Origin of the sequence: Streptomyces zhaozhouensis (assembly GCF_900230195.1) — a bacterium.
In the GTDB taxonomy this organism is placed as follows: domain Bacteria; phylum Actinomycetota; class Actinomycetes; order Streptomycetales; family Streptomycetaceae; genus Streptomyces; species Streptomyces zhaozhouensis.
The window spans coordinates 1-56929 of sequence record NZ_OCNE01000011.1 but is presented as its reverse complement, the minus strand read 5'-3'; the positions used below and the strand labels follow the sequence as shown (position 1 = coordinate 56929).

Genomic DNA, 56929 nt, shown 5'->3' with positions numbered 1-56929 from the left:
GGGTGCCCAGGTGCGGCGTTCGCTGGAGGGAAGCCTGGAGCGGCTGGGGGTGGACCGGGTGCCGCTGCTCTATCTGCACGATCCCGAGCACATCTCGTTCGAGCAGGGGACGGCGCCCGGCGGCCCGGTCGAGGAGTTGCTGCGGCTGCGCGACGAGGGGCTGGCCCGGTACGTCGGGGTGGCCGGCGGGCCGGTCGGGCTGATGGGGCGCTACGTGGCCACCGGCGTTTTCGACGTGCTGCTGACCCACAACCGCTGGACGCTGGTCGACCGTTCGGCCGGCCGGCTGATCGACGACGCGCACGCGGCGGGCGTCGGCGTGGTCAACGCGGCGCCGTTCGGCGGCGGCGTGCTGGCCAAGGGGCCCGACGCGCACGCGCGTTACGCCTACGCCGAGGCCGACCCCGTGGTGCTGGACCGGGTGCGGGAGATCGCGGCGGCCTGCGCCGGGCACGGGGTGCCGCTGCCCGCGGCGGCCATCCGGTTCTCCACCCGTGACCCGAGGATCGCGTCCACCGTCCTCGGTGTCACCCGCCCGGAGCGGGTGGCGGAGACCATCGCGCTGAGCCGCTGGTCCATACCAGAGGAGCTGTGGCCTACGCTCGCATCGTTGGCCGCGCCCGCCGAGCACTGGCAACACTGAGGCCGAGCGCGGTAGTCGAGAACGCCCTGTCACACCACCTCGCCACGCGGCTTCGCGGAGTCGCCTGGGCACGAATGGGAGCGCCTCCACGAAGTCGAAGCCCTACAGGACAAGCCGATGCGGGGCCTCGGTGCGCGCGCCGCCGAGCCGTGTCAGCGGTTCCTTCAGAAGCGACCGTCAGGCCCGTGCACCACCCGACGCGCCCCCGCACGGCGACGAAGCGCCACCGCACGGCCGCAAACCCTGCACGAGCAGGAACGACCACGAACAACCGCGAACATCACGAACAACCGCGAACGACCACGAACAACACGAACGACCCAGAGCAATCTGGGACGACCGGGGAAGCCAGCTCATGACCTCTGCCCATCAGCCCGCCGCCTCCGCCACCCGCCAGGACCTCTCCCAGGTGCGCTTCCCCGACGGTTTCGTCTGGGGCACCGCGACCGCCAGCTACCAGGTGGAGGGGGCGGTGCACGAGGACGGCCGGGGCCCCTCCATCTGGGACACCTTCGCCCACACGCCGGGCAAGGTGGTCGGCGGGGACACCGGCGACATCGCCGACGACCACTACCACCGCTACCCCGAGGACATCTCGCTGATGGCCGACCTCGGGATCAGCCACTACCGCTTCTCCCTCGCCTGGCCGCGCATCCAGCCCGAGGGCAGGGGCCAACTCAACGCGGCCGGTGTCGACTTCTACAGCCGGCTGGTCGACGGCCTGCTGGAGCGCGGCATCCAGCCCTGGGTCACCCTCTACCACTGGGACCTGCCGCAGCCCCTGGAGGACGCGGGCGGCTGGCCGGCCCGGGAGACCGCGGAACGGTTCGCCGAGTACGCGGTGCTGATCCACGAGCGGCTCGGCGACCGGGTGGCCGACTGGACCACGCTCAACGAGCCCTGGTGCTCCGCGTTCCTCGGCTACGCCAGCGGCGTCCACGCCCCCGGCCGCACCGAGGGCCCGGCCGCCGTGCGCGCCGCCCACCACCTGCTGCTCGGGCACGGCCTCGCGGTGCGCGCGCTGCGGGAGCAGGGCGCGCGCGAGCTGGGCATCACGGTCAACCTCTACCCGGTCGACCCCGTCACCGACGCCGCCGCCGACCGGGACGCCGCCCGTCGCGTCGACGCCCTGATGAACCGCGTCTTCCTCGATCCGCTGCTGCGCGGCTCCTACCCGGAGGACCTGCGCGCCGACCTCGCGCCGGTCATGGACTTCGGCCATGTGCGGGACGGCGACCTGGCCACCATCTCCACGCCGTTGGACTTCCTCGGCGTCAACTACTACAGCCGCCACGTGGTGCGCGCCGGCACCGCCAAGGAGGGGCCGTCGAACTGGGTCGGTTCCGAGGACGTCGAGTTCGTCAAGCGCGGCTTTCCCGAGACCGCCATGGGCTGGGAGATCGACCCCGACGGGCTCTACGAGACGCTCACCCGCGTCTGGCGGGAGTACGCCGCGCCGCCCCTGTACGTCACGGAGAACGGTGCCGCGTTCGACGACCGGCTGGACGGTGACGGGCGGGTGCGCGACGAGGACCGCCGCTCCTATCTGGAGGGACACTTCGCGGCGGCCCACCGGGCGCTGACCGAGGGGGTCGACCTGCGCGGCTACTTCGTCTGGAGCCTGCTCGACAACTTCGAGTGGGCGCTCGGCTACAGCAAGCGGTTCGGGCTGGTCCACGTCGACTACGAGACGCAGGCCCGCACGTTGAAGGACTCGGGGCGCTGGTTCTCCGAGGTCACCCGGGCCAACGGGCTCTGAGAGCCGGTCGGTTCACGGCCCCGGGCGCCTCGCGTCCGGGGCCGGCCCGGTGCGGTCGAGCCTGACCAGCCCGGCCTCGGTGGGGCGGAAGCCCAGGGAGGCGTCGTAGAAGGCGCCGAGCCCCGGCTCGTGGTCGACATGCAGCCAACCGCAGCCGGCCGCCCGCGCCCCCTCCGCCGCTCGGCGCACCAGCTCGCGCCCGACGCCGCGCCCCCGCGCCGCCCGCGCCACCACGGTGTCCAGCAGAAACGCGTGCTCCCCGCCGTCCCAGGCGACGTTGACCAGCCCGATCAACGTCCCCTCCCGGTCCCTCGCGCAGACCCAGCCGAGGCTGTGCGCGGTGAACCGCGCCCACCAGTCGTGCTCGCCCACCGGATGCCCGAACCCCTCCGCGTGCAGCGCCTCGGCCTCCGCGCTCAGGAACGGGGCGCGCCAGCCGTAGACCGGGGAAACGTCGGGACCGGTACCGGGGGAGGGGGGAGAGGTCATGGCTGACGAGCGTGGGGACGCCGAGCGGTTCTGTCGTGGCATTTCGTACCATGCGCAGCATGGACCTGGTCGTGACCCGTTTTGATCATCCCGACGCCCGTAAGCTCAACGACGAGGTGCAGGCCGAGTACGCGAGGCGCTACGAGAGCGAGGGCGACGCCACTCCGCTGGCGCCGGAGATGTTCGACCCGCCGCGCGGGATCTACCTGATCGCCTACGACCCCCTGGGCCGCCCGGTCGCCACCGGCGGCTGGCGTGCGCAGGAGGCGGCGGGCGAGGAGGGGTACCGCGACGGGGACGCGGAGATCAAGCGGATGTACGTGGTGCCGGAGGCCAGGGGCCTCGGGCTGGCCCGGCAGCTCCTGGCCCGGCTGGAGGAGGACGCGCGGGGAGCCGGCAGGACCCGGATGGTGCTGGAGACCGGCATCGCGCAGCCCGAGGCCATGAACCTCTACGCCTCCAGCGGGTATCTGGAGCTGCCGCGTGCGGAGCACTTCGGGGTCTACCGCCACGAGCCGACCAGCCGCTGCTACAGCAAGAGCCTGCTGCCGTAGCGGACGGTCCGGCGGGTGACCGCGTTGCCCCGGGGCGACTCCGGCTCGTCACCGGCGTCCCGGGACAACACACCTAGGGCCGCTGACCCCCGGGAGTGGGGTCGGGCGGTGCCAGGGTGCGCAGGACGTCGAACTCGTTGCCCTCGGGGTCGGCCATGACCGCCCAGCTCCGGTCGGGGCCCTGGCCCACGTCCACCCTGACGGCGCCGAGTCCGAGCAGCCTGGCCACCTCCTCGTCGGTGCCGCCGTCGATCGGGCTGACGTCCAGGTGGAGCCGGTTCTTCACGGTCTTGCCCTCGGGTACTCGGATGAACACCAGGGTGGGCGGCATCTGACGGGCCAGGACCTCCTCGACGGTCGGCTCCCAGGAGCCGATCTCGACCTTGTCCTCGCTCCGGTCGATCACCGTGAAGCCCAGTACCGCGCACCAGAAGGCGGCGAGGCGCTCCGGATCGTGGCAGTCGACGACCAACTCGGTGAACCTACTGGTCATTGCTCCCCCTGGCTGGGATCCGACCCGGCCGGTGCGGACGGGCGCCCAGCAGCCTAGGGCCGCGCCGTTCGTGCGGCCTCCTGGGAGGGCGCCGCGACCACTTCCGGCAGCCGACCGTCCGCGGGCGCCGCCGGTTCCCGTCGCCGGCGGGCGCCCCAGAGCATCGCGGAGACCCCGAGCAGCAGCCAGCCGAGGAGCACGGCCAGGGGGAGTCCCGCCGCGTTGCCGTCGAAGAACGCGACGGAACGCAGCAGGCTCGCCCCGGCGCCGGTCGGCATCCACTGGCCGAGCGTCCCGACCGGCTCCGGCAGCATCTCCGGCGCCGAGGCGGCGCCCGACCACGGGTTGCCCAGCATCATCAGCAGCAGCGCCCCGACGCCGATGCCCGCCCTGCCCAGCAGTGCGGCGAGGCCGGCGACCGTCGCGCCGCCGGTGAGAACCATGAGCGCCAACGTGCCCGCCACCCGCCACCAGTCGCCGGCCAGCACCTCCAGCCAGCCGTGCGTGAGCGCGGTCGCCACCAGCCCGCCCCCGACCGCGGCGCCGGTCAGCGCGAGCAGCGCCCGGCCGCCGCGCAGACCGGTCAGCACGATCAGCACGCCCGTGGCGATTCCCGCCAGCACCAGCGGCAGCAGGCTGCTGCCGAAGATCGCACCCCTCGGATCGCCGGGCGGCGCCGGCACCACGTCGGTGACCTCGACCGAGGCGCCGGCCTGCGCCTCGGCGACGCCGACCAGCAGTTGCGCGATGCTGGCGCCACCCGCGCCGGCCGTCAGCACCTCCGTCGGCCCCGCGCCGTCCACCACGAAGGCGCCGTAGACCTCACGCTCCTCGATGGCCCGCCGGGCGGCGTCGGCGTCCGCGTACTCCCGCACCTCGAAGGCGTCACCCCGGTCCTCCAGCGCCTCGGCGACCTGCGCTGTCACCTGGGGGGCGCCGGCCACGCCGACGGGGAGCTCGTGCGGGCCGCTCCGCGCGTTCGGCCAGAGAAACGCCCAGAGCACGAAGCCGATCAGCAGCGGCACCGCGACGATCACCCCGATCAACGTCCTGGTCGCGGGGCGACCGGGGGTGGCAGGGGTGGCGCGGGTGGGGGAAGGGGATGGTGGCGTGGTCACGCCGGCCTCCGTCGGGCTCGTCAAAAAGAAGGATCGTTCGTTTTGCCGAATCTCACGGTGCGCCCGGCGGCTGCCGCTTGTCAAGAAGGAATGTTCGTTTTAGGTTCTCCCGTATGGCACGCGTTTCCCCCGAACACCTCGCGGCACGGCGGCAGCAGATCCTGGACGGGGCGGCGCGCTGCTTCGCGCGTGACGGTTTCCACGGCACCTCGATGCAGGACGTGCTGCGGGAGACCGGGCTGTCGGCCGGCGCGGTGTACCGCTACTTCCCGAGCAAGGACGCGATCATCGGCGCGCTCGCCGCGAACGTGCTGGCCACGGTGGGCCGCAGCTTCCAGCAGGCGGTCGAGTCGGGACATCCGCCGCCGCCCGACGAGCTGCTCACCCACGGCCTGCGGAAGGTCGCCGACCAGTTGGGCTTCCCGCCCTCGATGGTGATCCAGGTGTGGGCGGAGACGCTGCGCAACCCGGAGCTGCACGCGGTGTTCCAGGACGGGTTCGCACATCTGCTCGCGCTGTGGACGCGGATCGTCGTAACCTACCAGCGCGAGGGCCGGATGCGCGCCGACATCGAGCCCGAGTCGGTGGCGCGGGCGCTGGCCGCCAGTGTGCAGGGGTTTCTGCTCCAGCGCGGGCTCTTCGGCGCGGTCGACACCTCGGTGTTCACGGAGGGGATGCGGGGGCTGCTGTCCTTCGACGACGGGGCGGGCGAGCGCCCCGGCTGAACCGGCTGAACTGGCTGAACCGGCCGCACCGGCCGCACCGGCCGCACCGGCCGCACCGGCCGCACCGGCCGCACCGGCTGAACCGGCCGAACCGGCCGAACCGGCCGGCGCGGGCCGCACCGGTCGAAGGGCCGAGCCGGCGAGGCGGGCCAGGCGGGCGAGCCCCGTTCAGCCGTCGCGCCCGTCCGGCTCCGCGGCCCTGCCCGTGTCCGCGCCCTCGCCCGCCTTCGGCGGGTCGAACTCCGCGCGCAGCCGGCGGTCGAGGGCGAGGGAGACCTCGGCGTAGACCGCCTTCTTGGCCAGCGGCCGAAGCCGCGCCAGGGCCTCGGTCAGCCGCTCGACCTCCTCCTCGCTGGGCGGCGCGCCGCGCTCCGCGCGCCCCTCGCCGAGCACCTCGGGCAGCACCTGGCGCCGCAGCACCTCGGTGAAGATCTCGGCCAACGCCTCGGCGTGGGCGCGCAGTTCCCGGCCGGCCGTCAGCAGCGTGGCGAGTGGGATGCCCTCCTTGACCAGCGCGGACGACGCGTCCAGCAGGTCGCGGCTGACATGGACCACGCTCTCGCCCCGTGGGAGGAGATAGCCGATCGCCATCGCCTCGGTGACGTTTTCCGGCGCGGTCTCGCCCGCGTAGTAGTCGGCCAACTCCCGCGCGGTGAGCGGGACCTGCTCCTCCTCGGCCCAGGGCAGCGGCTCGTGGACGCCGAGCAGCCGCGCGGTGCGGCCGGTGTCCCGGCCGGAGGCGAACGCGGCCAGGATCTCGGCGATGCCGCCCAGGGTGTGGCCGCGTGCCAGCAGCTCGGAGATGGTGCGCAGCCGCTCCAGGTGCTGGTCGTTGAACCAGGCGACCCGCCCCTCGCGGCGCGGTGGCGGCAGCAGCCGGCGCTCCCGGTAGAACCGCAGGGTGCGCGGGGTGATCCCGGCCGCCTCGGCCAGCTCCTCCGCCCGGTACTCCCTGCCGCCCGCCACTTCCCGCCCTGCCGTCACACCCGGAAGTCTAGGCGCACGCCCCCTACCGGCCGGTACGTTTCTGCCCTACCCTCCGAACATGCCAGTGAATACTGGCAGCTTCCCGATGTCGAACGGAGGCTCAACGATGGAGTCCGTACGCGTCGCCGTGATCGGGGCGGGGTTCGGCGGGTTGGGCGCGGCGGTGCGGTTGCGGCGGATGGGCGTCACCGACTTCGTGGTGCTGGAGCGCGCCGAAGCGGTCGGCGGCACCTGGCGGGACAACACCTACCCCGGCTGCGCCTGCGACGTCCCCTCGCACCTGTACTCGTTCTCCTTCGCCCCCAACCCGCGCTGGCCGCGCAGCTTCTCGGGCCAGAAGGACATCCGCGCCTATCTGGAGTGGGTCACCGACACCTACGGCATCCGCCCCCATTTGCGGCTGGGCAACGAGCTGACCGGCGCCCGCTGGGACAGCGAGGAGCTGTGCTGGTGGATCGAGACGACCGCCGGGAGCTACCGCGCCCAGGTGCTGGTCTCGGCGACCGGCCCGCTCTCCGACCCCCGACTTCCCGACCTGCCGGGCCTGGAGACGTTCCCCGGCCGGGTCTTCCACTCCGCGCGCTGGGACCACGACTACCCGCTGCGCGGCAAGCGGGTCGCCGTCGTCGGCACGGGCGCCTCCGCGATCCAGTTCGTGCCCGCGATCGAACGGCAGGTCAACGAGCTGACCGTCTTCCAGCGCACCCCGCCCTGGCTGCTGCCCCGGATGGACCGCAGGACCAGCGGCGCCGAGCGCTGGCTCCACGAGCGGCTGCCGGTCACCGGCACGCTCCGCAGGCAACTGCTGTGGGGCATACGGGAGTTGCAGGTGGACGCCTTCGCCAGGCACCCCGCGGGGATGCGGGCCGTCGAGCAGCTGGCCCGCCTCCACCTGCGGCGTTCCGTGCGCGACCCCGCCTTCCGCCGCCGGCTGACGCCCGACTACCGGATCGGCTGCAAGCGCATCCTGCTCTCCAACGACTGGTACCCCGCGCTGACCAAGCCGCATGTCAGGGTCGTCGACTCCGGGCTCGCCGAGGTGCGCGGCTCTACCCTGGTCGCGCACGACGGCCGGCGGGTGGAGGCCGACGCGCTCGTCATGGGCACCGGCTTCCAGGTCAGCGACCTGCCGATCGCCCACCGCGTCAAGGGCGTCGACGGCACCACGCTGGCCGAGGAGTGGCGCGAGGGGATGGCCGCGCTGCGCGGCACCACGGCCGCCGGCTTCCCCAACTTCCTCACCGTCATCGGCCCCAACACCGGCCTCGGCAACTCCTCCATGATCCTGATGATCGAGGCCCAACTCTCCTATCTGGAGGACTATCTGGGCCGCCTCGACGCCCTCGCCGACCGGGATCTGGGCCCCGCCGCCCTGGTGCCGCGCCGGTCGGCCGTCGCCACCTGGAACGAGCGACTCCAGCGCCGGCTGGCCCGGTCCGTGTGGAACACCGGCGGCTGCGACAGCTGGTACCTGGACGCATCCGGGCGGAACACCACCATCTGGCCCGGTACCACGGGCGAGTTCCGCCGGGTCACCGACCACGTCGAACTCGCCGAATACGAGGTGCTGCGCCATGGCTGAGGACATCCGACGACTGCGCGTCACCTCCACCGGGGGCGCCCGCCTCCACACGGAGGTCAGCGGCCAGGACGACGCGCCGACCGTCGTCCTGGTGCACGGCTGGACCTGCGACACCACCTTCTGGCTCCCCGTCGCGCGCCAACTCCGCGCCGCCGGGCACCGCGTCGTCGCCTACGACCAGCGCGGGCACGGCCACTCCCGCCCCACGCCCGGCAGTTGCTCGGTCGAGGCGCTCGCCGACGACCTGTGCGCGGTGCTGGAGGCGACCCTCCCCGAGGGGCGGCGCGCCGTGCTCTGCGGCCACTCGATGGGCGCCATGACGGTCTTCGCCGCCGCCGACCGCCCCGAGCTGCGGGAACGCGCCGCCGCCGCGTTGCTGTGCAGCACCGGAACGGACCGGCTCGCCGGCGAGTCCACCGTGCTGCCGCTGCGTCCCGGCGGCTGGCGGGACCGCGCCCACCGCGCGTTTCTGCGGACCCGGCTGCCCTACGGGCCGCTCACCCCGCTCTCCCGGCGGATCATCCGCCACATCACCCTCGGGCCGGGCGCCACCCCGGGACAGTTGGAGGGGGTCGCGCGGATGGTCAACGCCTGCCCGCGCCGCGCCCGCGCCGAGTGGGGGGCGGTGCTCGCCTCGCTCGACCTCTCCGCGCACGTTCCCCGACTCGACCTGCCCGTCGCCGTGTTGCAGGGCACCGCCGACCGGCTCACCCCGCCGGTCCACGCCCACCGCATCCACGGCCGGCTCAGCCGCCCCGCCGGCCTCACCGAACTGCCGGGCATCGGGCACATGACCCCCGTCGAGGTGCCGGACACCGTGGCCGAGAAGCTCGGCGAACTGGCGAAGGAGTACCTGTGAGTGGATTTCCCCGCCGCCGACGCCCGCTCGCCGGGCAGGTGGTCGTCGTCACCGGCGCCGCGCGCGGCATCGGCGCCGAACTGGCCGACACGCTCGCCGGACGCGGCGCCCGCCTCGCCCTCGTCGGCCTCGAACCGGACCGGCTCGCCCGCGTCACCCGGAGTCTGCCGGGGGAGGCCGCGCACTGGACGGCGGACGTCACCGACGCCGACGCGATGCGCCGGGTCGCCGACGAAATACGGACGCACTACGGACGGGTGGACGCCGTGGTCGCCAACGCCGGCGTCGCCACCGGAGGCCCGTTCGCCGAGAGCCCGGAGGCCGTCTGGCGGCGGGTGATCGAGGTCAACCTGCTCGGCTCGGCCACGACCTGCCGCGCCTTCCTGCCCGCGCTGCGCGACAGCGGCGGCTACTACCTCCAGATCGCCTCGTTCGCCGCGATCACCCCGGCCCCGCTGATGACCGCCTACTGTGCCTCGAAGTCCGGTGTGGAGGCGTTCGCGCACAGTCTGCGGGCCGAGGTCGCCGCAGACGGCGTGCGGGTCGGCGTCGGCTATCTCAGCTGGACCGACACCGACATGGTGCGCGGCGCCGACGAGGACGAGCAACTGGCCTCCATGCGACGCAAGTTGCCCTTCCCCGCCAATCTCACCCACCCGCTGGCCCCCGCGGTCGCCCGGCTCGCCGCCGGCATCGAACGCCGCGCGGTCCACATCTACGCCCAGCGCTGGCTGCGCGCGGCCGTGCCGGTGCGCGGCGCGCTGCCGGCGGTGGTGGGCGGGCGCCTCGCGCAGCGGCGGCTGCGGGCGCTCGGCCCGGGGACCGGCCACCGCGGCCTGGTCGGCCCCGGCGGCCGCGCCGCCGGCTGAGCCGGACGGCACGGCACGGTGCCCCGTCCAGGCCCAGCCGGCCTGGACGGGGCACCGTGCGGAGGGCCGCCGACGAGCGGCGGCCCTCCGCGTGCACCGGGACGGAGCGGTGGGACTCAGCCGACCCGGCTCACCTGTCCTGCTGGCCGCGCTGCTTGGCGCGGTCGGCGGCCTTCTGGGCCTTGTCCTTGGCCTTGTCCATCGGGCTGTCGCCCTGGCCGCCCTTGTCGCCCTTGCGCTCCTTGGACTGCTCCTTGCCCTTGTCCATGGCGTCCTTGGCGCGGTCCTGGAGTTCGTGGGCCTTGTCCTTGAACTGGTCCGAGATGCCCATGTGCTGCCACTCCTCGCAGAGAAGACGGATTGGCCTGTCACGGGAACAAGCGGGTCAAAACCACCGTCCCGCATCCAGCGTCACACGGACCCGCCGTCCTCGCACTCCCGCGTCGGCGCCGCCGTCCTCGGCGGCAGCGGGGGGCGCCCCCGGTCGGGAACCCGCTGGTAGCCGGGCGGCCGGGCCGCCGGATGCCGCTCCAGCAGGTCGAGCGCGACCCGCACCGCCGTGTCCAGCACCACGGAACGCCCCTCCGCCCAGTCCAGCGGCGTGCGCAGCGCCTCGATGTCCGGCGAGACGCCGTGGTTCTCCACGTCCCAGCCGTAGGCGTCGAACCACGCGGCGTTCATCGGCACCGTGATCTCCGTGCCGTCCCCGAGCCGGTGCTCCCCGGTGATCCCGACGACCCCGCCCCAGGTCCGCGACCCCACCACGGGCCCGAGCCCCAGCAGCCGGAACGCCGCCGTGATCATGTCCCCGTCGGAGGAGGTCGCCTCGTCGGCGACCGCGACCACCGGGCCCCTCGGCGCGTTGGAGGTGTAGGAGACGGGCTGCGCGTTGCGCGTCAGGTCCCAGCCGAGAATGGTGCGGCTCAGCTTCTCCACCACCAGCTCGCTGATGTGGCCGCCCGCGTTGCCCCGGACGTCCACGATCAGCGCCTCGCGGTCGAACTCGCGCCGCAGGTCCCGGTTGAACTGCGCCCAGCCCGAGCCGCCCATGTCGGGGATGTGCACGTAACCGCAGCGGCCGGCGCTCAACTCCCGTACCAGCTCCCGCCGTCGGGCCACCCAGTCCTGGTACCGCAGCTGCCGGTCGTCGACCAGCGGCACCACGGCCACCCGCCGACGCCGGCCCGACTCGTCGGCGAAGGTCAGCTCCACGCTGGTGCCGCCGGTGCCGGCCAGCAGCGGCCACGGGCCGGCCGCCGCCTCCACCGGCCGCCCCCCGACATGGGTCAGCACCGCGCCCTCCCGCACCCCCGAACCGGCCAGCGGGGAACGCGCCTTGGAGTCGGACGAGTCGCCGGGCAGCACCCGCGCCAGCTGCCAGCCGGAACCGTCCTTCGTCCGGCAGAAGTTGGCCCCCAGCAGTCCCTGGGGCCGCTGGTACTGCCAGGGGCCCTCGTTGAGCCGACCCGCGCTGACATAGGCGTGCGAGGTGCCCAGCTCGCCCATCGTCTCGGTCAGCAGATCGGCGAACTCGTCCGGGCTCGCCACCCGTTCCACCAGCGGGCGGTACTGGTCGAGCACCGCCGACCAGTCGATGCCGCACATGCCCGGGTCCCAGAAGAAGTCCCGCACCAGCCGGCCCGCCTCGTCGAACGACTGCCGCCACTCGGCCGCCGGGTCCGCGACGTGCACGATCCGTCGCAGATCGATCCGGACCGCCGAGTCGCTGTCCGTGGAGTCGGTCGCGGAGACCACCGACAGGTCGTGGTCCTCGCTGACCACCAGCCGGGTGCCGTCCCCGCTGGGCGCGAACCAGTCGACGCCGTCGGCGAGTTCGCTCCGCTTCGCCTTGGCCAGGTCGAAGTGCTCCAGCGTCGGCTTGCCCGAGGTGTTGTCCGGATTGAGAAACGTCTCCCCGAGCGCGCCCGAGATCGGCCACCGCAGCCACACCAGCCCGCCGCCGCTGACCGGGTACAGCGAGGAGTACTTCGAGGCGGCCACGGGGAACGGCGTCACCCGGCTGCCCAGCCCCTCGACCTCCACGGTCACCCGCCCCTCGGCCCCCGCCTCCCCGACGTCGGCCGCGGTCTCGTCCGGGTCCAGACCTCCGGCGGCCGGCCGCCCCTCGGGAGTGATGGCGAACGGGGACCTGGTCGCCGAGGAGAGCGGCACCAGATAGGGACGGCAGCCCAGCGGGAACGACATCCCGCCGGTGTGCACGTCGTAGACGGGGTCGAAGCCGCGCCAGGAGAGAAAGGCGAGGAACCGCCCGTCGGAGGTGAAGACCGGCTCCTCGTCCTCGAACCGGCCGTCGGTGACCTCCACCACCGTCGGGGTCTCGGCGCCCAGCTCCGCGATCCGGATCTGGCTCAACGACCGCCCGATCCCCGGGTGCGCCCAGGCCAGCCAGCGGGAGTCGGGCGAGAACGCGAGGTCCCTGACGGGGCCGTTGACCGAGCGCGCGACCTCCGTCACGCGCGGCAGCAGCGCCTGCCCGGCCGCCTCGGCGGGGTCAGAACGCGTCTCCTCCCCACCGGCGCCACCGGCGGGGCCCGCGGCCGCGGGCGCGTCGGCGGCTTCGGTCACCGCTTCGGCGCCGGCCTCGGCGGAGGCGTTCCCTTCCCCCGCGTCGCCGTTCTCCTCCGCGGCGCCGTTCTCCTCCGCGGCCCCGCTCTCCTCCGCGGACCCGCCTTCCTTCTCGCGACCGGGAGCCGCGTCGCCGGGAGCCGCGTCGTCCGGTGCCGCGTCGCCGGGAGCCGCGTCGTCCGAGGCCGTCTCCCCGGAGGCGGCGCCCGCCTCCTCCGGCAGCCGCACCAGCAGCAGCCGCCCGTCGTGGGTCGCGACGGCGAGGCCCGTCCCGTCCGGGGTCGCCACCAACTCGCGTACGCGGCCCAGCGATCCGGTGGCCAGCCGCACCGGCTCGCGGCCGCCGCTGACCCGCGGGAGATGGACGACCTCGATGGCGTCCTCGCCGTCCGCGTCCGTGAGGTAGGCGATGCGGCCGGAGTCGCCCAGCATCTCCGGCAGCCGCACCCGTACGCCCGGCGCCTCGGCCAGCGCGCGGGCGGGCCCGTCCCGGTGCGTCAGCCAGTACAGCCCGCCCCGCACGCAGATCGCGCTGGCCCGGCCCGTGGTGTCGACGGTCAGCGACTCGACATGCGTGGGCGTGTGCACCTGGTAGGGCCGGCGCCCGGTGCGCGCCCCGCCCAGCCGCAGCGGCAGCCGGCGCGGCACGGAGCCGGGGCCCAGGTCCTCCAGCAGCCACAGCTCGCCCGCGCACTGGTAGACCACCCGGTGCCCGTCCGTCGAGGCGTGCCGTGCGTAGAACGCGTCATGGTCGGTGTGGCGCCACAGTCGACTGCCGTCGGGAAGGCAGGAGTAGAGGTTGCCGACGCCCTCATGGTCGGAGAGAAACGCGATTCGGTCGCCGACATACATCGGACTGTTCAACTGCCCGCCAAGATCGGCCAACAGCCGTTCGCCGTGGTGCCAGAGGCGTCCCGTTCCGCCGCCCCGGTACCGCTTCCAGTCCGCCGGGTCGTGGGAGGCGGCGCCGGTCAGCAGCAGGGTCTGCCGGTCCCCGCCGTTCCCCCGCACCGCGATGTCGGAGACCGGGCCCCAGGGCAGCTCCTCGCCGGGACCGCCGGCCGTCGGCACCGTGTAGGCGCGGGCGAAGTGGGAGAACGGCTGCTGGTGGGAGCCGATGGCCAGGATCCTGCTCCGCCCCGCGTCGTCGGGCGGCGTCCAGCCCCTGACGCGGGTGTCGTAGGAGGCCCAGTGCGTCAGCTGGCTGACCGGGCCGCCGTCGACCGGGGCGAGGTGGATCTCGGGGTCGAGCGTGCGCCAGCTGGTGAACGCGATGTGGCGTCCGTCCGGCGAGAACCTCGGCGGACCCAGCCGGGTACGATCGACGGTGAGTCGCCAGGCCCGGTCCCTCACCGTGCGGCCTGGGTCTGCGGAGGGCAACGGAGCCAGCCACAGATCGTCTTCGGCGACAAAGCACAACAGGTCACCGTGGAGATGCGGAAATCTCAGATACCCGTCGGGACTCGGAGCCGAGGTCTCCGGTCGCGGGTGCGGCGGTGCGTCAGATGAGTTCGGTTCGTCGCTCACCCTCCCATGCTTCGGGTCACGGAAAGCAGCGGCAAGTCACAAAGCGGCACGAAAAGTGATTCGCATCACAAGCTCGTGACGGACTCATCCTCAACGGACTGTGCTGCGTCTCGTGACATGAGCTGACTCATCTGGTAATCGATCCACGACACCCGGACAGGAGAACCTGCCCCGTGGCTACGTTCTTGTACAAACTCGGACGCCTGAGCTTCCGGCGCCGCTGGTGGGTGGCGCTGCTGTGGCTCGCGCTCCTCTTCGGCATCGGCGGAGCCGCGGCCTCGGCGGGGACACCGCCGGAAGACGACTTCGCGCTCCCCGGCACGGAGGCCCAGGAGGCCTTCGATGTCATGGAGGAGCAGTTCCCCCAGGCCAACGCGGAAAACCTCGAATCCCGCGTGGTCTTCCAGACCCCCGACGGCTCCTCGCTGCTGGAGTCCCCCGAGTACCAGGCCGCAGTCGCCGACGTGCGCGCCGAGCTGGAGCAGGGCGACCTGGTCGCCTCGGTGACCGACCCGTTCGCGCCCGAGTCCGGCTCGGTCAACGCGGAGGGCGACACCGCCTACCTGTCGGTCTCGTACGACGCGACCTGGACCGACATCACGCCCGAGATGCGTGACCAGCTGATCGACGCGATGGACACCGGGCGTGACGCCGGGCTGACCGTCGAGGCCGACGGCGAGGTCGCGATGGGCGAGATGGAGATGGGCGGCGGTGAGGTCATCGGCATCGTGGTGGCCGCCATCGTGCTGGTCATCACCTTCGGTTCGCTGGTCGCCGCCGGTCTGCCGCTGCTGACCGCCCTCATCGGCGTCGGCGTCGCGATGATGGGCATCGCCGCGCTGAGCAGCACGCTCGGCCTGTCGGAGACCACCGGCATCCTGGCGATGATGATCGGCCTCGCGGTCGGCATCGACTACGCGCTCTTCATCGCCTCCCGCTACCGGGCCGAGCTGGTCGAGGGCCACAGCCGCGAGGAGGCCGCCGGCCGCGCCGTCGGCACCGCGGGCTCCGCCGTCGTCTTCGCCGGCCTGACGGTGATCATCGCGCTGGCCGGCCTCGCCGTGGTCAACGTCCCGGTCCTCACCAAGATGGGCTTCGCCGCCGCCGGCGCCGTCGCCGTCGCCGTGGTGCTGGCCCTGACCCTGGTCCCCGCCGCGCTCGGCATCGTCGGAAAGCGGATCTTCGGCCGCAAGCTGCGCAAGCAGAACCCGGAGACCGGCGTTCCGCACTCGCTGAACAAGCCGGGCCGGGAGAACGGCGGCACCCGCTGGGCCCGCGCCGTGCTCCGCCGCCCCGCGCTGGTGCTGGCCGCCTCCGTGGTGGGCCTCGGCGTGCTGGCCATCCCGGTGGCCAGCATGGAGCAGGGCCTCCCGGACAACGGCAGCCAGCCCGAGGACACCACGCTGCGCAAGTCCTACGACCTGCTGAGCGAGGGCTTCGGAGCGGGCTTCAACGGCCCGCTGATGATGGTCATCGAGAACGAGAACGCCGAGCAGGTCGCCGGCGAGGTCTCCGAGCGGCTCGGCGGGATGGAGGAGATCCTCGCCACCGCGCCGCCCAACGTGAACCCCGAGGGCACCGTGGCCACGGTGCTCGCCTTCCCGACCACCGGCCCGTCCGACCACGACACCACCGTCCTGGTCAACCACCTGCGGGACGACATAGCGCCGGAGATCGAGGCGGACACCGGCGCCAACGTGCTGGTCTCCGGCACCACCGCCGCCAACATCGACTTCTCCAAGGTCATGTCGGACGCGCTGGTGCCCTACCTGATCCTGGTGGTCGGCCTGGCGTTCGTGCTGCTGGTGCTGGTCTTCCGCTCGCTGGTCGTGCCGCTGAAGGCCGCCCTCGGCTTCCTGCTCTCCGTGCTCGCCGCGCTGGGGATCGTGGTCGCGATCTTCCAGTGGGGCTGGGCCGCCGACCTGATCGGCGTGGAGTCGACCGGGCCGATCATGAGCATGATGCCGATCTTCATGGTGGGTGTGATCTTCGGTCTCGCCATGGACTACGAGGTGTTCCTGGTCACCCGCATGAGGGAGGCGTACGTCCACGGCGAGGACCCGCGCCAGGCCGTCGTCACCGGCTTCAACCTCAACGCCCGGGTGGTCACCGCCGCCGCGGCGATCATGATCAGCGTCTTCGCCGGCTTCGCCGTCACGGGCGGCGACGCCATGATCAAGATGATGGGCATCGGCCTCGCGGCGGCCGTCCTGCTGGACGCCTTCGTGGTCCGGATGACCATCGTCCCGGCCCTGCTCGGCCTGATCGGGGAGCGGGCCTGGACCCTGCCCCGCTGGCTCGACCGCATCGTGCCCAACGTGGACGTCGAGGGTGAGTCGCTGGAGCGCTATCTGGAAGCCAACGGCAAGGGGCGCGCCTCGCTGAGCAAGGAGCGCGAGCCCGCCGGGGTCAGCTGAGTGAAGCGGCCGGCGACGGCCGTCGTGTGACCCGGCTTTCGAGCCGCGACCGGGTGTCATGAGGGGCCCGGCGCGGGGACATCGTTCCCCGCGCCGGGCCCCTCGGTCATGCGCCCCCGCCGTGCCACGGGTGGCCGGGAGGCGTCGGCACCCCTTTGCCGGGGGCGGGGCGTGGGCTAGGGTCTTGGGTCCGCGCGGGGGCGACCGTGTCGACAAGTCGGGAGGCGACGGTGCGAGCGAACGCGTCCTGGCGGCCCGCCCGTTCCCGGCCGCGGCCGGCCGCCGTGCCGGCCGTGCTCGCCGCGCTGGTCCTCTGCCTCTGGGCGCCACCCGGCGCCGCCGCGGCCGGCGCGGAGGAGTGCGTGCCCGAGATCGCGCCCGACACCGGCGAGGGCGCGGACCGGTTGCTGACCCTGGTCCGGGAGGAACGCGCCGCCGGCGGCGACGCCGCGCGGGTCGACCGGCTGCTGGCCGAGGTCGCCTGCCTCACCCCGGCGGACGCCCCCCGGGAGCGCGGCACCGTTCCGCCCGCCGACGGGCTGACGGTCGCGCCGCCCGAGGTCTACTCACTCGGCGAGGTCGCGGGGCGGGAGCGCTGGCTGGCGTTGACCGAGTGGGAGTGGAGCACCCTCCCCGACCACCCCATGACGGGCGACCAGGCCGTCGCCACCTGGTTCGACGTCCCGGTGACCCCGGTTCTCCAGGTCGTGCACCACTCCGGCGCCACCGACGCGTTCCCCAACGTCAGCCGCGAGGACGCCGCCGACGTCAACGGCTACGGTGTCGGCTTCCTCATCGCCCCGGAGCGGAACGCCGAGGACATGAACGTCGCCCTCGGCAGCGTCGCTCTCGTCTTCGAGACCGAGAGCTGCACACCGCTCACCGCGCGCGGCGCCTTCGCCCACGCCTGGAACGACACCGGGGTCGACGCGCTGAGCGTCACGGCCACCGGGGTGAGCTACACATGGAACGCCCCGGTCGACCGCGCCCTCAACGAGAGCGGGCCGACCGGGGTCACGGTCTGCCCCTGACCACGCGGTCGGGGCGGTTTCCCGTTCCGGGTCAGGGAGCGGCGGCCAGCACCTCGGCCACCACCGGGCCCGCGAACTCGCCACCGTGGCCCGAGTTCGGCACCACGGCCGCCGCCGCCAGGTCGTTGCGGTAGCCGGTGAACCAGGCGTTGGGCTTCTCCTGGCCGTCCACCTCGGCCGAGCCGGTCTTGGCGCCGATGTCGCCACCGAGCCCGGCCATCGCCTCGGCCGCCGTGCCGTTGGTGGCCGTCCGGTTCATCAGGGAGCGCAGCTGGTCGGCGTGCGGCAACGGGCCGTCCGTGGCGGCCAGTTCCAGCCCGGCGAAGTCCACGGGCACCAGATGCGGCTGGGCGAACGCGCCGTTCTTCACCGTCGCCGAGACGGACGCCATGGTCAGCGGGTTCATCCGCACCGCGCCCTGGCCGATCAGCTGGGCCGCCATCTGCGCCTGCTGCTCCACCGGCACCCGGCCGTCCATCGTGGTCGCGCCGGTCTGCCACTCCAGGCCGAGGCCGAAGGCGTTCCGCGCGTGCGCCCCGAGGTCGTCGTCCGCCAGCTCGGGGGCCTGGCTGATGAACGCCGTGTTGCAGGAACGGGCGAAGCTGTCGGCGAAGGTGCCGTTCTCGATCTCGAACTCGTCGAGGTTCTGGAACTCCCAGCCGCCGTGCTCGAAGAACTTCGGACACGGGTGCTTGGCACCCGGGTCGGCCAGCCCCTGCTCCAGCAGCAGCGAGGCCGTCACGATCTTGAACGTGGAACCGGGGGCGTAGCTGCCCTCCAGGGCTATGTCCGTGCCGTCAGGCTCGGCGTTGGCGATCGCGCGGATCGCTCCCGTGCTCGGCTGGATCGCGACCACGGCGCCGTGTCCGGTGCCGGCCACGGCGGCCTCGGCGGCCTGCTGGAGCGCGGGGTCCAGGGTGGTCGGCACCTGCCCGGCGACCGGCTCGGCCAGTTCGAGCAGCGTCTCCACCGGCTCGCCCTCGGCGTCGGCGATCACCACGGCGCTGCCGGCGTCGCCGCCGGACTCCTCCGCGTAGCGCTCACGCATCTCGTTGAGCACCGGGACCAGGCCGGGGAACTCCTCGGCCGTCAGCTCGCTGCCGTCCTCCGCCAGCACCTCGACCGGCGGCAACTCGCCGCGCGGACCGACCTGGAGGGTCTGGTCCTCGGACAGTCGCGGGTGCACCACGGTCGGGGCCCAGTCGACCAGGACCTCCCCGCTCTCCTCGTCCCGCACCACGGCCAACTCGGAGGCGTAGGCCAGCTCCTGGGCCTGCTCGCCGTGGGTGACCTCGAAGGCGATGTCGTAGGGGACACCGGTGCCGTCCACCGCGCCCGGCTCCAGGGCCAGCGCGCCGACCGCGTCGTTCTCCGTCAGCACGGCCAACGCGGCACGCGCGGCCTCCGGGTCGTCGGTCAGCTCGGCCGCGGCCTCGGCGTCGCCCCCCGCCCAGGCGGTCAGAAAGGCGTCGGCGGTCTCGGTGGTCTCCTCCTCGGTCGGGGGACCCGAGGGGACCTCGTCGGCCGGCTTGTCGTCGTCGCGTCCGGCGACCGTGTCCGAACCGCCGTCGCCCTCGTCGCTGTCGAGAAGGCTGTAGGCCCCGAAACCGGCCAGAGTCGCGACGGTGACGCAGACACCGCCGAGCACCGCGAGCCGTTGTTTTCTGTCCATCCCGCACCTGCCCCCTCGCGCGCCTCGACGCCCGGGTCAAACGGCGTCGTACGCCGTGCCACCTGCGCGGACGCCACCCATGTCATCCGCTCCCCGCAGCCTACCGGCTACCCGCCGTTAGCCTGACCGGAGGAGGCCCGTGAGACCACGCCTATGCGGGGACGTGTCCTGCCCGTGTCCTGGGTGTCCTCACTGTTCGACGTGGTCGTCCCCGGGCCAGCCGACGATCAGGTCGTCGCCGCCGTCGCCGGTGATGTGGTCGTTCCCCGGGCCGCCGAAGAGCACGTCGTCGCCCTCGCCGCCCGAGATGTGGTCGTCGCCGGTGCCGCCGTAGACGACGTCGTCGCCGTCCCAGCCCTCGATCATGTCGTCGCCGGGGCCGCCGTGGAGGACCTCGTCGATGGGCTGCCCCATCAGATGGTCGTCGCCCGCGCCGCCGAAGAGCGCGCCATAGCCCATCAGCATGTCGTCGCCGTCGTCGCCGAAGACCAACTCCGCCGTGTGCGCGTGCAGTTCGTCGTCGCCGGCGCCGCCGCGCACCATCGTGACGCCGGGCTCGCTGGTCACGACGTCGTCGTCGCCGTCCCCGAGCAGCACCCGGACGTCGTCGGTGCGGGCGTCGCCCACCGGCAACTCGCAGGCCACGAACAGCTCGTTGTCCGGCTCCGGGTACGCGCAGTGCTCGCCCGCGGTGATCGGCACGGCGTCGACGAAGCCGACGCGGCGCACCTCGTCGCCGGTGTCCATCGAGAAGACATGCAGGTCGTTGGCTTCGGGGCCGCCCTCGTAGACGATCCTGAGGGTGTGTCCCTCCCAGTCGGCGCCGACGGTCGCGCCGCCGGCGGCCCCCTCGTCCGCGGTCGCGGGCGCCGCGCCGAGGCCGGCGGTCACCAGGGCCAGCAGGACCGTGGACGGGATGAGCCGTGACCGCTTCATGGACGCGTCCTCACTCTGGGGGGCGACGGTTGTCATGTGGTTGTCGTGCGCATACCAGAATTGCCGCCGCCACTCTCCCGCACGCCGCGCGTTCCGTCCACACCTCCGACACCAACGACCCGGTGTCGGCGGCCAGTTCGGGTTAACCCCACCCGAGGAGTGCGGGTGCCCCGATGGTGGCCTGGCCCCGGAACGGCGAGGCTGGCCGCCATGAACCCACGCAGCGCCTTCCGCCGCCGCCCCCGCCGCACCGCCGGCCTCGCCGTCGCCCTCGGCTGCGCCACGGCGGCCGCGCTCGCCGGCGTCTTGGGGCCGGCCGCCGCGGGCGAGGCGGACGCGGGCGCGACGCTGCGCCGCGACGCCGAGGCCGTCCACCGGGCCGGCGCCGTCGGCGTCACCGCCGTGCTCGACACCCCCGACGGCACCCGCGCCGCGCACAGCGGCACCGCCGACCTGGCCACCGGCGCGCCCGCGCGCCCCGACGCGCGCTTCCGCGCCGGCAGCACCGCCAAGCCGTTCGTGGCGACCGTCGCCCTGCGACTCGTCGCCGAGGGCGAACTCTCCCTCGACGACACGGTGGAGGAGTGGCTGCCGGGGCTGGTCGCCGGCAACGGCCACGACGGCACCCGCGTCACCGTCCGCGACCTGCTCCAGCAGACCAGCGGCCTGCCCGACTACCTCCCCCGCCCCGACGTGCTGCCCGCCTTCCACTCGGCCGAGGGCTTCCACGCCCACCACCTGCGGCGCTACACCGACGAGGAACTGGTCGAGGGGGCGCTGCGCTCACCCGAGGAGTTCGCGCCCGGCAGCGAGTGGGGCTACTCCAACACCAACTACGTCCTCGTCGGCATGATCATCGAACGCGTCACCGGCAACTCCTGGCAACGGGAGGTGCGCGACCGCGTCATCGAGCCGCTGGGCCTGGCCGACACCGAAACGCCCGAGGACGACCCGTACCTGGAGCCCCCGTTCCTCAGCGGCCACCACGTCTTCCCCGAGGGCGGGGAGTACGTCGACACCACCGTCTTCCACCCGTCGGCCGCCAGCGCCGGCGGCGCGCTGGTCACGACGCCGGGCGACATCGACCGCTTCCTGACCGCCCTGCTCGGCGGCGAACTGCTGCCGCCCGAGCAACTCGACGAGATGCTGCGCGCCCGGGACACCGGGCGGGAGGGCGTCGGCTACGGCCTCGGCCTCTTCCGACGCGAGCTGAGCTGCGGCGGCGTCTACTGGGGCCACAGCGGCACGCTTCTCGGCTACCACAACGAGAACGGCGTCACCCCGGACGGCGAGCGCGCGGTGACCGTCGCCACCAACAGCTTCGACTTCGCCGACGAGGCGGCCCAGGACCGCGTCGACGCCGCCATGACCGGCCTCGTCGACCGCGCCCTGTGCGCGGAGTGAACGCCGGCGGCCCGTCCGTCGGGCCCGCTATATCCAGGTCGGCAGCCACATCCGCGCCCGCCAGCCCTCGCGGGTGATCTCCTCGCCGGTGTAGATCGGATAGAAGTAGATGAAGTTCCACACGATCAGCAGCACCAGCACGCCCACCGTCACGATGCCGATCACCCGCCGCCGCTCCGAGCTGCCCGGGGGGCCGAGGAGGGCGCCGACGAGGAAGGCGACCGCCAGGCAGAGGAAGGGGCTCAGCACCACCGCGTAGAAGTAGAAGATGGTGCGCTCCTGGTAGAGCAGCCACGGCAGGTAGCCGGCGGCCACCGCGCACAGCAGGGCGCCCGCGCGCCAGTCGCGGCGCAGCAGCCAGCGCCACAGCGCGTACGCCAGCGCCACGCACGCCGTCCACCACAGCAGCGGCGTCCCCAGCGCCAGCACCTCGCGGACGCAGCCGCCGGTGTAGCCGCAGACCGGGGACTCCGGGTCGCTCTCCACCAGCGGCTGTCCGTGATCGGCCGAGACGTAGTAGTAGGTGACGGGCCTGGCGGCGACCAGCCAGGTGAACGGGTTCGACTCGTAGGGGTGGCTCGACGTCAGCGCCACATGGAAGTCGTAGACCTCGAAGGTGTAGTGCCACAGCGAGCGCAGCGGCCCCGGCACCCAGGACCAGGAGCTGTCGGCGCCGGCCTCGTGGTGCCAGTTCCGGTAGTAGCCGCCCGAGGTGGCGAACCAGCCGACCCAGGAGACCAGATAGGTCACCAGCGCCACCGGCACCAGCGAGGTGAACGCCGGGAACGCGTCCCGGCGCAGCACCGTGCGGAAGGGGGCGCGCGCGCCGGCCGAGCGGCGCGCGCCCATGTCCCACAACACCGCCATCAGGCCGAAGGCGGCGAGGACATAGAGCCCGTTCCACTTGGTCGCGCACGCCAGCCCCAGGCAGACCCCGGCGGCCAGCCGCCACGGACGCGGCCCGAGGCCGAGGCGCTCGGCGACCGAGGGGTCCGAACGCAGCAGCCCGTCGGGCCCGGTGGGCAACGCGGCGGCCAGCCGCGCCCTGGCCGCGTCGCGGTCGATCAGCAGGCAGCCGAACGCGGCCAGCAGCCAGAACATCAGCACCAGATCGAGCAGCGCGGTGCGGCTCATCACGAAGTGCAGCCCGTCGACGGCCAGCAGCAGCCCGGCCAGGCAGCCGAGCGCGGTGGAGCGGAAGAGCCGGCGGCCGATGCGGCAGACCATCAGCACCGAGAGCGTGCCGAGGAGCGCGACCATGAACCGCCAGCCGAACGGCGTCAGCCCGAAGAACCACTCGCCGACGGCGATGGCCCACTTTCCGGCCGGCGGGTGCACCACGTAGGCGGCGGTGTCGCCGAGCGGCGTCGCGCCCTCGATGATCTGCTCGTCGGCCTTGTCCGACCAGTCCGTCTCGTAGCCGTGGTGAAGCAGCGACCAGGCGTCCTTGGCGTAGTACGTCTCGTCGAATATCACGGCGTCCGGGGAGCCGAGGTTGACGAAGCGCAGCACCCCCGCGAGCAGCGCCACCAGCAGCGGACCGCCCCACGCCATCGCGCGGGCCAGCCGCGCGGCGCCCGAGGCCGAGAAGCCGAGGTAGCGCCACATCCAGCTGCCCGGCTCCGGGTGGCTGGGCACCAGACGTTCCCGCAGGTCGGCCGCGCGGGACGGCAGATAACCGAAGGCGCGCAGCCGACCGGCCCAGCCGGTGGGGTGCTCCGGTTGTTCCGGCGGTGCGTCGGTGACGGTCTGGCTGCTCATCACGGGCCATCTTGGCATCCGGTGATCGGCGTCCCCCGGCGGATGGGTGAGGATGGGGGGCGTGACGGGCACGGATGAGGGCGTTCTGGTACTGGCCGGCACCCCGATCGGCGAGGTGGGCGACGCCCCGCCGCGGCTGGCGGCCGAGTTGGCGGAGGCCGACGTGGTGGCGGCGGAGGACACCCGCCGGCTGCGACGGCTCGCGTCGACGCTGGGGGTGACGGTCGGCGGCCGGGTGGTCTCCTACTTCGAGGGCAACGAGGCCGCGCGCACCCCCGAGCTGGCCGACGAACTGGCGGGCGGCGCCCGGGTGCTGCTGGTCACCGACGCGGGGATGCCCTCGGTCTCCGACCCCGGCTACCGGCTGGTCGCCGCGGCCGTGGAACGCGGGGTGCGGGTGACGGCGGTGCCCGGCCCCTCGGCGGTGCTGACGGCGCTGGCGGTCTCGGGGTTGCCGGTGGACCGCTTCTGCTTCGAGGGGTTCCCGCCGCGCAAGCCGGGCGAACGGTCGGCGCGGCTGCGGGAGCTGGCGGACGAGCGCCGCACCCTGGTCTTCTTCGAGTCGCCGCACCGGCTGGCCGCCTCGCTGACCGCGATGGCCGAGACGCTGGGCGCGGAGCGGCGCGCGGCGGTCTGCCGCGAGCTGACCAAGACGTACGAGGAGGTGCGGCGCGGCCGGCTGGACGAGCTGGCGCGCTGGGCGGAGCCGGGGGTGCGCGGCGAGATCACGGTGGTGGTCGCCGGCGCCGAGCCGGCCCGGCGGTCGGCCGAGCCGGCCGCACTGGCGGAACGGGTCGCGGCGCGGGAGGCGGCCGGGCAGCGCCGCAAGGAGGCCATCGCCGAGGTGGCCAGGGAGGCCGGCGTCCCGAAACGGACCGTCTTCGACGCGGTGGTCGCGGCGAAGAGCTGACTGCCGGGGCGGGGCCGACCGCGGGTCTGCGGTGTCCCGGTGGGTTGTCGCCCGCGGGCCGTGGTGGCTTGGCCGTCGGCGCTCGCCACGGTGTGCCCGGGGGCGCGGGGAACTGCGCGGGCAGTCGGCCGCCGGAGCGAGGTCGACCACTCACCCGTCGTGACCCGGTGGGTTGTCGCCCGCGGACCGCCGGAGGCACCCGCGCCCGTAGGATCGAGCCATGCCCAAGTCCGCCAAGGCGAAGGCCGCCGAGCACGTGCCGCCGCCGCTTCCCGAGCCGCTGGCCGTGCCGGTCGCCGATGCGCACACCCATCTCGACATGCAGTCGGGCACGGTCGAGGAGGCGCTCGCGAAGGCCGCCGCCGTCGGGGTGCCGCGCGTGGTGCAGATCGGCTGCGACGTGGCCCGCGCCCACTGGGCGGTGAAGGTCGCCGCCGAGCACCCCGACGCGATCTGGGCCGCCGTCGCGCTGCACCCCAATGAGGCCCCGCGCATCGAGGCCGAGGAGGGGCCGGCCGCGTTGGACGCCGCGCTCGCCGAGATCGCCGAGCTGGCCGTCTCGCCGCACGTCAGGGCGATCGGCGAGACGGGCCTTGACTACTACCGCACCGGCGCGGACGGCGTCGCGGCGCAGCAGCGTTCGTTCCGTGCCCATCTGCGGCTGGCCAAGGAGCTGGACAAGGCGCTGGTGATCCACGACCGGGAGGCGCACGCCGACGTGTTGCGCCTGTTGAAGGAGGAGGGCGCCCCCCGGCGCACCGTCTTCCACTGCTACTCGGGCGACGCCGCGATGGCCGAGACCTGCGCCGCCGAGGGGTACTTCCTGTCGTTCGCCGGCAACGTGACCTTCCGCAGCGCCCAGCCCCTGCGCGACGCCCTCGCGGTGGCGCCGCCCGAGCTGCTGCTGGTCGAGACGGACGCCCCGTTCCTCACCCCGGTGCCGTTCCGCGGCCGGCCCAACGCGCCCTATCTGATCCCGGTCACGCTGCGCGCGATGGCCGAGGTGAAGGGGATGGACGAGGCGGAGCTGGGCCGGCACATCGCCGCCAACACCGAGCGGGTCTTCGGATGAGCGCCGAGCCGACGGCGCTGCTCGGCCCGGCCGAGGTGCGCGAGCTGGCCGGCGCGCTGGGCGTGCGCCCCAGCAAGCAGCGCGGACAGAACTTCGTGATCGACGCCAACACGGTGCGCCGGATCGTCCGCGCCGCCGCCGTGGACGCGGGCGACACGGTGCTGGAGATCGGGCCGGGGCTCGGCTCGTTGACGCTGGCGCTGCTGTCGGTCGCCGACCGGGTGGTGGCCGTCGAGATCGACGACACCCTGGCCGCCGCGCTGCCCGCCACGGTCGCCGCCCGGCTGCCCGAGCGCGTCGACCGCTTCCACCTGGTGCACGCCGACGCCCTGGGCGTCACCGAGCTGCCGGGCGCGCCGCCCGACGCGCTGGTGGCCAACCTGCCGTACAACGTGGCCGTTCCCGTGCTGCTGCACCTGCTGGCCGCCTTCCCCAGCCTGGAGCGCGGGCTGGTGATGGTGCAGTCCGAGGTCGCCGACCGGCTGTGCGCGCCGCCGGGGTCGAAGGTCTACGGCGTGCCGTCGGTGAAGACCGCCTGGTACGCGGAGGCCCGCAGGGCCGGCGCGATCGGCCGCACCGTGTTCTGGCCGGCGCCCCGGGTCGACTCGGGGCTCGTGGCGCTGGTCCGGCGTGAGCCGCCGCGGACCACGGCCGGCCGCGAGGAGGTCTTCGCGGTGGTCGACGCGGCCTTCGCGCAGCGCCGCAAGACGCTGCGCGCGGCCCTGGCCGGCTGGGCCGGCTCGCCGGCCGCCGCCGAGGCCGCCTGCCGCGCCGCGGGCGTGGACCCGACCGCGCGGGGCGAGTCGTTGACCGTCGCCGACTACGCCAGGCTCGCCGAGCACCGCCCCCCGCCCCCGGCCGGCTGACCTCGGCCGCCACCCCCAGAACCGCTTGTCGACGCCCAGGGAACCCTCATGACCGCCGCGCCCTCCGTGACCGTCCGCGTGCCAGCCAAGGTCAACGTCCAGCTGACCGTGGGGCCGCCGCGCGCGGACGGCTACCACGATCTGGCCAACGTCTTTCTCGCCGTCGCCCTGCACGACCTGGTGACCGCCACCGAGGCCGAGGAGCTCTCCGTCGGCTGCGTCGGCCCCGGCAGCGACCAGGTGCCGACGGACGACGGCAACCTGGCGGTACGCGCGGCCAGGCTGCTGGCCGCGCACCACGGTCGCACGCCGCGCGTCCGGCTCGACATCGTCAAGGACATCCCCGTCGCCGGTGGCATGGCCGGCGGCAGCGCCGACGCGGCCGGCGCCCTGCTGGCCTGCGACCGGCTCTGGGGCACCGCCACGCCGCGCGACGAACTGCTGGCGATCTGCGCCGAGTTGGGCTCGGACGTGCCGTTCAGCCTGGTCGGGGGCGCCGCGCTGGGCCGGGGCCGGGGCGAGAAGCTGACCGAGCTGCCGGTGGGCGGCGTCTTCCACTGGGTCTTCGCGCTGGCCGACGGCGGCCTCTCGACGCCCGCCGTCTACCGCGAGTGCGACCGGCTGCGCGGCGCGGCGCACGTGCCGCCGCCGGAGCCGGACCCGGCGCTGCTGGCCGCGTTGGCCGCCGGTGACGCCGCCGCGTTGGCGCCGGCGCTGGCCAACGACCTCCAGCCGGCCGCGCTCGCCCTGCGCCCCGCGCTCGCCGCGACCCTGGCCACCGGCCGGGCGGCGGGCGCGCTCGCCGGGCTGGTCTCGGGGTCGGGGCCCAGCTGCGCGTTTCTGACCGGGAGCGCGGAGGAGGCCGCGGCGGTCGCCGAGGCGCTGGCCGCCTCCGGCCACTGCCGCGCGGCCCGCGCGACGACGGGGCCCGCCGCCGGGGCGACTACCATCGACTCCCATGCCTGAACCGTCTAGGACCGCCCGCTCGGCGTCCTCAAGCAGCACCTCCCGGGGCACCAGGAACCTGGTCAACCTCGAAGCCATCAGCAAGGTCTACGGGACCCGCGCGCTGCTCGACGGCGTCTCCCTCGGGGTCAACGAGGGCGACCGCATCGGCGTCGTGGGGCGCAACGGCGACGGCAAGACCACCCTGATCCGGCTGCTGGCCAGACAGGAGCCGCCGGACGACGGCCGCGTCACGCACTCCGGCGGGCTGCGGCTCGGGGTGCTCACCCAGCACGACTCGCTCGACCCGAAGGCCACCGTGCGCCAGGAGGTGCTCGGCGAGCTGGCCGACCACGAGTGGGCGGGCGACGCCCGGGTCCGCGACGTGCTCACCGGGCTCTTCGGCGGGCTCGACCTGCCGGGCTTCCCGCAGGGGCTGGAGACGGTGATCGGCCCGCTCTCCGGCGGTGAACGGCGGCGGATCGCGCTGGCCAGGCTGCTGATCGCCGAGCAGGACCTGATCGTGCTTGACGAGCCGACCAACCACCTCGACGTGGAGGGCATCTCCTGGCTCGCCGACCATCTCTCGCGCCGGCGTTCGGCGCTGGTGACGGTCACCCACGACCGCTGGTTCCTGGACCGGGTCTGCACCCGGATGTGGGACGTGCAGGGCGGTACGGTCCACGGCTACGAGGGCGGCTACAGCGACTACGTCTTCGCCCGGGCCGAGCGCGAGCGGATCGCGGCGAGCGAGGAGGCCAAGCGGCAGAACCTGGTCCGCAAGGAACTGGCCTGGCTGCGGCGCGGCGCCCCGGCCCGCACCAGCAAGCCGAGGTTCCGCGTGGAGGCGGCCAACGACCTGATCGCGGACGTGCCGCCGCCCCGGGACAGCGCGGAGCTGATGGGCTTCGCCAGCGCGCGGCTCGGCAAGACCGTCTTCGACCTGGAGGACGTCACCGTCCGGGTGGGCGCGGAGGGCGACGGCGGGCGCACCCTGCTGTCCGGGCTGACCTGGCAGTTGGGCCCCGGCGACCGGGTGGGCCTGGTGGGCGTGAACGGCGCGGGCAAGACCTCGCTGCTGCGCGCGCTGGCCGAGACCGCCGTGGGCGCCGAGTCGCCGCTGCTGACCGGGGGCCGGGTCACGGTGGGCAAGACGGTGCGGCTGGCGTATCTCTCCCAGGAGGTCGCCGAGCTCGACCCGGCGCTGCGGGTGTTGCAGGCCGTGGAGAGCGTGCGCTCCCGCGTCGACCTGGGCAAGGGCCGGGAGATGACCGCCTCGCAGCTGTGCGAGCGGTTCGGCTTCGGCAAGGAGAAGCAGTGGACGCCCGTGGGCGACCTCTCCGGCGGCGAGCGGCGCCGGCTCCAGCTGCTGCGGCTGCTGATGGACGAGCCGAACGTGCTCTTCCTCGACGAGCCGACCAACGACCTGGACATCGAGACCCTGACCCAGCTGGAGGACCTGCTGGACGGCTGGCCCGGCACGCTGGTGGTGATCAGCCACGACCGCTTCTTCGTGGAGCGCACCACCGACCGGGTCTGGGCGCTGCTGGGCGACGCCAGTCTGCGGATGCTGCCACGCGGGATCGACGAGTATCTCGAACGCCGGGCGCGACAGCGGGAGTCCGCGCCGGAGCCGGCCCGCGCCTCCGCACCGGCCGCCCCGGCGAAGCCGGCCCAGCTCTCCCGGGCGGCCCAGAAGGAGATCCAGCGGATCGAGCGCCAGCTCGACAAGCTGTCCGGCCAGGAGTCGGCGCTGCACACCGAGATGGCCGAGCACGCGACCGACTTCTCCCGGGTGGCCGAGCTGGACGCGAAGCTGAGGGAAATCTCCCAGGAACGCGACCGTCTGGAAACCCGCTGGCTGGAGTTGGCCGAAGAAGGCTGAAGGGGTTCGTTCGCGTCGCGCAGACGCCTCCTTTTGATTGCGGGCCGGTCACGGGTGTCGCGGAACCGCAACCGCATCGGGGACTGTCGGTGTCCGGTGATAGAAAGAGGAACCGTGCGCGACCGCTCCGTTCGCGGTCTTCTCAGCGCAAGTCGGGCAGGATCGCCCGAAGTCGTACGTAACTGTCCGACCCGGGGGGATCGATGTCTCAACCGCCACCACCGCCGAACCAGCCGCCGGGCCCGCCGGGCGAGCGGCCCGAGCAGCCGCCGGCCGCGCCGGGGGGCTTCGGCCCGCCGGCGACGCCGCCGCCGGGCCCGCCCGGCGCCACCCCGTCCTACGGCACCCCGCCGGCCACCGGGGGCGACCCGGGCACGCCGCCCTCCTCGCCGGCCGTGCCGCCGCAGGGGCAGCCGGGCCAGCCCGGTTACGGCTACCCGCAGACGCCCCCCGCCGGTGGTTACGGCTTCCCGCAGGGCGCGGCGACGCCCCCTCCGCCCGCCGGGTACGGCTTCCCGCCGGGCGGTGCCACGCCGCCGCCCTCGGGGTACGGCTTCCCGCCGGGCGGCCCGGCGAGCCAGCAGCCCACGCTGGGCGGCGGCTTCGCCGCGACCCCGCCCGCGCCCTACGGCGCCCCGCCGACCGCCGGCGGCCAGGCCGGTTTCGGCGCCACCTACGGCGGGCCAGGCGGCGCCGTCCCGCCGCCGGGGTCCCCCGGGGCCGGTGGCGGCAAGCGCCCGCCGGCCTGGATGCTGGTGCTCGGCGTGGTGCTGGTGGTGCTGCTCGCCGGCGGCGGCACGTACTTCTTCGTCTTCGCCGACGACGACAAGGAGACGACGGCCAACCGGGACGCGGGCGGAGACGGCGGGGAAGCCGAGGGCGAGGGGGAGGGTGAGGGCGAGGGCGGCGGGGGATCGCTGCCGAGCGAGCCCATCCAGGCGTCCCTGGCCTGGGAGACCCCGCCGTTGGAGGTCGCCGAGGGCGACAACCTGATCCGCTCCGGCGGTGCGTGGTTCGTGGACGACGCCGTGGTGCGTGTCCTGGGTGACGAGCTGATCTCCTACGACCTCGCCACCGGCCAGGAGAACTGGAAGCTCCCCTTCGAGATGTCCGGCGGCAACTGCAACGCCTCGCCCAACGTCGACGAGAACCGCGTCGCGATCCTCCAGGGCCGCGACTGCGAGGTCGTCTCCGTGGTGGACATCTCCGCCGGCGAGGAGATCGCCAGCATCCCGTTGAACAGCTCGGTCACCCCCGACCGCTACCAGTACCCGGCGATCCTCGGCGACACCGTCGCGGTGAGCTGGGGCATCGGCGGCGGGCTGTACCAGATCTCCACCGGTGAGCAGCTGTTCGTCTCCTCCTCCGAGGGGGGCGGCGAGTGCGTCGAGGTGTCGTACATGGTCGTCGAGCAGGAGTTCGTCTCGCTGGTGGAGTGCGGCTGGCTCGGGGACGAGGGCGGCAGTGTCCGCGCCACCAACGAGGCGGGCGACCCGAGCTGGGAGTGGGAGTTCACCGACTTCGAGGGGCAGGAGATGGACGTGCGTTCCGTCCTCTCGGTCTCCCCGCTGACCCTGGTGGTCCACGTGGGCGACAGCCTGAGCGAGTCCTCGGAGAAGATCGTCGTGATCAACGAGGAGCGCACGGAGATCCAGCACGTCCTCGACTACGACACCGACCGCTACCTCCAGCCCTGCGAGAACCAGGTGTTCCCCTCCTGCGCGCTGGGCGTCGTCCACGAGGACTACCTCTACCTCGCCACCAACGACATGACCGGGGACAACGCGGTGGTCGCGTTCAACCTGTCCACCGGGCTGGCCGAGTACGAGGCCCCGGCGATCAACGGCGGCCAGATCCGCCCGTTCGCCGAGCAGGACGGCAAGATCCTCGCCTACCAGCCCGCCACCTCCGAGTTGGAGGGCATGGTGGTGGCCCTCGACCCGGCGGCGGAGGAGCTGTCGCCGGTGATGGCCCTGGACCGGGCGGCGCTCTCGAAGGAGTACGGGATGATGGGGAGTGGCCTCTTCGCCCACGACAGCCTCCCGATGTGGCACGAGAACACCCTGGTCCTCAACGACCGCGTGGTGTACGAGAGCGAGGAGTCGCCGCCTTCGGTGCTCGCCTATCGATGAGCCGCGCACTGGCGTGGAGGCGCCCGACCGCGCGGGCGCGCGAGGCGCCGGCGCGGTCAGCCCGGGGACCCGGTCGGCCAGGGGAGGGGCGAGGATGACGCTCAGGGTGGTGGTGGTCGACGACCGCAGGCTGGTCGCCGAGGTGCTGGCCTCGGCGCTGCGGGTGCGCGGCCACCGGGTGCTGGGGGCCGCTTCCCCGGCGGCGCGGGCGGTGGAGCTGGTGCCGGCCAAGCAGCCCGAGGTCTGCCTCTTCGGCTGCGCCGACCCCGAGGCGCCCGACGCGCTGGCGCCGGTGGGCCGGCTGGGCCGGGAGTTCCCGCGCTGCGCGGTGGTGGTGCTCGGCCCGGTGCCCAGCCCGCTGGGCGTGGCGGCCGCCTTCGCGGCCGGCGCCCGGGGCTATGTCCGCGAGGACGAGCGGATCGAGGGCGTGGAGCGGGCCCTCGCCCGCGCGAGGGCGGGGGAGGCGGCGGTCGCGCCGCGGTTGCTGCGGGAGGCGTTCGCCGAGCTGCTGGACCCCCGGGACGGCGCGCACGCCGAGGGGGCCCGGCTGGCCGGGCTCCTCACCGAGCGGGAGGCCGACGTGCTGGCCAGGATCGTCGAGGGCGAGGACACCCGCCGGATAGCCGCCGGCCTGGGCGTCGCCCCCAGCACCGCCCGCACCCATGTGCAGCGACTGCTCACCAAGCTCGGCACGGCCTCCCGACTGGAGGCCGCGGCGCTGGCCGTCCGCACCGGCCTGCTCGACCAACTCGCCTCCCGCGCCTCCGAGCGCCCCTGAGGCCGTCTCCTCCCGCGCCCGTACGCCACCCGGCATTGACGCGAAGCTGTGCTCACCTGCATTCTTATGTTGGATTCTGTTGGGGAGTGCGCTGGACTGCGTGGGATGGCGAGGCAAGAGCGGATGCTGCGATGGACCGGGGCGAACGCCGAGGTGCGGAAGACGTCGACTCTTCTGGCCGACGGCCGTGAGCTGATCTACTACGACGCCGTCGGGGGCGCCGACCGTTCGGCCGTCGACCGCCGGCCCCTGCCCAAGACGACGTCCCGCTCGGAGATCCGCCACAACGTGCTGCTCGGCGAGCGCGTCGGCTACGCCGCGCACCGCCAGTCCCGCACCTACCACCCCCCGGCCGACCAGTGCCCGCTCTGCCCCACGGTCGGCGAACGGCTCAGCGAGATACCGGCCGACTCCTACGAGGTGGCGGTCTTCGAGAACCGCTTCCCCTCCTTCGGCGGCGACCAGGGCCGTTGCGAGGTGGTCTGCTTCACCTCCGACCACGGCGCCTCCTTCGCGGACCTCACCGAGGAGCAGGCCGCGCTGGTGCTCAGCGCCTGGACCGACAGGACCGACGAGCTGTCCCGGCTGCCCGGGGTCCGGCAGATCTACTGCTTCGAGAACCGGGGCGCCGAGATCGGCGTCACCCTCGCCCACCCGCACGGCCAGATCTACGGCTACCCGTTCGTCACCCCGTTCACCGAGCGGATGATGAGCGCCGTCGCAGAGCACCGGCGGCGCACCGGCGGCAACCTCTTCGACGAGCAGGTCGCGGCCGAACGCGCCGACGGCAGCCGCGTGGTGCTCCAGACCCCGCACTGGATCGCGTTCGTCCCGCACGCCGCCCGCTGGCCCTACGAGGTCCACCTCTACCCGGCCCGCCGGGTGGCCGACCTGCGCGAGCTGGACGACGCCGAGCGCGCCGAGTTCCCCGGGATCTACCTGGAGCTGCTGCGCCGCTTCGACCGGCTCTTCGGGCCCGACGCCGGGCCGACCCCGTACATCTCCGGTTGGCACCAGGCGCCGTTCGAGGCGCCCGACCGGTCGGACTTCGCGCTTCACCTGGAGATCTTCACGATCAGGCGGAGCGCCGACAAGTTGAAGTTCCTGGCCGGCTCCGAGTCCGGCATGGGAGCGTTCGTCAGCGATGTTCTGCCGGAGGCGGCCGCCGCCCGGCTGCGAGAGGTGGCAAGCGAGTGAGGTATCTGGTCACGGGCGGAGCCGGCTACGTCGGCGGGGTGGTCGCCGCGCACCTGCTGGACGCCGGCCACCGGGTGACGGTGCTGGACGACCTGTCGACGGGCTTTCGCGCGGGCGTGCCCGACGGCGCCGAGTTCGTCGAGGGACGCGTGCAGGACGCCGCGCAGTGGCTGGACGGCTCCTTCGACGGGGTGCTGCACTTCGCCGCCTGCTCACAGGTCGGCGAGTCCGTCGTGGACCCGGAGAAGTACTGGCGCAACAACGTCGGCGGCACCATCGAGCTGCTGTCGGCGATGCGCGCCGCCGGGGTGCGCACCCTGGTCTTCTCCTCGACCGCGGCCGTCTACGGCGAGCCGAGGAACTCCCCCCTCACCGAGGACGCGCCCACCGCGCCCACCAATCCCTACGGCGCCAGCAAGCTCGCCGTCGACCAGATGCTCGCCGGCGAGTGCGTCGCCCACGGGCTGGCCGCCGTCTCGCTGCGCTACTTCAACGTGGCCGGCGCCCACGGCGCACAGGGCGAGCGGCACGACCCGGAGAGCCATCTGATCCCCATCGTGCTCCAGGTCGCCCAGGGCCGCCGCGCGGCGATCTCCGTCTACGGCACCGACTACCCGACGGCGGACGGCACCTGCGTCCGCGACTACATCCACGTCGACGACCTGGCCGAGGCCCACCTGCTGGCGCTCGGCGCCGCCGTCCCCGGCGAGCACCTGGTCTGCAACCTCGGCAACGGCAACGGCTTCTCCGTGCGCGAGGTCGTCGAGGCCGCCCGCGCCGTCACCGGCCACCCGATCCCCGAGGTCGAGGCCGGCCGCAGGGCCGGCGACCCCGCCGTGCTGGTCGCCTCGGCCGACCGCGCCAGGGAACGCCTCGGCTGGCGTCCCAGCCGCCCGGAGCTGGCCGGAATCATCGCCGACGCCTGGGCGTTCGCCCAGCGAGAGGAGACGGGCGCATGACGGATCACCAGCGGGAGTTCGGCGTCGCCCCGGACGGCGCCTGGAGCGCCCCAGGCCGGGTCAACCTGATCGGCGAGCACACCGACTACAACGAGGGCTTCGTGCTGCCGCTGGCCCTGCCGCACTCGGCGGTCGCCACGGTCACCGCACGCGACGACCGCACGCTGCGGCTGCGTTCCAGGGACGTGGGCGACCGCGTCGTGGAGCTGAGCCTGGACCGGCTGCTCCCCGGCGAGGTGCCCGGCTGGGCCGCCTATCCGGCGGGCGTCGCCTGGGCGTTGGAGCGCGCCGGCCACCGGCTGCGCGGCGCCGACGTGTTCATCGCCTCCGAGGTGCCGACCGGCGCCGGGCTCTCCTCGTCCGCCGCGCTTGAGGTGGTCACCGCCCTCGCCTTCAGCGACCTGAACGGGCTGGGGCTGACGGCCCCCGAGCTGGCGCGGATCGGACAGCTCGCGGAGAACGACTTCGTCGGGATGCCCTGCGGCATCCTCGACCAGATGGCGTCGGCGAGCTGCGCCGAGGGCCACGTGCTCCACCTGGACACCCGCGACCTCGGCGGCCGGCAGGTGCCGTTCGACATGGCGGCCGAGGGGCTGCGGCTGCTGGTCGTGGACACCCGGGTCAAGCACGCGCACGCCGACGGCGCCTACGGCAGGCGGCGCGCGGAGTGCGAGGCGGGCGCGGCGGCGCTGGGCGTCCCGTTCCTGCGCGACGTGCCGTTCGACGGCCTGGCCGCGGCGCTGGCGCGGATCGACGACGAGGCGGTGCGCCGCCGGGTGCGGCACGTGGTCACCGAGGACCGCAGGGTGGCCCGGGTCGTGGCGCTGCTGGACGCCGGACGCGCCCGGGAGATCGGGCCGCTGCTGACGGAGGGCCACGCCTCGCTCCGGGACGACTTCGAGGTCTCCTGCCCCGAGTTGGACCTGGCCGTGGACACCGCCAACGCGGCCGGCGCGCTCGGCTCCCGGATGACCGGCGGCGGCTTCGGCGGCTCCGCCATCGCGCTGGTGCCGGAGGAGTCCGTCGCGGCGGTCGGCAAGGCGGTCACCGACGCCTTCGCCGGCGCCGGCCTCGCCGCCCCCCGGATCTTCGAGGCCGTCCCCGCGCCGGGCGCCCGCCGACTGCCGGTGTGACGGCGCCGACAGCACCGGTTCGGCGAAACGCCTTCCGCCGGGAGGCACCGGCCGTAGGCTGAGTCCAGCACCGGTGGGGGCCGGTGTGTTCAGGGGGCGAGACGGTGGGCGCGGCGCCGAGTCCGACGAGGGGCCCCGCGGCGGCGGCCGTGGGGCGCCACACCTGGCGGACCGTGGTGTCGTGCCCGCCGAGCCGCCCCTTCGACTCGACCCCAGGGGCTTTCGGTGGACCGCATTCGCGTGCTGGTGGTGGACGAACACCGGATCTTCGCCGAGTCGCTGGCCACCGCACTCGCGGCCGAGGCGGACGTGGAGGCCGTGGCGCTCGGCGGGGTGCCGGCGGCCAGAGCGCTGTTGGAACGGACCCGGGCCGGCGGCGGGCGGCCGTTCGGCGTGCTGCTGTTGGACGCGGGGCTGGAGGGCGCCCTGGAGTCGACGGCCGAGGGGCCGGCGCTGCTGGCCTGGGTCGCGGAGGCGCTGCCGGCCCTTCGGACTGTCATGCTCGCGGCATCCGACGACCCCGTGGCCGCGGCGCGCGCGCTCTCGGCCGACGCCAGGGGGTGGGTGGCCAAGGACAGCTCGCTGGCCCGGTTGCTGCGGGTCGTCAGGGGCGTGCTGCACGGCGAGACCCATCTGCCGCCCGCGCTGCTCACCGGCGTGCTCCGCGAACTCCAGGCGGACCGCAGGCACCGGGGCGAACGGGAGCGGCTGGTCGAGTCGCTGACGCCGCGCGAGCTGGAGGTGCTGCGCTGCATGTTGGCCGGCCTCGGCCGCAAGGCGGTGGCCGAACGGCTCTACCTCTCGCCGCACACGGTCCGCACCCACATGCAGAACGTCCTCGGCAAGCTGGGCGTCCACTCGACGCTGGCCGCCGTCGCGTTGGCCCGCCGGGCCGGGATTCCCCCGGCGGAATGACCCGGCCTTGCCGGCCGGGGGCGTTGTCGTCCAGGGCGCGCCCCGGCGTCGGGTCGCTCGCGCAGTTTCCCGCGTCCCTTGGTGGGGTTGGCGTTCGCGGTCAGGTGCCGGCAGGTGCCCCGTGAGGGGCGCGGGGAACTGCGCGGTGCATCGGTGGCGGGCTGCGGGCGACTGCGGTTCTGGCCGGCTGGGTGGGTGGTCGTCCTCGCCCCGGCGTCGGGTCGCTCGCGCAGTTCCCCGCGCCCCTTGGTGGGGCTGGCGTTCGCGGTCAGGTACGGGTGGGGCCCCCTGGGTGGGGTTGGCGTTCGCGGTCAGGTGCCGGTGGCGACCACGGTGGTCACCACCGGCCAGGTGGGTGGGCGGGCGCACCCCGGCGTGGGGTGTCAGAAATTGTCGAACGGCGCCGTCAGGGCCCGCAGCAGGGCCGCCAGCTCGCGCCGTTGCCCGTCCGTGAGGTCGGCCAGGATCGCGCGTTCCTGCGCGAGCAGACCGGCCAGCGCGCTGTCGGCGCGGTCGCGTCCGGTCTCCGTCAGCCGGACGAGGACGCCACGCCGGTCCAGCGGGTCCGGCTGCCGTTCGACCAGCCCCTTCTTCGCGAGTCTGTCGATGCGGTTGGTCATGGTGCCCGAGGTGACCAGGGTCTGGGTGAGCAGCTGTCCGGGGGAGAGCTGGTAGGGCGCGCCGGCGCGGCGCAGCGCGGTCAGGACGTCGAACTCCCACGGCTCCAGCTGGTGCTCGGCGAACGCCTGCCGTCGGGCCCGGTCCAGGTGACGGGCCAGCCTGCTCACCCGGCTGAGCACCTCAAGCGGCTCGACGTCCAGGTCGGGCCGCTCCCGCCGCCAGGCAGCGACCAGCCGGTCTACCTCGTCCTCCATGGGCACATTCTAGGTGTTGTGTCGACATGAAGTCTCACGTCGTCGAGTTTCACGTCGTGAAGCTTCTTGACATCAAGATACTTCGGGTTCAGGATCGTCCCATGACCACCAAGGCCGACGCCCCTGGCCCGCGCTGGGACCCGGCGCAGTACCAGCGGCACAGCGCGGACCGCACCCGCGCCCTGACCGAACTCGTCGCCCGCGTCCCCCCGTTGCCGGCGGCGCCCCGGATCGCCGACCTGGGGTGCGGGCCGGGCGCACCCACCCTGACGCTCTTCGCACGCTGGCCGGACGCGCGGGTCACCGGCTATGACAACTCGCCCGAGATGCTCGCCGCCGCCCGGCGGGTCGCCGCCCCCGCCGGCGGCTCCCTCGACTTCGTCGAGGCCGACCTCGCCGGCTGGCTCCCCGCGGAGCCGCCGGACCTGATCGTCTCCAACGCCGCCCTCCAGTGGCTGCCCGGCCACTGGCGCCACCTGGCCGGGTGGGTCGAGGCGCTGGCGCCCGGCGGGGCCATCGCGCTCCAGGTCCCGGGGAACTTCGCGGCCCCCAGCCACGCGCTGCTCCACGAGATCGCCGGGCGCCCCCGCTGGCGCGAACGGCTGGCCGGGGTGCTGCGCACCGGCTCGCCGGTGCTCGACCCCGCGCGCTACCTGGAGGAGCTGGCCCCGCTCTGCGCCGAGGTGGACGTCTGGGAGACCACCTACCTGCACCGGCTGACCGGCGAGGACCCCGTGCTGGACTGGGTGCGCGGCAGCGCGCTCCGCCCGGTGATCACCGCGCTCGACGACGAGCCGGACGAGCTGGCCGCGTTCGTCGAGACCTACCGGGACGCGCTGCGCGCCGCCTACCCGCCGGGCCCGCACGGCACGGTGCTGCCGTTCCGCCGGATCTTCGCCGTCGGCAGGAGGAAGCCGTGATCGTCGGGCCACACCACGTGCAACTGGCCGTCCCCGCCGGCAGCGAGCCGGAGCTGCGGGCCTTCTACGGCGGGGTGCTGGGCATGACCGAGCTGCCGAAGCCGCCCGCGCTGGCGGCCAGGGGCGGCTGCTGGTTCCGGGCCGGCGCCTTCGAGCTGCACCTGGGTGTCGAGGAGGGCTTCCGGCCGGCGGCCAAGGCCCACCCCGGGGTGCTGGTGAGCGACCTGGACGCGCTGGCCGCGCGGCTGGGCGCCGCCGGCGTCGCGCTGCGCCGGGACGAGGCGCTGCCGGGGTACCGCAGGTTCCACACCCACGACCCGGTGGGGAACCGCCTGGAGTTCCTCCAGCCGCTCCCCGCCGAGGGCGCGAACGAGGGGGGCGGGTAGCCCTCCGCGCGCCCCTTCGAGTGCGCCAACGAGCCCCCACCAGGCATCAAATTGCGCGATTCGGGTGAACGGAGGCAACGGAATCCACCCTGCGGCGTTGTTCAGGGCGCTCCGGAAACAGGGCATCCCAGAACTCGGAAGGACAAGCTAGTGATCAAGAAGTCGCTTGCCACGGTCGCGGTGGCGGCCTCCGCCGTCGGTATGGCCGGCATCGCCGCCACCCCCGCCATGGCCGCCGAAGAGTCCGAGCTGACCACGATCAACGGCAACGGCGCCTCGGACAAGATCGGCAACACCACCACCGGTGGCTACATGAGCCCCAACATGTCGCTGGTGAACAGCTCGCTGAACGACGTGTGCCTCCCGGTCGCGGACCTGACCAAGACCAACGTGGGCTCCGTGGTCGGCCTCGTCCCGATCACTGTGCAGGACCTGCTCACCAGCACCAACTCGCAGACCTGCGCGGAGAACTCCACCCAGGTCGACGGCGACGACCCGCTGGCGAACCTGCTGTCGGACATCCCGATCCTCTCCCGGAACGGCATCAACGACTGAGGTCTCCCCTCACGCGGCGTCGGCCGGGGCAGGTTCTCCCGGCGCCACTCCCTCCACGGCCCTCCGTTCCGGACCCCAGACAGTCCGGGCGGGGGGCCGCGGCCCGTCTCCCTCGCCGGGCCGGCGGCGCGGCGCGGCGTGCGTACCGGGGAGCGTCGTTCAGTCCCGGCGCCGGCCCACCAGCTTCGGGTTCTGTTCGAGGCCCTGGAGGCCGTGCCAGGCCAGGTTCACCAGGTGCGCGGCGACCTCGGCCTTCTTGGGCTTGCGGACGTTCAGCCACCACTGGCCGGTCAGCGCCACCATGCCGACCAGCGCCTGCGCGTACATCGGCGCCAGCTTCGCGTCGTATCCGCGGCTCTTGAACTCGTGCCCCAGGATGTCCTCGACCTGTGTCGCGATGTCCCCGATCAACGAGGCGAAGGTGCCCGTCGACTGCGCCACCGGCGAGTCGCGCACCAGGATGTGGAAGCCGTCCGTGTAGCGCTCGATGTAGTCGAGCAGCGCGAACGCCGCCTGCTCCAGCAGCTCCCTCGGGTGCCCCGCCGTCAGCGCGCCCGTCACCATCGACAGCAGCCGGCTCATCTCCCGGTCCACCACGACGGCGTAGAGCCCTTCCTTCCCCCCGAAGTGCTCGTAGACCACCGGCTTGGAGACCCCCGCCTTGGCGGCGATCTCCTCCACCGACGTGCCCTCGAAGCCGCGCGCGGCGAAGAGGGTGCGACCGATGTCCAGCAGCTGCTCGCGGCGTTCGGTGCCGGTCATGCGTCTGCGGGCCCGCCGGGTCGCCCGGACGGGGCGCTCCTTGCTCTTGGCCTTGCCGACGCTGTCGCTGCTGCTGTCTTCGGTCGCCACGCCCCCATCATGCCGTCTCGGCCGCCGCGCCCTCCCGCCGGTCTTCCTCCCGGCCCGCGCCGGGGCCGGCGACCCGCCGGGCGTCCAGCCGGGACGCCTTCGGCCAGCGCACGTCGTACACCCAGCCCGCACGCTCCATCCAGCGGATCAGCCGCGCGCTGGAGTCCAGCTGCCAACGGTCCACGCCGTGCCGGGCGGAGGTCGGGTCGGCGTGGTGCAGGTTGTGCCACGACTCACCGCAGGAGAGCACCGCGAGCCACCACACGTTCCCCGAGCGGTCGCGGGAGCGGAACGGGCGCTTGCCGGTCGCGTGGCAGATCGAGTTGATCGACCAGGTCACGTGGTGCAGCAGCGCCACGCGCACCAGCGAACCCCAGAAGAACGCGGTCAGCGCGCCCTGCCACGACCAGGTCACCAGCCCGCCGACCAGCGGCGGCGCCGCCAGCGAGACGGTGGTCCACAGCACGAACTGGCGCGAGATCCGGCGCATCGCGGGGTCGTTGATCAGGTCGGGCGCGTAGCGGTGCTGGTTGGTCTGCTCGGTGTCGAACATCCAGCCGACGTGCGCCCACCACAGGCCCTTCAGCAGCGCCGGCACCGACTCGCCGTACCGCCAGGGCGAGTGCGGGTCGCCCTCCGCGTCGGAGTGCCGGTGGTGCTTGCGGTGGTCGGCGACCCAGCGCACCAGCGGCCCCTCGACGGCCATCGAGCCGGCGATCGCCAACGCGACCCGCACCGGCCGCCGCGCCTTGAACGCGCCGTGCGTGAAGTGCCGGTGGAAGCCGACGGTGATCCCGTGGCAGCCGAGGAAGTAGAAGAGGACCAGCAGCGTCAGGTCCAGCCAGCTCACCCCCCAGCCCCAGGCCAGCGGCACGGCCGCCAGCAGGGCGAGGAACGGCACCACGATGAAGAGGAGCAGCGCCAACTGTTCGACGGTGCGGCGCTCTTCACCGCCGAGAGTGGCCGAGGGCGGCGGGGGAGCGGCCTCCTCGGCCGGCGTGGCGCGCGCCAGATCGGGAGAAGTGGTCATGGATGGCTACCTCGTGGGGAGGAGGGGGATGGGGAGTGAGCGGAGGGCCCCTCGCCGTGGCGGAACGGGCCCCGGCCACCTACGGAGCCGTAACCTACGCCTACGTAACTATCGCAGTTCAACCCGTGCGACAAGGGCCGCGTTGGGGAAGTCACCCGGAGGTGAGAGGCCCGTCAGAGGGGCTCACTACCATGGGACGGTCGGACAGCGCGGTCCGTATGTGCCAAGACCTGCCAGACGAGTCAGCTGCGAGGAGCCGCACCCGTGAGCAGTCCCGACAGCCCGAGCCGCCAGCCGAAGTCACCGGCCGCTGGCCCCATCGACATCCAGGACCCCGACGTGGCCCCGGAAAGCAGTAGCGCCCTCCGCGCCGACATCCGCCGACTGGGCGACCTGCTGGGCGAGACCCTGGTGCGGCAGGACGGCCCGGAGCTCCTCGAACTCGTCGAGCGCGTCCGGGCGCTCACCAGGAGCGACGGCGAGGCGGCGGCCGAGCTGCTCGGCTCGACCGACCTGGCGACCGCGGCGAAGCTGGTGCGCGCGTTCTCCATCTACTTCCACCTGGCCAACGTCACCGAGCAGGTGCATCGCGGGCAGGAGCTGCGCGAGCGCCGCGCGGCCGAGGGCGGCCTGCTGACCCGCACCGCCGACATGCTGAAGGACGCCGACCCGGAGCACCTGCGGGCCACCGTCGCCGCGCTCGGTGTGCGGCCGGTCTTCACCGCCCACCCGACGGAGGCCGCGCGCCGCTCGGTGCTCACCAAGCTCCGCAAGATCGCCGAGCTGCTGGACCGCCCCGCCACCGAGGACGGCGGCGACCGGCGCCGCACCGACCTGCGGCTGGCCGAGTCCATCGACCTGATCTGGCAGACCGACGAGCTGCGCGTGACCCGCCCCGAGCCCACGGACGAGGCGCGCAACGCGGTCTACTACCTGGACGAGCTGCACGCCGGCGCCGTCGGCGACGTGCTGGAGGACCTCTCCGTCGAGCTGGACCGCGCCGGCGCCGAACTGCCCACGGACGCCCGTCCTTTGACCTTCGGCACCTGGATCGGCGGCGACCGCGACGGCAACCCGAACGTGACGCCGGACGTCACCTGGGACGTGCTGCTGCTCCAGCACGAGCACGGCATCGAGTCCGCGCTGACCCACATCGACGAGCTGCGCAGCGCGCTCTCCAACTCCATCCGCAACTCGGGCGCCAGCCGGGAGCTGCTGGACTCCCTCGCCCGCGACCTGGAGCTGCTGCCGGAGATCACCCCGCGCTACAAGCGGCTCAACGCCGAGGAGCCCTACCGGCTGAAGGTCACCTGCATCCGGCAGAAGCTCCTCAACACCCGCCAGCGGCTCGCCGCCGACGCCCCGCACTCCCCGGGCCGCGACTACCTGGGCACCGGCGGGCTCCTGGCCGACCTCGCCGTCGTGCGGGACTCGCTGCGCGCCCACCGGGGCGAGCTGATCGCCGGCGGCCGGGTCGAGCGGCTGATGCGGACCATCGCCGCGTTCGGGCTCCAGCTGGCCACCATGGACGTGCGCGAGCACGCCGACGCGCACCACTACGCGCTGGGGCAGCTCTTCGACCGGCTCGGCGAGGAGTCCTGGCGGTACGCGGACATGCCGCGCGAGTACCGGGCCAAGCTGCTGGCGCGCGAGCTGCGCTCGCGCCGCCCGCTGGCCCCGACGCCCGCGCCGCTGGACGCCGCGGGCGCCAGGACGCTGGGGGTCTTCGGCACGATCCGGCGGGCGCTGGACAGCTTCGGCCCCGAGGTGATCGAGTCGTACATCATCTCCATGTGCCAGGGCGCGGACGACGTGTTCGCCGCGACCGTGCTGGCCAGGGAGGCCGGCCTGATCGACCTGCACGCCGGCTGGGCCCGCATCGGCATCGTGCCGCTGCTGGAGACCACCGACGAACTGCGCATCGCCGACGAGCTGTTGGACACGATGCTGGCCGACCCCTCCTACCGGCGGCTGGTGTCGCTCCGGGACGACGTGCAGGAGGTCATGCTCGGCTACAGCGACTCCTCCAAGTTCGGCGGCATCACCACCTCCCAGTGGGAGATCCACCGCGCCCAGCGCCGGCTGCGCGACGTGGCGCACCGGCACGGGGTGCGGCTGCGGCTCTTCCACGGCCGCGGCGGCACCGTCGGCCGGGGCGGCGGTCCCACGCACGACGCGATCCTGGCCCAGCCCTGGGGCACGCTGGAGGGCGAGATCAAGGTCACCGAGCAGGGCGAGGTGATCTCGGACAAGTACCTGGTGCCGTCCCTGGCCAGGGAGAACCTGGAGCTGACGGTCTCCGCCACCCTCCAGGCGTCGGCGCTGCACACCTCCCCCCGGCAGTCGAGCCAGGCGCTGGCGCGCTGGGACGCGGCGATGGACACGGTCTCCGAGGCCGCGCACGCCGCCTACCGCGACCTCGTCGAGGACCCGGACCTGCCGGCGTACTTCTTCGCCGCCACCCCCGTCGACCAGCTGGCCGAACTGCACCTGGGCTCCCGCCCCTCCCGCCGCCCCGACACCGGCGCCGGCCTGGACGGACTGCGGGCCATCCCCTGGGTCTTCGGCTGGACGCAGTCCCGGCAGATCGTGCCCGGCTGGTTCGGCGTGGGCTCCGGGCTGCGGGCGGCGCGCGAGGCCGGCCTCGACGAGGTGCTGGCCGAGTCGTACGAGCACTGGCACTTCTTCCGCAACTTCCTCTCCAACGTCGAGATGACGCTGGCCAAGACGGACCTGCGGATCGCCAGGCACTACGTCGAGACGCTGGTCCCCGACGAGCTGCGGCACGTCTTCGACACGATCACGGAGGAGCACGAGCGGACCGTCGCCGAGGTGCTGCGGGTGACGGGGGAGAGCGAGCTGCTGGAGGCCAACCCGGCGCTCCAGCGGACGCTGCGGATCAGGGACGCCTATCTGGACCCGATCTCCTACCTTCAGGTGACCCTGCTGGACCGCCAGCGGGCGGCGGCCAAGCGGGGCGAGGAGCCGGACCAGCTGTTGTCGCGTGCGCTGCTGCTGACGGTCAACGGGGTGGCGGCCGGTCTTCGCAACACGGGCTGACGTCTCAACGGCGCGTGGGCCTTGCCGGCCGGGGTGGGGACTCGTCCTCGCCCCGGTGGTGGGTCGCTCGCGCGGTTCCCCGCGCCCCTTCTCCGTCGGTGGGCGGCTCGGGGGCGCGGGGAGGGGCGCGGCGCGTGGGTGGCGGGGGTCAGTCGACCACGGTGCCGCACCGGGTGGGTGGGCCGCGTTCGGCTCAGATCCAGAGGAGGAACGTCAGCAGCAGGTGGGCGAGGGCGACGCCGGCGACCGTCCAGGCGACGCGGTAGCGGCGCAGGCCGCCCGCGACGACGACGGAGGCGAGCAGCAGGCCGCCGGCCAGCGGCGCCAGGGAGTAGAGCCGGCCGGCGCCGTCCGAGCGCAGGACGACGTCACCGTCGGGCGGCCGGACGACCGTGAGGCGCTCGCCCTCCGCGCGCCCGATCCGCTGTTCGAGGACGACCATGTCGCCGCTGGCGGTGGAGACCCCGGCGCAGCCCTCGGGTTCGCAGCGGAGCAGCGTGATCTCGCTCTCCTCGGCGTCGCGGACGCCGAACGCGTAGCGCGCGTCCTCCCAGGACGCCCACGCCCCGCCGGCCACCAGGGCGACGGCGAGCAGCCAGGAGATCACCAGGCGGGCCAGCAGCAGCGCGCCGAAGGCGCTCTCGCCGGCGCGACGCGCCGCGCTGCGGCGGGGCCGGGACGCTGACATGGCGCAGATCTTTGGCCAAAGCCAGGGCGCTGGTCAAGTCCTGGCGGGCCCGGCCGCCCGCCGGTCAGCCGTTGTAGCGGCTCTGCGCCCGCTCCAGACCCTCGCTGACCAGCGCCTCGGCGGCGTCGGCCGCGCGGTCCACGTGGTAGTCGAGGTCCTTGCGCTCGGTCGTCGAGAAGTCCTTCAGCACGAAGGCCGCGACGTCCATCCGGCCGGGCGGGCGGCCCACGCCGAACCGGACGCGGTAGTAGTCCCTGCCGAGCGCAGAGGTGATCGACTTCAGCCCGTTGTGGCCGTTGTCGCCGCCGCCGCGCTTCAGCCGGAGCACCCCGTAGTCGATGTCCAACTCGTCGTGGACGACCACGAGTCGGGACGGGGGGACGCCGTAGAACGAGCAGAGCGCGCCGGTCGGCCCGCCGGAGACGTTCATGAAGGACATCGGCTTGGCCAGCACCACCCGGGGGCCGCCCGAGCCGGGGGGGCCGAGGCGGCCCTCCAGCACGGCGGCCCGGGAGCGGTGGGCCTTGAACCCGCCGCCCAGCCGCCGCGCCAGCAGGTCGACGACCATGAAGCCGACGTTGTGCCGGTTGGCGGCGTAGCCGGGGCCCGGATTGCCGAGGCCGACGATCAGCCACGGCCCGTCGGGCGCCGGCGCGTGCGCGGCGTCGTTCATGAGTCTCTCGTCTCCTCGGGCCGGGTGGGCCCGGTCGGGCCCACCCTCGCGGGGCTGCGCCTCAGCCGGCTTCCTCTTCGGTGGCGGAGTCGGCGGAGGGCTCCTCGGCCTGCGGCTGGAGCACCTGCACCACGACGTCCTCCGGCTCGACGGCCAGGCTGGAGCCGGCCGGCAGCTTGACGTCCTTGGCCAGGACGGAGTCGCCGATGGTCAGGCCGGCGATGGAGAGGGTGACCGACTCGGGGAGGTGGGTGGCCTCGGCCTCGATCGGCAGGGTGTTGAGCACGTGCTCCAGCAGGCCGCCGCCCGGGGCCAGCTCGCCCTCGACGACGATCGGGACCTCGACGGTGACCTTCTCGCCGCGCTTGACGACCAGCAGGTCGATGTGGACGAGGAAGCCGCGGATGGCCTCCCGCTGCACGGCCTTCGGGATCACCATCTCCTGGCGGCCCTCGATGTCCAGGGTGATCAGGACGTTCGGGGTCTTGAGCGCCATCATCAGCTCGTGGCCCGGCAGGGTCACGTGGACCGGGTCGGTGCCGTGGCCGTAGACGACGGCGGGAACGCGCTCCTCCCGGCGGATGCGGCGGGCGGCACCCTTGCCGAACTCGCTCCTGGGCGCCGCGCTGATCTTCACGTCCGACATGGCGGAACTCCTTGTGGTGTGACCGGAAAAGAATTCGGTCACCCGGCCCAGGGCGGGCCTGCACAAAGAGCGCGTCGATAACGGATAAGCCCCTCCGGGCCTCCCTCGCCGAGCAACGGGCCCGATTCTACCCGCCGCCGGCGCCTCTCCAGAACACGGTCGGGAGAGGCCCCGGCGGGGCCCGTTTCCCGGGCGGTTACGCGTCGCCCTCGAAGAGGCTGGTCACCGATCCGTCCTCGAAGACCTCGCGGACCGCCCTGGCGATGGTCGGCGCCATCGACAGCACGGTGATCTTGTCCAGGTGGACCTCGCTGGGAGTCGGCAGCGAATTGGTGAAGATGAACTCGCTCACCCGCGAGTTCTTCAGGCGGTCGGCGGCCGGCCCGGAGAGCACGCCGTGGGTGGCGGCCACGATCACGTCGGAGGCGCCGTTGCTGAAGAGCGCGTCGGCTGCGGCGCAGATGGTGCCGCCGGTGTCGATCATGTCGTCGACCAGGACACACACCCGGTCGCGCACGTTGCCGACCACCTCGTGGACGGTGACCTGGTTGGCCACGTCCGGGTCGCGGCGCTTGTGGACGATGGCCAGCGGGGCGCCCAGCCGGTCCGCCCAGCGGTCGGCGACCCGCACCCGGCCGGCGTCGGGGGAGACCACGGTCAGCTTCTCCCGGTCGACGCGGCTGCCGATGTAGTCGGTCAGCACCGGCAGCGCGAAGAGGTGGTCGACAGGACCGTCGAAGTACCCCTGGACCTGGTCGGCGTGGAGGTCCATCGCGATGATCCGGTGCGCGCCCGCCGTTCCGAGCAGGTCGGCCATCAGCCGCGCCGAGATGGGCTCGCGACCGCGGTGCTTCTTGTCCTGGCGGGCGTAACCGTAGAACGGAATGATGACGGAGATACTCCGCGCCGACGCCCGCTTCAACGCGTCGATCATGATCAGCTGTTCCATGATCCATTTGTTGATCGGTGCCGTGTGACTCTGCATCAGAAAACAGTCGGCGCCGCGAACGGACTCCTGGAAACGCACATAGATCTCGCCGTTGGCAAAGTCCTGAGCCTTGGTCGGGACCAGTCCCACGCCCAATTCGGCGGCGACCTCCTTCGCCAGCTCGGGGTGGGCGCGGCCGGAGAAGAGCATCAATTTCTTCTCACCGGTCGTCTTGATCCCGGTCACAGTCAGTCTCCTTGGCTCCGAGGATGCGCTCGTTCGGCCTACTCCGGAACAGAGGGGCCCTCCTTACGGTACGCCGTGGAGGGCCCCGAGCGAACCCGTCAGTCCTGATCGTGATCGGGCTCCGCCGCAGCTAGAGCCGCCTGGGCCGCCTCGTCGGCCGCCGAGCCCGCACGGCGGCGGGCCACCCAACCCTCCACGTTCCGCTGCCGACCACGGGCTACACCGAGTGATCCCGGGGGAACGTCGGCGGTGATGACCGAGCCGGCCGCCGTGTAACTTCCGTCCGCGACCGTGACAGGCGCCACAAAGGTATTGTCGGCGCCCGTCCGGCAGTGCGAACCGATCGTGGTGCGGTGCTTTGCCTCGCCGTCGTAGTTCACCACCACACTGGAGGCGCCGATGTTGGTGTGCTCACCGATGGTGGCGTCGCCGACATAGGAGAGATGCGGGACTTTGGTGCCGGTGCCGAGCGAGGAGTTCTTCACCTCGACAAAGCCGCCGACCTTCGTGGCCTCGCCGAGCAGCGTTCCCGGGCGGAGGTAGGAGTACGGCCCGACCTTGGCGCCGGAGCCGATCACCGCCGTGTCCGCCACCGTGTGCACCACGGAGGCGCCCTCGCCGACCGTGCAGTCCCGCAGCCGGCTGCCCGGGCCGACCTCGGCGTACGCCCCCACGTGGGTGGCGCCCAGCAGCTGGGTGCCGGGCTCGACCACGGAGTCCGGCTCGAACGTGACCGTCGCGTCGACCCAGGTGCTGGCCGGGTCCACCACCGTGACCCCGGCCAGCATCGCGGCCTCCAGCAGCCGGTCGTTCAACAGGCGCCTGGCGTGCGCCAGTTGCACCCGGTTGTTGATGCCGACCAGCTCGGTCGGGTCGGTCGCCAGCTCGGCGCCGACCCGGTGACCCGCGGTCCGCAGGATGCGCAGCACGTCGGGCAGGTACTCCTCGCCCTGGCTGTTGTCCGTGCCGACCTTCTCCAGCGCCTCGGCGAGCAGCGCCCCGTCGAAGGCGAAGACACCCGAGTTCACCTCGCGGATCGCCCGCGTCGCCGGCGAGGCGTCCTTGTGCTCGACGATCTCCGCGACCGAGCCGTCCGGCTCCCGCACCACCCGCCCGTAGCCGGTGGCGTCCGGCAGCTCCATCGTCAGCACCGTCACCGCGTTGCCCTCGCTCGCGTGCCGCTCGGCCAGGGCGCGCAGCGTGGCGGTGGTCTGGAGCGGGGTGTCGCCGCAGGTCACCAGGACCGTGCCGGTCGGCGTCGCGCCGTCCTCCTCCGCCAGCGCGGTCAACGCGGTGCGCACCGCGTGCGCCGTGCCGCGCCGCTCGGTCTGCACGGCGGTGCGCACCCCTGCGTCCAGCTCGGCCAGGTGCGCGACGACCCGCTCGCGGCCGTGCCCCACCACGACCACCAGCCGCTCCGGCTCCAGCTCCCCGGCCGCCAGCACCACGTGCCCGACCATGGAACGGCCGCACAGCTCGTGCAGGACCTTGGGCGTCGTCGACTTCATGCGGGTCCCCTCACCCGCTGCGAGAACGATGATGGCTGCCGGACGGTTGGGGCTCACGGAAATCGCGTCCTTCGGTCGGTGTGGTCGTGCGCTCGTGCACGCCCCGGGCCCGGCCGGGAAACCGGGGCGTGCACATGAGAACTCGGAGCGACGGGGAATGTTCCGCAGGATACCCACGCGCCCCGCACGTCCCGCCGCAACAGACTCCGTCAGCCGTGGTCAACGGTGGTCAGCCGTGGTCAGTGACGGTCGGTCGTGGTCGGCGCCGGTCAGCGCCGGTCAGCTCCGGTCGGGTCGGCTCGGGTCGGCTCGGGTCAGCTCGGGTCAGCCTCGGTCGGTCGTGCTCTCGTCGGCCCGACCGGAGCGAAGCGTCCCGAACCCTCCGGTGGTCCCCTCGTCGGCGGCCGCGCGTTCGTCCCGGTGTGGCGGTTCCCCGTCGTCCGGGCGGTGCGGGGTGCGTCCGGTCAACGTGGCCAAGGTGGTCCGCAGATGCGCCAGATAGGCGCGGACCTGCTCCGCCCGTTCCTCCTGGAGGCGGGCCAGCCGCTCGGCGTCCTGCTCGATCCGCCGCCGTCGCGTGTCCGCCTCGGCCAGCAGTTCCGCCCGCCGCGTCTCGGCCGCCTCGTTCCGCGCCCTGGCGGCGGCCTCCGCGTCGGCCAGGTCGCGCCTGGCGCGCTCCCAGAGGGCGTCCGCCCGCTGGGTCAGCTCGGCCACCCGGCTCTCCACCGACTCGGTGCGGGCCGCGATGCGCTCGTCGGCCAGCCGGCCGCTGGCCCGCTGCCGCGCGCGTTGCTCGGCGACCAGCGCCTCGGCGTGCCGCACCACGTCGGCGAAGGTGGCCTCCGCCTCGGAGCGGGTCCGCTCGGCCGCCTGCCGCTCCGTCGCCAGTCGCGCCTCGGCCGCCTCGGTGGCCTCGGCGACGGTCCGCTCCGCGGCCGCCTCGGCGGCCACCCGGATCCGGGCCGCCTCCTTCGCCGCCCGTTCGCGTAATCCCCGGCCCCACTCCTCCGCCTCGCCGACCAGCGCCTCCCCGTCGGCGCTCGCCAACTCCCTGACCTCGGCCGCCTCGTCCGCCACCTCGGCCAGCAGCAGCTCGGCGCGCTCGCCCAGCTCCGCGAAGTCCGGCTCGGGCAGCGCCGCCGCCTCCTCGCGCAGCCGCGTCGCCCGCTCGGTGAGCCGCTCGACGAGCTCGCCCAGCTCCACGAGCCGCCGTGACGCCAGGTCCCGCTCCCGGCCCAACTCGGCCAGCGCGCGGTCGACCTGCTCCGGCGAGTACCCCCGCCCGCGTACCGTCCGGAAACCTGTCATAGGCAGATGATCCCCCAAACACCTCGGGGGCATCCGGAACGCGGGGCACGGTCTCACCCGAGCGGCGTGCGAACGCGTTTTCTGGGGGGCGGGGGCGACGACGGCGTCGTCCGCGGCCCGGTGGTGGGCTGCCCGCGCGGCCCCCGCGCCCCTGGGCGGGGCGCGGGGGGAGGGGTCAGAGCAGGCCGTCCCACATCTGTTCGAGCAGGACGGACCACCAGCTCTCCGGGTCGGCCACCGTCATCGGGTCGAGGGAGGCCAGCTGGGCCTGGAAGTCCTTGGTCCAGCGGCCCGCCTGTTCCGACGTCAGGCCGTACCGCAACCGCCACATCCGCCCCAGCAGCGCCATGGAGCGCGCGAACTGCGGCAGCGAGGCGTTGACGAACTGCGGCGGCACCGGCTGTCCGCCGGGGCCGGCCTCCAGCGGGACGGCGACGATGTGCGCCGTCCCGTACTGGACGCACAACTGCTTGCCGAAGTCGCTGCCGACCACCAGGTACGAGCCGGCGTCCGGCGCCGGCTGCACGCCGCGCTCCATCGCCACCTCGGCCAGCGTGGGGATCGGCGCCCCCGGCTGGGCGCGGGCCCAGAAGAACGGCGGCAGCTCCACGGGGAGCCCGCTCCAGGTCAGCGTGTTGGCGACGATCTCCGGCACCCCCTGCCGGGAGGCGAAGTGCGGCTCGTAGCGGAAGACCAGCTGCGGGCCGAACGCCTCGGCGAGCTCCTGGCCGATCACGTCGAGCCCCACCGCGGGGGCCGGCGCCTGCTGCGGCAGCGGCGCGCGCACCGGCGCCGAGCGCTGCGGGCCGTCCGCGAACTGCTGCAGCTCGTCCTGGTGCTCCACCAGATGGCGCACCCCGGCCTGGCGTGAGGCGAAGTCGGTGCCGTAGGCGGCGGTGTGCGTGATCCGCACCTGCGGCCAGGTCTCCCGGATCATCCGCGCGCAGTAGCCGCCCGGCAGCTCGCAGGACTGCAACTCGGTGTGCAGCTCGATCACCTGCTGCGCGGGCACCTGCATCGCCATCAGCTCGTGCAGGATCTGCCACTCCGGGTGCGGCATCCCCGGCGCGGAGCGTCGGATCAGCTGCTGCTCCGAGCCGTCGGGCCCGCGGTAGCGCAGCACGGCCATGTAGCCGGAGCCGACGGCCGGCTGGGGCTCCTGCGGGTAGCCGTAGGACTGCGGCGGCGGTGTCCCCGCGCCGGGCGCGGGCGGCGGCGGGGTGCCGGGGCCGGCACCCGGCGGCGGGGTGCCCTGCGGCGGCGCTCCCGGGGGGGCCGGCATCGGGCCAGGGCCCGCGCCGGGCGGGGGCGGGGGGCCGGCGGGCGCGCCGGGCGGCGGGGGCGTGCCGCCGCCCGGCCCGCGCACCGAGGAGACGACGTCGGGGTCGACCATCCGCGTCGCGACGTAGGGGGCCTCCTCGCCCGAGGTCGGCTCGTCGGCCTGGCCCTGGCCGGGCCTGGGGGTGCCGGGGGCGGACGGCGGGGGCGGCACCGGCATCCCTGCGCCGGGACCGCCGACCCGCGCCTTGTGGGTCTCCTCGTCCGCGATTCCGGCGGCGGGCGGCGGGGGCGGCGTGCCGGGGCCGCCCGGCGGTGCGGGCGGGGGGCCCATCGGCGCGCCGGGCGGCGCGTCGGGGATGCCGGGCGGCGGCCCGGCGGGGGCGCCGGGAGGCGGCGGGGCGACGGCCGTCGGCGGGAGCGAACTGCCCTGCGGCATCACGGTGGTCTTGGCCTCGGCGGCGGCGCTCGGGCTCGGCTTGTCGTCGTCTCCCAGCACGGGCGGTGAGAAGACGGTGAGCGGCGGGGCCATCGACTCGGCCTCGTCGGCGCTGCCCGAGGTGTCGGTCCCGGCCCAGGGCGAGGCCCCGCCGGCGGACGCGCCGCCGGACGAGCCCTCGCCAGCGCGGGGCGTCACGTCGGCAGCCGCCCACGGGCTGTCGGCCGCGGGCTCGGGCCGTTCGGGTTGCTCGGGCTTCGGCGGGCCGGCCGCGAACGGGGCCGGCGGCGGGGGCACGGCCGGGGCGGGCACGGGCGGCGGAGCCGCCGGCTCCGGACGCGGGGGAGCGAACGGGCCGGGGGCCTCCGGCTTCGGCGGCGTCTGGTCCTTCGGCGCGTCGTTCCCGGGGGCGCCGCCCGGGACGCCGGCCTTGTCGCCCGCCTCCTGGAGCCACTTGGGCGGCGTCAACATGAACGACGTCGCCTCCTCCGCCATGACCTTCGGCGGCTCGGGCGCCGCCGGGGCCGCCGGCTCCGCCGGGCCGTACTCCTCCTCGTAGCGGCGGATCACCTCGCCGACGGGCAGCCTCGGCCAGTAGGTGGCCTCGCCGCTCTCCCGCGCGATGACCAGCCGGCCGCCGCCGACCTCGGAGCCCGAGGCGTCCTCGGCCCACGCCACGAAGCCGAGGTCGAACTCGCGCACCCGCACCTCGGGCTTTTGGCCCTCGGCGCCGGCGCCGTCGACCCAGCGCTCGGCGCGCTCCTGCGCCTGTGCGAACGTCACCACGGCACTCACCTCCCCACCGGAACGGCGTTCGCGAAACCGCCGTCCACCATCAGATTCGCCACCGACTCCAGCTCGGGCGGCGAGCCGGCGAGGCGCAGCAGGAAGCCGTCGAAGTCGTCGCCGCAGGGCAGCAGCAGCTCGCCGACCCGGTCGGCCACGGTCAGCCCGTCCCGGTCGCGGGCGTCGTCCACCGGGCAGAGCCAGACAGAACCGGCGCCCTCGCCACGCACTTTCACCGCCACGATGCCGCCCTGGACGAAGGCGACCGCCAGATAGTCCTTGGTGAGGTGGTCGCGCAAACACTTGTTGACGTACACGAGGTCGTCGACCGCCGCCTCCTCCCTGAGGGTGAAGAACGGCTGGTCGACCAGGAGTCCCAGCTCCGCGTCGAGCGCCACCCCGACCGGCGCGCAGCCGCCGGCGGCCTTCAAAAACGCGCGGTAGGCGGGCGGCAGCCGGTAGCCCAGCTTCTCTTCGGCGGTCCGCAGCCGCTCCTCCGGCACGGCCGCCGACGCCGGCAGCCCGAAGTGCGCGGGACGCGGGTCGGCGAGGGGCCTGGTGCCGCGCTTGTTCTGGTCGACGGCGGTGGTGGCCAGGCCGCCGTGGTGCCGGAGCAGGGCCTTCACCTCGACCGGGACCAGTTCGAGCCGGCGTGAGCGGGCCACGTGGTGCCAGGTCCAGCCGTGCGGGGTGGCGACGGCGGGCAGCTCGGCCCACAGCTCGTGACCCGAGGCGTGCAGCGCGGCGTTGGCGGAGACGTAGTCGGTCAGCCGCAGCTCGTCGACGCCGAAGCCGGCGGGCGGCTCGGCGATCTCGGCCGCCGCTCTGGCGTAGGGCGAGAAGTCGGGATAACCCTCCGCGTCCACCCGGACACCGTGCGGATACTTCGCCGCGCGGACCGGATCGGGGAACTGCACCACCTGACCGGCATAGGCCCGGTTCGGTGGCGCGGCCTGCTGGCCGAGCCGACCTGTCGTCATGGCGTGAACGCCCCCTGCTGTCGCCTCTCGCTGTCGCGCCACAGCCTATGGGGTTTGCGGACGGTGGCACGATCGTCCTCGTGATATCGGATATCCACGGCCAGTCGTCGGGCGCCTCGCAAGCGGAGGACGCCCGTCCTGACCCTCCCGCGCTGCTGCGTCGCAGGGACGGCATCCTGCCGACCACCGCCGCCGCGCTCTCCCTCCCGGAACGGGCGCAACCGCTGACCGGCACCGCCAGCCGCAGCACGCCACCGCCCGAACCGCATCCGGTGGTCGCCGAGATCCTCGCCGGTCTCGGCACCGCTCAACGGGAACGTCACCTGGGACGTTGCCCGGAGCCCGCCCTGCTCTCCCGCTGGCTGTTCGAGACCGGAGCCGGCAGCCTGGAGCAGGCCCGCCACGCGCTGAACGGCGCGGGAATCATCTGCCGCCACATCCGCGAGGACGGCGACCCACGGCACGGCGCGCACGCGGCGCACTGCCGTTCCTGCGCCGTGCTGCTGGCCAGACTCGGCGTGACCAGCCTCACCCCGGCGCCGGCCGCGGCGCGGGGAGGAACGTTCGGCGGCGACACCCTCGGCGGGCCGACGCAGGGCGCGCCCTGGTCGGTCGGGACCGTGGACCAGGCGCTGGAGGCCGCCGGCTGGCGCCCGGGGCGCGGGCACGCGGCCAAGGCGGAGGCGTGGGCCGACGTCCTCAGCGGTCACCGCTCGCCGCAGGGGCACCCGCACGAGCTGTTCCCGGCGGCGTTCGAGACCTGGGCCGAGCTGGGCGAGATCACGCTGCAACCGAACGGTCCCGGGGTGGCGTTCGCGCCGAGCGCCGTCGTGATCGATCCGCTGGCCGGGCTGCACTGGGCGCGGGTGCTCAGCGACCTGGGGTACGCGTTGGGTGGCCGACTCGCGCCGCTGGGCGAGGAGTTGGGCAGCGGCGCGCTGCTGGCGCTGGACACGGAGGGGCGGCTGTACGGGATCGACCACAGCGGGGACTGGTATCTCGGCCACGACGTCCTCACCGGCCTCGCCACCCTCCTCACCGGCGCGGCGCCGCACCGCCTGGAACCGTGACGTGCCGCGGGGGCTTTCTGACGGGGGCGACCACACCGACGCGTCGGGCTCTCCCGGTGGGTGGTCGCTCGCGCCGTTCCCCGCGCCCCTTCTCGGCTAACCGCCGGAGGCGACGATCGTGTCGCGGTAGGCGCGGGCCGCCGCGCGCAGCGCCGTCTCCGGGTTGACGCCGGCCGCCTCGGCCTCCGCGGCCAGGGCCAACAGCCGGTAGCCGAACCCCCCGTCCTGCGGGGTCTTTGGCAGCGGGACGGCCAGGCCGGTCCGCCTGGCCCGCCCGGCCAGCTTCGCGGCCAGCGCCAGCGCCGGCTGCCCCAGCGGCACGCCCTCCGTCACCGAGGTGCGTGCCTTCTCCTCGGCCTTCACCTCGAACCACAGCGCCTTGACGTCCTCGGGCGTCTCCGCCTTCGCGTCGCCGAAGATGTGCGGGTGGCGGCGGATCAGCTTGGTGACGATCGTGCCGGCGACGTCGTCGATGTCGAAGGGCTCGTCGAGGTCGTCGGCGGCGATCCTGGCGTGGAAGACGACCTGGAGGAGCACGTCGCCCAACTCCTCGCGGATCTCCGCGGGGTCGCCGTTCTCCACGGCCTCGACCAGCTCGTAGACCTCCTCGACCCCGAAGGCCGTCAGGCCCTCGCTGGTCTGGATCGAGGCCCACGGGCAGTTGGCCCGGATCTCGTCCATCACCCGGACCAGGTCGAGCAGCCGGGCGCCCGGCAGGTCGTAGGAGCCGGGCAGCAACTCCAGCGCCGGCAGCGCCGCCGACCGACCAGAACCGGCCAACCTCGCGAGTTCGTCCGTGAGTCCCGGCTCGCCCTCGGCGCCGGCGATCACCACCGCCGTGCGGCCACCCGCGCAGGCGGAGACCAACTCGGCCGCCGACGGCACGCCCTGGCGCACCGTGACGCCGGCCTCGCGCAGATAGGGGCCGTGCGGGTGCTCGGCCTCCCGGCAGACCACGAGATCGGCCTCGTGCAGCACCTGCCAGGCGGGCCAGGAGAGCAGCCCGGGAGCCACCCGGTGGCTGGTGGTCAGCAGGACGATCCGGCCGGGGGCACCGTTGAGTTCGCGCACGGTCATCCGTCGAGACTAAACCGCACGTCCGGGGAGGTCACCGACGCCCCCGGAGGAGCGGGGCGGGCCCGTCAGGCGGGCGGGACGGGCAACTCGGCCTGGTCCTCGGCGGGCTGCTCGGAGCGCAGCCACGGTGTGTCGGACTCCGCCAGCACCACCTGCTCCGAGTCCCACTCGCCGTAGCGGGGGTTGACCTCGACGCCGATCCGCTCGGCGGTCTCGGCGAGCGCCTCGCGCATCACCAGCTGGCCCTCCTGGCCGGCGGGGGCGTTCAGGCGCTGCGCCACCCCCTGAAAGAGGAGCTGGCTGCGCAGCACCTGGTCGATCTGCTCGTCGCCGGCCATCGGCAGCCCGCCGGTCGTGGTCAGCGCGCTGAGCCGCAGGGCCTCCGCGCCGCCCACGCTCTGCTCGGCGATGGCCCGGCTCTCCTGGATCTGCGCGCGGGTCACCTCGACACCGTGTTCCTCGGCGGCGGCCTCCAGCACCTCCAGATAGACCAGGAAGTCCACCGTCTGGCGCGTCAACCCGGCGCTGGCCTGGAGGAGTTGGTCCCCCTCGGGCTGCTCCCGCTGGGCTTCGCGGATGGTCTCCACCCGGTCCTGCACACTGGCGATGGTGATCTTCTCGCCGCCGACCACGGCGGCCGCGCCCGGGTGGGCGTCGGTGGAGCAGCCGGTGAGCAGAGGGGTCGCGACGAGCAGGGCTGCGGCCGTGACCGCGAGCGTGGAGGTGCGGCGCTTCACTGGGGTACTCCCGAGGACGAGCCAGTGGGGTTGGTCGATCTTACGCGGCCTGATCCTAGGCGGCGGCACCGGTCCTGACCACCGTGCGGACCGTTCCTTCCCTTGCTGGTGGGGCGGGTGGGGCGGCCGGTGGGGCTCACCCGACGTTCACCGCGAGGGGGAGCCGCCCCCGCGCGTTCTCCCCCTCTGTGGGGGCCCCTTAGGGGAACCCTGCTACTTCTCACTGACCCCCACCTCCTACCGGGGGCTGACGAGGACGCGCCAGGCGGCCCCTACTCTCTTAGGGGTACTTGCTGGAAGTCGTCCGTCGGACGTCGACGGGCGAGGACCGGCCAACGGGGTAGACGCCGCGCGTTCGAGCGCGGGCGTGAGCGGGGTTCCCCACGTTTCCGACGCGCAAGGAGAACGCACGTGACAACGGCTGTAGTCAATCCGACGACCGGGGGCAGCGGAGGGCATTCGGCCGTGGCCGCGCGAGCGGAGACCGTCGTCAAGTCCTACGGAGAGGGCGAGACGCGGGTTTCGGCGTTGGACGGGGTGAGTGTGGACATCGAGCGGGGGGTGTTCACCGCGATCATGGGCCCCTCGGGCTCGGGCAAGTCGACGCTGATGCACTGCCTGGCCGGTCTCGACACCGTCACCTCGGGACGCATCTGGGTCGGCGGCACCGAGATCACCGGCCT

The 56929-nt window shown here is 73.8% G+C and carries 49 protein-coding genes (1 of these 49 cut by a window edge); 27 read left to right on the top strand and 22 right to left on the bottom strand.

What is annotated here, in order from left to right:
- Together CRP51_RS16450 and CRP51_RS16445 are read left to right on the top strand one after the other, a co-directional pair.
- Window positions 1–643, top strand: the 3' portion of a protein-coding gene (locus CRP51_RS16450) for an aldo/keto reductase (protein ID WP_097231977.1). The gene continues 317 nt to the left of window position 1, outside the view; 643 of the gene's 960 nt are visible here — the last part of the coding sequence; its start codon lies off the left edge, out of view; it ends in the stop codon at window positions 641–643.
- Window positions 644–998: 355 nt separating this feature from the next.
- Window positions 999–2402 (top strand): GH1 family beta-glucosidase, encoded by a 1404-nt coding sequence (locus CRP51_RS16445; RefSeq protein ID WP_097231976.1) that lies wholly within the window; start codon window positions 999–1001, stop codon window positions 2400–2402.
- Window positions 2403–2414: 12 nt separating this feature from the next.
- On the opposite strand, the gene CRP51_RS16440 is transcribed toward CRP51_RS16445, so the two are convergent.
- Window positions 2415–2891: a GNAT family N-acetyltransferase gene (locus CRP51_RS16440; RefSeq protein ID WP_097231975.1), complete on the bottom strand. Its 477-nt coding sequence runs from the start codon at window positions 2889–2891 to the stop codon at window positions 2415–2417.
- Window positions 2892–2950: 59 nt separating this feature from the next.
- Between CRP51_RS16440 and CRP51_RS16435 the strand changes: the two genes are divergently transcribed.
- Window positions 2951–3445 (top strand): GNAT family N-acetyltransferase, encoded by a 495-nt coding sequence (locus CRP51_RS16435; RefSeq protein WP_097232094.1) that lies wholly within the window; start codon window positions 2951–2953, stop codon window positions 3443–3445.
- Between the two features lie 73 nt (window positions 3446–3518).
- Here the strand turns inward: CRP51_RS16435 and CRP51_RS16430 are convergent, their stop codons facing one another.
- Together CRP51_RS16430 and CRP51_RS16425 are read right to left on the bottom strand one after the other, a co-directional pair.
- A complete protein-coding gene (locus tag CRP51_RS16430) occupies window positions 3519–3938 on the bottom strand; it encodes a VOC family protein (RefSeq protein WP_097231974.1) in 420 nt (139 codons plus the stop codon).
- Between the two features lie 53 nt (window positions 3939–3991).
- Window positions 3992–5056 (bottom strand): ABC transporter permease family protein, encoded by a 1065-nt coding sequence (locus CRP51_RS16425; RefSeq protein ID WP_212615927.1) that lies wholly within the window; start codon window positions 5054–5056, stop codon window positions 3992–3994.
- A gap of 113 nt (window positions 5057–5169) precedes the next feature.
- Here CRP51_RS16425 and CRP51_RS16420 point away from each other — a divergent pair, with 113 nt between their 5' ends.
- The gene (locus CRP51_RS16420; protein WP_097231973.1) at window positions 5170–5781 is read left to right on the top strand and encodes a TetR/AcrR family transcriptional regulator; all 612 of its coding nucleotides are present in this window, start codon (window positions 5170–5172) and stop codon (window positions 5779–5781) included.
- Between the two features lie 168 nt (window positions 5782–5949).
- Here CRP51_RS16420 and CRP51_RS16415 read toward each other — a convergent pair whose 3' ends face one another.
- Window positions 5950–6765, bottom strand: coding sequence for a MerR family transcriptional regulator (locus tag CRP51_RS16415; RefSeq protein ID WP_245880623.1), 816 nt, complete (start codon window positions 6763–6765; stop codon window positions 5950–5952).
- Between the two features lie 109 nt (window positions 6766–6874).
- Here CRP51_RS16415 and CRP51_RS16410 point away from each other — a divergent pair, with 109 nt between their 5' ends.
- Genes CRP51_RS16410 through CRP51_RS16400 form a run of 3 tightly spaced genes read left to right on the top strand, consistent with a single transcriptional unit; the run spans window position 6875 to window position 10078 of the window.
- On the top strand, window positions 6875–8350 hold the full coding sequence (locus CRP51_RS16410) for a flavin-containing monooxygenase (protein ID WP_097231971.1): 1476 nt from the start codon (window positions 6875–6877) through the stop codon (window positions 8348–8350).
- Window positions 8343–9209 (top strand): alpha/beta fold hydrolase, encoded by an 867-nt coding sequence (locus CRP51_RS16405; RefSeq protein WP_097231970.1) that lies wholly within the window; start codon window positions 8343–8345, stop codon window positions 9207–9209. The genes CRP51_RS16410 and CRP51_RS16405 overlap by 8 nt, the downstream gene beginning before the upstream one ends.
- The gene (locus CRP51_RS16400) at window positions 9206–10078 is read left to right on the top strand and encodes an SDR family oxidoreductase (RefSeq protein WP_097231969.1); all 873 of its coding nucleotides are present in this window, start codon (window positions 9206–9208) and stop codon (window positions 10076–10078) included. The genes CRP51_RS16405 and CRP51_RS16400 overlap by 4 nt, the downstream gene beginning before the upstream one ends.
- A gap of 130 nt (window positions 10079–10208) precedes the next feature.
- Here the strand turns inward: CRP51_RS16400 and CRP51_RS16395 are convergent, their stop codons facing one another.
- Both CRP51_RS16395 and CRP51_RS16390 read right to left on the bottom strand, forming a co-directional pair.
- Window positions 10209–10409, bottom strand: coding sequence for a hypothetical protein (locus tag CRP51_RS16395; protein WP_097231968.1), 201 nt, complete (start codon window positions 10407–10409; stop codon window positions 10209–10211).
- Between the two features lie 80 nt (window positions 10410–10489).
- Complete coding sequence (locus CRP51_RS16390; protein ID WP_245880639.1) at window positions 10490–14113, bottom strand: S41 family peptidase; 3624 nt, start codon at window positions 14111–14113, stop codon at window positions 10490–10492.
- Between the two features lie 251 nt (window positions 14114–14364).
- Here CRP51_RS16390 and CRP51_RS16385 point away from each other — a divergent pair, with 251 nt between their 5' ends.
- Both CRP51_RS16385 and CRP51_RS16380 read left to right on the top strand, forming a co-directional pair.
- A complete protein-coding gene (locus CRP51_RS16385; RefSeq protein WP_097231966.1) occupies window positions 14365–16608 on the top strand; it encodes an MMPL family transporter in 2244 nt (747 codons plus the stop codon).
- A 230-nt stretch (window positions 16609–16838) separates the two neighbouring features.
- The gene (locus tag CRP51_RS16380) at window positions 16839–17639 is read left to right on the top strand and encodes a hypothetical protein (protein WP_097231965.1); all 801 of its coding nucleotides are present in this window, start codon (window positions 16839–16841) and stop codon (window positions 17637–17639) included.
- 31 nt (window positions 17640–17670) lie between these two features.
- Here CRP51_RS16380 and CRP51_RS16375 read toward each other — a convergent pair whose 3' ends face one another.
- A complete protein-coding gene (locus tag CRP51_RS16375; RefSeq protein ID WP_097231964.1) occupies window positions 17671–19311 on the bottom strand; it encodes a penicillin-binding transpeptidase domain-containing protein in 1641 nt (546 codons plus the stop codon).
- Between the two features lie 189 nt (window positions 19312–19500).
- Entirely contained in the window at window positions 19501–20247 is a 747-nt protein-coding gene (locus CRP51_RS16370; protein ID WP_097231963.1) for a calcium-binding protein, read from the bottom strand.
- 210 nt (window positions 20248–20457) lie between these two features.
- Between CRP51_RS16370 and CRP51_RS16365 the strand changes: the two genes are divergently transcribed.
- A complete protein-coding gene (locus CRP51_RS16365; protein ID WP_097231962.1) occupies window positions 20458–21651 on the top strand; it encodes a serine hydrolase domain-containing protein in 1194 nt (397 codons plus the stop codon).
- 27 nt (window positions 21652–21678) lie between these two features.
- Here CRP51_RS16365 and CRP51_RS16360 read toward each other — a convergent pair whose 3' ends face one another.
- Complete coding sequence (locus CRP51_RS16360; RefSeq protein ID WP_097231961.1) at window positions 21679–23412, bottom strand: dolichyl-phosphate-mannose--protein mannosyltransferase; 1734 nt, start codon at window positions 23410–23412, stop codon at window positions 21679–21681.
- 52 nt (window positions 23413–23464) lie between these two features.
- Here CRP51_RS16360 and rsmI point away from each other — a divergent pair, with 52 nt between their 5' ends.
- From rsmI to CRP51_RS16300, 11 genes are all read left to right on the top strand, one after another.
- Window positions 23465–24322, top strand: coding sequence for a 16S rRNA (cytidine(1402)-2'-O)-methyltransferase (rsmI, locus tag CRP51_RS16355; RefSeq protein ID WP_439333175.1), 858 nt, complete (start codon window positions 23465–23467; stop codon window positions 24320–24322).
- 220 nt (window positions 24323–24542) lie between these two features.
- Window positions 24543–25394: a TatD family hydrolase gene (locus CRP51_RS16350; RefSeq protein ID WP_097231959.1), complete on the top strand. Its 852-nt coding sequence runs from the start codon at window positions 24543–24545 to the stop codon at window positions 25392–25394.
- On the top strand, window positions 25391–26260 hold the full coding sequence (gene rsmA, locus CRP51_RS16345) for a 16S rRNA (adenine(1518)-N(6)/adenine(1519)-N(6))-dimethyltransferase RsmA (protein ID WP_097231958.1): 870 nt from the start codon (window positions 25391–25393) through the stop codon (window positions 26258–26260). The genes CRP51_RS16350 and rsmA overlap by 4 nt, the downstream gene beginning before the upstream one ends.
- A gap of 48 nt (window positions 26261–26308) precedes the next feature.
- On the top strand, window positions 26309–27226 hold the full coding sequence (locus CRP51_RS16340; RefSeq protein WP_097231957.1) for a 4-(cytidine 5'-diphospho)-2-C-methyl-D-erythritol kinase: 918 nt from the start codon (window positions 26309–26311) through the stop codon (window positions 27224–27226).
- On the top strand, window positions 27219–29090 hold the full coding sequence (locus CRP51_RS16335) for an ABC-F family ATP-binding cassette domain-containing protein (protein WP_097231956.1): 1872 nt from the start codon (window positions 27219–27221) through the stop codon (window positions 29088–29090). The genes CRP51_RS16340 and CRP51_RS16335 overlap by 8 nt, the downstream gene beginning before the upstream one ends.
- Before the next feature lie 203 nt (window positions 29091–29293).
- A complete protein-coding gene (locus CRP51_RS16325; protein WP_170970574.1) occupies window positions 29294–31222 on the top strand; it encodes a PQQ-binding-like beta-propeller repeat protein in 1929 nt (642 codons plus the stop codon).
- A 94-nt stretch (window positions 31223–31316) separates the two neighbouring features.
- Entirely contained in the window at window positions 31317–32000 is a 684-nt protein-coding gene (locus CRP51_RS16320) for a response regulator transcription factor (protein ID WP_097231954.1), read from the top strand.
- A 153-nt stretch (window positions 32001–32153) separates the two neighbouring features.
- Window positions 32154–33197, top strand: a complete 1044-nt coding sequence (gene galT / locus CRP51_RS16315) for a galactose-1-phosphate uridylyltransferase (RefSeq protein WP_097232093.1) — start codon at window positions 32154–32156, stop codon at window positions 33195–33197.
- Window positions 33194–34156, top strand: coding sequence for a UDP-glucose 4-epimerase GalE (gene galE / locus CRP51_RS16310; RefSeq protein WP_097231953.1), 963 nt, complete (start codon window positions 33194–33196; stop codon window positions 34154–34156). Before galT ends, galE begins: the two co-directional genes overlap by 4 nt.
- The gene (gene galK / locus CRP51_RS16305) at window positions 34153–35289 is read left to right on the top strand and encodes a galactokinase (protein WP_097231952.1); all 1137 of its coding nucleotides are present in this window, start codon (window positions 34153–34155) and stop codon (window positions 35287–35289) included. Before galE ends, galK begins: the two co-directional genes overlap by 4 nt.
- Before the next feature lie 225 nt (window positions 35290–35514).
- On the top strand, window positions 35515–36204 hold the full coding sequence (locus CRP51_RS16300) for a helix-turn-helix transcriptional regulator (RefSeq protein ID WP_097231951.1): 690 nt from the start codon (window positions 35515–35517) through the stop codon (window positions 36202–36204).
- Window positions 36205–36587: 383 nt separating this feature from the next.
- Here the strand turns inward: CRP51_RS16300 and CRP51_RS16295 are convergent, their stop codons facing one another.
- Complete coding sequence (locus CRP51_RS16295) at window positions 36588–37079, bottom strand: MarR family winged helix-turn-helix transcriptional regulator (protein ID WP_097231950.1); 492 nt, start codon at window positions 37077–37079, stop codon at window positions 36588–36590.
- A 101-nt stretch (window positions 37080–37180) separates the two neighbouring features.
- Here CRP51_RS16295 and CRP51_RS16290 point away from each other — a divergent pair, with 101 nt between their 5' ends.
- The 3 genes from CRP51_RS16290 (at window position 37181) to CRP51_RS16280 (ending at window position 38940) form a co-directional block, all read left to right on the top strand.
- Complete coding sequence (locus CRP51_RS16290) at window positions 37181–37999, top strand: trans-aconitate 2-methyltransferase (protein WP_097231949.1); 819 nt, start codon at window positions 37181–37183, stop codon at window positions 37997–37999.
- Window positions 37996–38385: a VOC family protein gene (locus tag CRP51_RS16285; protein ID WP_097231948.1), complete on the top strand. Its 390-nt coding sequence runs from the start codon at window positions 37996–37998 to the stop codon at window positions 38383–38385. Before CRP51_RS16290 ends, CRP51_RS16285 begins: the two co-directional genes overlap by 4 nt.
- A gap of 150 nt (window positions 38386–38535) precedes the next feature.
- Entirely contained in the window at window positions 38536–38940 is a 405-nt protein-coding gene (locus tag CRP51_RS16280; RefSeq protein WP_097231947.1) for a rodlin, read from the top strand.
- A gap of 159 nt (window positions 38941–39099) precedes the next feature.
- Here CRP51_RS16280 and CRP51_RS16275 read toward each other — a convergent pair whose 3' ends face one another.
- Window positions 39100–39702, bottom strand: a complete 603-nt coding sequence (locus tag CRP51_RS16275) for a TetR/AcrR family transcriptional regulator (RefSeq protein WP_245880638.1) — start codon at window positions 39700–39702, stop codon at window positions 39100–39102.
- 97 nt (window positions 39703–39799) lie between these two features.
- Window positions 39800–40822, bottom strand: coding sequence for an acyl-CoA desaturase (locus tag CRP51_RS16270; protein ID WP_097231945.1), 1023 nt, complete (start codon window positions 40820–40822; stop codon window positions 39800–39802).
- Between the two features lie 339 nt (window positions 40823–41161).
- On the opposite strand from CRP51_RS16270, the gene ppc reads away from it, so the two are divergent.
- On the top strand, window positions 41162–43882 hold the full coding sequence (gene ppc / locus CRP51_RS16265) for a phosphoenolpyruvate carboxylase (protein WP_439333179.1): 2721 nt from the start codon (window positions 41162–41164) through the stop codon (window positions 43880–43882).
- A 193-nt stretch (window positions 43883–44075) separates the two neighbouring features.
- Here ppc and CRP51_RS16260 read toward each other — a convergent pair whose 3' ends face one another.
- The 8 genes from CRP51_RS16260 to CRP51_RS16225 all read right to left on the bottom strand — a co-directional run bounded on the left by CRP51_RS16260 (window position 44076) and on the right by CRP51_RS16225 (window position 53362).
- The gene (locus tag CRP51_RS16260) at window positions 44076–44570 is read right to left on the bottom strand and encodes a hypothetical protein (RefSeq protein ID WP_097231943.1); all 495 of its coding nucleotides are present in this window, start codon (window positions 44568–44570) and stop codon (window positions 44076–44078) included.
- A gap of 64 nt (window positions 44571–44634) precedes the next feature.
- Entirely contained in the window at window positions 44635–45243 is a 609-nt protein-coding gene (pth, locus tag CRP51_RS16255; protein ID WP_097231942.1) for an aminoacyl-tRNA hydrolase, read from the bottom strand.
- A 61-nt stretch (window positions 45244–45304) separates the two neighbouring features.
- Entirely contained in the window at window positions 45305–45889 is a 585-nt protein-coding gene (locus tag CRP51_RS16250; protein WP_097231941.1) for a 50S ribosomal protein L25/general stress protein Ctc, read from the bottom strand.
- Between the two features lie 196 nt (window positions 45890–46085).
- On the bottom strand, window positions 46086–47063 hold the full coding sequence (locus CRP51_RS16245) for a ribose-phosphate diphosphokinase (RefSeq protein ID WP_097231940.1): 978 nt from the start codon (window positions 47061–47063) through the stop codon (window positions 46086–46088).
- 98 nt (window positions 47064–47161) lie between these two features.
- Window positions 47162–48628 (bottom strand): bifunctional UDP-N-acetylglucosamine diphosphorylase/glucosamine-1-phosphate N-acetyltransferase GlmU, encoded by a 1467-nt coding sequence (glmU, locus tag CRP51_RS16240; protein WP_097231939.1) that lies wholly within the window; start codon window positions 48626–48628, stop codon window positions 47162–47164.
- Between the two features lie 267 nt (window positions 48629–48895).
- Window positions 48896–49879: a coiled-coil domain-containing protein gene (locus CRP51_RS16235; RefSeq protein WP_097231938.1), complete on the bottom strand. Its 984-nt coding sequence runs from the start codon at window positions 49877–49879 to the stop codon at window positions 48896–48898.
- A 175-nt stretch (window positions 49880–50054) separates the two neighbouring features.
- Complete coding sequence (locus tag CRP51_RS16230) at window positions 50055–52382, bottom strand: SUKH-4 family immunity protein (RefSeq protein WP_170970573.1); 2328 nt, start codon at window positions 52380–52382, stop codon at window positions 50055–50057.
- A 5-nt stretch (window positions 52383–52387) separates the two neighbouring features.
- Window positions 52388–53362 (bottom strand): SMI1/KNR4 family protein, encoded by a 975-nt coding sequence (locus CRP51_RS16225; protein ID WP_097231936.1) that lies wholly within the window; start codon window positions 53360–53362, stop codon window positions 52388–52390.
- 80 nt (window positions 53363–53442) lie between these two features.
- Between CRP51_RS16225 and CRP51_RS29165 the strand changes: the two genes are divergently transcribed.
- On the top strand, window positions 53443–54432 hold the full coding sequence (locus CRP51_RS29165) for an SUKH-3 domain-containing protein (protein WP_212615926.1): 990 nt from the start codon (window positions 53443–53445) through the stop codon (window positions 54430–54432).
- Window positions 54433–54528: 96 nt separating this feature from the next.
- Here the strand turns inward: CRP51_RS29165 and CRP51_RS16215 are convergent, their stop codons facing one another.
- Window positions 54529–55509, bottom strand: a complete 981-nt coding sequence (locus CRP51_RS16215; protein WP_097231934.1) for a nucleoside triphosphate pyrophosphohydrolase — start codon at window positions 55507–55509, stop codon at window positions 54529–54531.
- A 65-nt stretch (window positions 55510–55574) separates the two neighbouring features.
- The gene (locus CRP51_RS16210) at window positions 55575–56246 is read right to left on the bottom strand and encodes a SurA N-terminal domain-containing protein (RefSeq protein WP_097231933.1); all 672 of its coding nucleotides are present in this window, start codon (window positions 56244–56246) and stop codon (window positions 55575–55577) included.
- A gap of 411 nt (window positions 56247–56657) precedes the next feature.
- Here CRP51_RS16210 and CRP51_RS16205 point away from each other — a divergent pair.
- On the top strand, window positions 56658–56929 hold a 272-nt coding region (locus CRP51_RS16205; protein WP_141514617.1), incomplete at its 3' end, for an ATP-binding cassette domain-containing protein.

Excerpts from the sequence above, each read along its gene's own strand:
- CRP51_RS16445 (WP_097231976.1), top strand. The coding sequence starts at position 999 with ATGACCTCTGCCCATCAGCCCGCCGCCTCCGCCACCCGCCAGGACCTC.
- CRP51_RS16440 (WP_097231975.1), bottom strand. The coding sequence starts at position 2,891 with ATGACCTCTCCCCCCTCCCCCGGTACCGGTCCCGACGTTTCCCCGGTC.
- CRP51_RS16435 (WP_097232094.1), top strand. The coding sequence starts at position 2,951 with ATGGACCTGGTCGTGACCCGTTTTGATCATCCCGACGCCCGTAAGCTC.
- CRP51_RS16430 (WP_097231974.1), bottom strand. The coding sequence starts at position 3,938 with ATGACCAGTAGGTTCACCGAGTTGGTCGTCGACTGCCACGATCCGGAG.
- CRP51_RS16420 (WP_097231973.1), top strand. The coding sequence starts at position 5,170 with ATGGCACGCGTTTCCCCCGAACACCTCGCGGCACGGCGGCAGCAGATC.
- CRP51_RS16410 (WP_097231971.1), top strand. The coding sequence starts at position 6,875 with ATGGAGTCCGTACGCGTCGCCGTGATCGGGGCGGGGTTCGGCGGGTTG.
- CRP51_RS16405 (WP_097231970.1), top strand. The coding sequence starts at position 8,343 with ATGGCTGAGGACATCCGACGACTGCGCGTCACCTCCACCGGGGGCGCC.
- CRP51_RS16395 (WP_097231968.1), bottom strand. The coding sequence starts at position 10,409 with ATGGGCATCTCGGACCAGTTCAAGGACAAGGCCCACGAACTCCAGGAC.
- CRP51_RS16375 (WP_097231964.1), bottom strand. The coding sequence starts at position 19,311 with ATGGACAGAAAACAACGGCTCGCGGTGCTCGGCGGTGTCTGCGTCACC.
- CRP51_RS16370 (WP_097231963.1), bottom strand. The coding sequence starts at position 20,247 with ATGAAGCGGTCACGGCTCATCCCGTCCACGGTCCTGCTGGCCCTGGTG.
- CRP51_RS16365 (WP_097231962.1), top strand. The coding sequence starts at position 20,458 with ATGAACCCACGCAGCGCCTTCCGCCGCCGCCCCCGCCGCACCGCCGGC.
- CRP51_RS16360 (WP_097231961.1), bottom strand. The coding sequence starts at position 23,412 with ATGAGCAGCCAGACCGTCACCGACGCACCGCCGGAACAACCGGAGCAC.
- rsmI (WP_439333175.1), top strand. The coding sequence starts at position 23,465 with ATGGGGGGCGTGACGGGCACGGATGAGGGCGTTCTGGTACTGGCCGGC.
- CRP51_RS16350 (WP_097231959.1), top strand. The coding sequence starts at position 24,543 with ATGCCCAAGTCCGCCAAGGCGAAGGCCGCCGAGCACGTGCCGCCGCCG.
- rsmA (WP_097231958.1), top strand. The coding sequence starts at position 25,391 with ATGAGCGCCGAGCCGACGGCGCTGCTCGGCCCGGCCGAGGTGCGCGAG.
- CRP51_RS16340 (WP_097231957.1), top strand. The coding sequence starts at position 26,309 with ATGACCGCCGCGCCCTCCGTGACCGTCCGCGTGCCAGCCAAGGTCAAC.
- CRP51_RS16335 (WP_097231956.1), top strand. The coding sequence starts at position 27,219 with ATGCCTGAACCGTCTAGGACCGCCCGCTCGGCGTCCTCAAGCAGCACC.
- CRP51_RS16325 (WP_170970574.1), top strand. The coding sequence starts at position 29,294 with ATGTCTCAACCGCCACCACCGCCGAACCAGCCGCCGGGCCCGCCGGGC.
- CRP51_RS16320 (WP_097231954.1), top strand. The coding sequence starts at position 31,317 with ATGACGCTCAGGGTGGTGGTGGTCGACGACCGCAGGCTGGTCGCCGAG.
- galK (WP_097231952.1), top strand. The coding sequence starts at position 34,153 with ATGACGGATCACCAGCGGGAGTTCGGCGTCGCCCCGGACGGCGCCTGG.
- CRP51_RS16295 (WP_097231950.1), bottom strand. The coding sequence starts at position 37,079 with ATGGAGGACGAGGTAGACCGGCTGGTCGCTGCCTGGCGGCGGGAGCGG.
- CRP51_RS16290 (WP_097231949.1), top strand. The coding sequence starts at position 37,181 with ATGACCACCAAGGCCGACGCCCCTGGCCCGCGCTGGGACCCGGCGCAG.
- CRP51_RS16275 (WP_245880638.1), bottom strand. The coding sequence starts at position 39,702 with ATGACCGGCACCGAACGCCGCGAGCAGCTGCTGGACATCGGTCGCACC.
- CRP51_RS16270 (WP_097231945.1), bottom strand. The coding sequence starts at position 40,822 with ATGACCACTTCTCCCGATCTGGCGCGCGCCACGCCGGCCGAGGAGGCC.
- CRP51_RS16260 (WP_097231943.1), bottom strand. The coding sequence starts at position 44,570 with ATGTCAGCGTCCCGGCCCCGCCGCAGCGCGGCGCGTCGCGCCGGCGAG.
- pth (WP_097231942.1), bottom strand. The coding sequence starts at position 45,243 with ATGAACGACGCCGCGCACGCGCCGGCGCCCGACGGGCCGTGGCTGATC.
- CRP51_RS16250 (WP_097231941.1), bottom strand. The coding sequence starts at position 45,889 with ATGTCGGACGTGAAGATCAGCGCGGCGCCCAGGAGCGAGTTCGGCAAG.
- CRP51_RS16235 (WP_097231938.1), bottom strand. The coding sequence starts at position 49,879 with ATGACAGGTTTCCGGACGGTACGCGGGCGGGGGTACTCGCCGGAGCAG.
- CRP51_RS16225 (WP_097231936.1), bottom strand. The coding sequence starts at position 53,362 with ATGACGACAGGTCGGCTCGGCCAGCAGGCCGCGCCACCGAACCGGGCC.
- CRP51_RS16215 (WP_097231934.1), bottom strand. The coding sequence starts at position 55,509 with ATGACCGTGCGCGAACTCAACGGTGCCCCCGGCCGGATCGTCCTGCTG.